The sequence below is a fragment of the Streptomyces sp. NPDC127197 genome, from assembly GCF_042672405.1.
GTDB lineage: Bacteria > Actinomycetota > Actinomycetes > Streptomycetales > Streptomycetaceae > Streptomyces > Streptomyces flavusporus.
Map to the genome: position 1 here is coordinate 236,451 of NZ_JBHXVG010000007.1, position 55,810 is coordinate 292,260.

Annotated in this window: 54 protein-coding genes and 2 pseudogenes (2 of these 56 only partly in view); 24 read left to right on the top strand and 32 right to left on the bottom strand. The window is 69.9% G+C overall.

Translation table 11 applies throughout. From position 1 onward, the window contains the following. Positions 1-391, bottom strand: the 5' portion of a protein-coding gene (locus ACFVJQ_RS14200) for a hypothetical protein (protein ID WP_224738547.1). Its footprint begins 191 nt before the window's first position; the window shows 391 of its 582 coding nt (coding positions 1-391); the start codon lies at positions 389-391; its stop codon lies beyond the left edge, outside the window. A gap of 164 nt (positions 392-555) precedes the next feature. Between ACFVJQ_RS14200 and ACFVJQ_RS14205 the strand changes: the two genes are divergently transcribed. Continuing rightward, positions 556-1,089, top strand: coding sequence for a hypothetical protein (locus tag ACFVJQ_RS14205; protein WP_385514858.1), 534 nt, complete (start codon positions 556-558; stop codon positions 1,087-1,089). A gap of 114 nt (positions 1,090-1,203) precedes the next feature. Here the strand turns inward: ACFVJQ_RS14205 and ACFVJQ_RS14210 are convergent, their stop codons facing one another. The 4 genes from ACFVJQ_RS14210 to ACFVJQ_RS14225 form a co-directional block, all read right to left on the bottom strand. After that, positions 1,204-1,668 carry an SRPBCC family protein gene (locus tag ACFVJQ_RS14210; protein WP_385267929.1) on the bottom strand — a complete coding sequence of 155 codons (465 nt, stop codon included), beginning with the start codon at positions 1,666-1,668 and terminating at the stop codon, positions 1,204-1,206. Positions 1,669-1,844: 176 nt separating this feature from the next. Further along, entirely contained in the window at positions 1,845-2,306 is a 462-nt protein-coding gene (locus ACFVJQ_RS14215; protein ID WP_385783836.1) for a DUF742 domain-containing protein, read from the bottom strand. A 273-nt stretch (positions 2,307-2,579) separates the two neighbouring features. Then, a complete protein-coding gene (locus tag ACFVJQ_RS14220) occupies positions 2,580-2,936 on the bottom strand; it encodes a hypothetical protein (RefSeq protein WP_385783670.1) in 357 nt (118 codons plus the stop codon). A 361-nt stretch (positions 2,937-3,297) separates the two neighbouring features. Continuing rightward, positions 3,298-3,651, bottom strand: coding sequence for a VOC family protein (locus ACFVJQ_RS14225; RefSeq protein WP_385514856.1), 354 nt, complete (start codon positions 3,649-3,651; stop codon positions 3,298-3,300). Positions 3,652-3,757: 106 nt separating this feature from the next. On the opposite strand from ACFVJQ_RS14225, the pseudogene ACFVJQ_RS14230 reads away from it, so the two are divergent. Next, positions 3,758-3,832: pseudogene (locus tag ACFVJQ_RS14230) on the top strand (ATP-binding cassette domain-containing protein); the annotation flags it as partial. 211 nt (positions 3,833-4,043) lie between these two features. Next, positions 4,044-5,840 (top strand): hydrogenase maturation protein, encoded by a 1,797-nt coding sequence (locus tag ACFVJQ_RS14235; RefSeq protein WP_385783673.1) that lies wholly within the window; start codon positions 4,044-4,046, stop codon positions 5,838-5,840. 167 nt (positions 5,841-6,007) lie between these two features. Here the strand turns inward: ACFVJQ_RS14235 and ACFVJQ_RS14240 are convergent, their stop codons facing one another. The 8 genes from ACFVJQ_RS14240 to ACFVJQ_RS14275 form a co-directional block, all read right to left on the bottom strand. After that, positions 6,008-6,172, bottom strand: coding sequence for a hypothetical protein (locus ACFVJQ_RS14240; RefSeq protein WP_224737588.1), 165 nt, complete (start codon positions 6,170-6,172; stop codon positions 6,008-6,010). Positions 6,173-6,221: 49 nt separating this feature from the next. Continuing rightward, positions 6,222-6,428, bottom strand: a complete 207-nt coding sequence (locus ACFVJQ_RS14245) for a hypothetical protein (protein WP_224737589.1) — start codon at positions 6,426-6,428, stop codon at positions 6,222-6,224. Between the two features lie 65 nt (positions 6,429-6,493). Further along, positions 6,494-7,090: a DUF5947 family protein gene (locus ACFVJQ_RS14250; protein ID WP_385514853.1), complete on the bottom strand. Its 597-nt coding sequence runs from the start codon at positions 7,088-7,090 to the stop codon at positions 6,494-6,496. After that, entirely contained in the window at positions 7,087-7,695 is a 609-nt protein-coding gene (locus tag ACFVJQ_RS14255; protein ID WP_385514852.1) for a NifU family protein, read from the bottom strand. Before ACFVJQ_RS14255 ends, ACFVJQ_RS14250 begins: the two co-directional genes overlap by 4 nt. After that, on the bottom strand, positions 7,688-9,487 hold the full coding sequence (locus tag ACFVJQ_RS14260; protein ID WP_385514851.1) for a nickel-dependent hydrogenase large subunit: 1,800 nt from the start codon (positions 9,485-9,487) through the stop codon (positions 7,688-7,690). The genes ACFVJQ_RS14255 and ACFVJQ_RS14260 overlap by 8 nt, the downstream gene beginning before the upstream one ends. 88 nt (positions 9,488-9,575) lie before the next feature. Beyond that, positions 9,576-10,664 (bottom strand): hydrogenase expression protein HypE, encoded by a 1,089-nt coding sequence (locus ACFVJQ_RS14265; protein WP_385514850.1) that lies wholly within the window; start codon positions 10,662-10,664, stop codon positions 9,576-9,578. Further along, on the bottom strand, positions 10,661-10,924 hold the full coding sequence (locus tag ACFVJQ_RS14270) for a hypothetical protein (RefSeq protein ID WP_385514849.1): 264 nt from the start codon (positions 10,922-10,924) through the stop codon (positions 10,661-10,663). Before ACFVJQ_RS14270 ends, ACFVJQ_RS14265 begins: the two co-directional genes overlap by 4 nt. Position 10,925: 1 nt before the next feature. Beyond that, complete coding sequence (locus ACFVJQ_RS14275) at positions 10,926-12,590, bottom strand: hypothetical protein (protein WP_385783680.1); 1,665 nt, start codon at positions 12,588-12,590, stop codon at positions 10,926-10,928. 155 nt (positions 12,591-12,745) lie between these two features. On the opposite strand from ACFVJQ_RS14275, the pseudogene ACFVJQ_RS14280 reads away from it, so the two are divergent. Continuing rightward, positions 12,746-12,901: pseudogene (locus ACFVJQ_RS14280) on the top strand (MFS transporter); the annotation flags it as partial. Positions 12,902-12,977: 76 nt separating this feature from the next. Here ACFVJQ_RS14280 and ACFVJQ_RS14285 read toward each other — a convergent pair. The 11 genes from ACFVJQ_RS14285 to ACFVJQ_RS14335 form a co-directional block, all read right to left on the bottom strand. Next, positions 12,978-14,498 carry a PLP-dependent aminotransferase family protein gene (locus ACFVJQ_RS14285; protein WP_385783839.1) on the bottom strand — a complete coding sequence of 507 codons (1,521 nt, stop codon included), beginning with the start codon at positions 14,496-14,498 and terminating at the stop codon, positions 12,978-12,980. A 64-nt stretch (positions 14,499-14,562) separates the two neighbouring features. Further along, positions 14,563-15,291, bottom strand: a complete 729-nt coding sequence (locus ACFVJQ_RS14290) for a B3/4 domain-containing protein (protein WP_385514847.1) — start codon at positions 15,289-15,291, stop codon at positions 14,563-14,565. Then, entirely contained in the window at positions 15,288-15,893 is a 606-nt protein-coding gene (locus tag ACFVJQ_RS14295) for a LysE family translocator (protein WP_385514846.1), read from the bottom strand. Before ACFVJQ_RS14295 ends, ACFVJQ_RS14290 begins: the two co-directional genes overlap by 4 nt. A gap of 157 nt (positions 15,894-16,050) precedes the next feature. Next, complete coding sequence (locus ACFVJQ_RS14300; RefSeq protein ID WP_385514845.1) at positions 16,051-16,794, bottom strand: class I SAM-dependent methyltransferase; 744 nt, start codon at positions 16,792-16,794, stop codon at positions 16,051-16,053. Between the two features lie 158 nt (positions 16,795-16,952). Then, positions 16,953-18,761 (bottom strand): hypothetical protein, encoded by a 1,809-nt coding sequence (locus tag ACFVJQ_RS14305; RefSeq protein WP_385783684.1) that lies wholly within the window; start codon positions 18,759-18,761, stop codon positions 16,953-16,955. 45 nt (positions 18,762-18,806) lie between these two features. Further along, positions 18,807-20,945 carry a beta-galactosidase gene (locus tag ACFVJQ_RS14310; protein WP_385783687.1) on the bottom strand — a complete coding sequence of 713 codons (2,139 nt, stop codon included), beginning with the start codon at positions 20,943-20,945 and terminating at the stop codon, positions 18,807-18,809. Positions 20,946-20,974: 29 nt separating this feature from the next. Beyond that, on the bottom strand, positions 20,975-21,904 hold the full coding sequence (locus tag ACFVJQ_RS14315) for a carbohydrate ABC transporter permease (RefSeq protein WP_385514842.1): 930 nt from the start codon (positions 21,902-21,904) through the stop codon (positions 20,975-20,977). Further along, on the bottom strand, positions 21,901-22,809 hold the full coding sequence (locus tag ACFVJQ_RS14320; protein WP_385514841.1) for a carbohydrate ABC transporter permease: 909 nt from the start codon (positions 22,807-22,809) through the stop codon (positions 21,901-21,903). The genes ACFVJQ_RS14315 and ACFVJQ_RS14320 overlap by 4 nt, the downstream gene beginning before the upstream one ends. 2 nt (positions 22,810-22,811) lie before the next feature. Then, a complete protein-coding gene (locus tag ACFVJQ_RS14325) occupies positions 22,812-24,203 on the bottom strand; it encodes an ABC transporter substrate-binding protein (protein WP_385514840.1) in 1,392 nt (463 codons plus the stop codon). A gap of 133 nt (positions 24,204-24,336) precedes the next feature. Continuing rightward, a complete protein-coding gene (locus ACFVJQ_RS14330; RefSeq protein ID WP_385514909.1) occupies positions 24,337-25,392 on the bottom strand; it encodes a LacI family DNA-binding transcriptional regulator in 1,056 nt (351 codons plus the stop codon). A 188-nt stretch (positions 25,393-25,580) separates the two neighbouring features. Further along, positions 25,581-26,111 (bottom strand): rhomboid family intramembrane serine protease, encoded by a 531-nt coding sequence (locus ACFVJQ_RS14335; RefSeq protein ID WP_385514908.1) that lies wholly within the window; start codon positions 26,109-26,111, stop codon positions 25,581-25,583. 300 nt (positions 26,112-26,411) lie between these two features. Between ACFVJQ_RS14335 and ACFVJQ_RS14340 the strand changes: the two genes are divergently transcribed. Then, positions 26,412-26,879 carry a hypothetical protein gene (locus tag ACFVJQ_RS14340; protein ID WP_385514839.1) on the top strand — a complete coding sequence of 156 codons (468 nt, stop codon included), beginning with the start codon at positions 26,412-26,414 and terminating at the stop codon, positions 26,877-26,879. Positions 26,880-26,919: 40 nt separating this feature from the next. Here the strand turns inward: ACFVJQ_RS14340 and ACFVJQ_RS14345 are convergent, their stop codons facing one another. Beyond that, the gene (locus tag ACFVJQ_RS14345; protein ID WP_385514838.1) at positions 26,920-28,908 is read right to left on the bottom strand and encodes an N-acetylmuramoyl-L-alanine amidase; all 1,989 of its coding nucleotides are present in this window, start codon (positions 28,906-28,908) and stop codon (positions 26,920-26,922) included. Between the two features lie 227 nt (positions 28,909-29,135). Next, positions 29,136-30,725, bottom strand: a complete 1,590-nt coding sequence (locus tag ACFVJQ_RS14350) for a M1 family metallopeptidase (RefSeq protein WP_385783692.1) — start codon at positions 30,723-30,725, stop codon at positions 29,136-29,138. A gap of 340 nt (positions 30,726-31,065) precedes the next feature. Between ACFVJQ_RS14350 and ACFVJQ_RS14355 the strand changes: the two genes are divergently transcribed. From ACFVJQ_RS14355 to ACFVJQ_RS14375, 5 genes are all read left to right on the top strand, one after another. After that, positions 31,066-31,404 (top strand): antibiotic biosynthesis monooxygenase, encoded by a 339-nt coding sequence (locus tag ACFVJQ_RS14355; protein ID WP_129803178.1) that lies wholly within the window; start codon positions 31,066-31,068, stop codon positions 31,402-31,404. Next, positions 31,401-32,288, top strand: coding sequence for an NAD(P)-dependent oxidoreductase (locus ACFVJQ_RS14360; protein ID WP_385783696.1), 888 nt, complete (start codon positions 31,401-31,403; stop codon positions 32,286-32,288). Before ACFVJQ_RS14355 ends, ACFVJQ_RS14360 begins: the two co-directional genes overlap by 4 nt. Continuing rightward, positions 32,285-33,256, top strand: a complete 972-nt coding sequence (locus ACFVJQ_RS14365) for an amidohydrolase family protein (RefSeq protein WP_385514835.1) — start codon at positions 32,285-32,287, stop codon at positions 33,254-33,256. The genes ACFVJQ_RS14360 and ACFVJQ_RS14365 overlap by 4 nt, the downstream gene beginning before the upstream one ends. Beyond that, positions 33,253-34,494, top strand: a complete 1,242-nt coding sequence (locus ACFVJQ_RS14370; RefSeq protein ID WP_385514834.1) for a cytochrome P450 — start codon at positions 33,253-33,255, stop codon at positions 34,492-34,494. Before ACFVJQ_RS14365 ends, ACFVJQ_RS14370 begins: the two co-directional genes overlap by 4 nt. A gap of 492 nt (positions 34,495-34,986) precedes the next feature. Next, positions 34,987-35,676: a CAP domain-containing protein gene (locus ACFVJQ_RS14375; protein ID WP_385783699.1), complete on the top strand. Its 690-nt coding sequence runs from the start codon at positions 34,987-34,989 to the stop codon at positions 35,674-35,676. 44 nt (positions 35,677-35,720) lie between these two features. Here ACFVJQ_RS14375 and ACFVJQ_RS14380 read toward each other — a convergent pair whose 3' ends face one another. Beyond that, a complete protein-coding gene (locus ACFVJQ_RS14380; protein ID WP_385783701.1) occupies positions 35,721-36,959 on the bottom strand; it encodes a PP2C family protein-serine/threonine phosphatase in 1,239 nt (412 codons plus the stop codon). 166 nt (positions 36,960-37,125) lie between these two features. Here ACFVJQ_RS14380 and ACFVJQ_RS14385 point away from each other — a divergent pair, with 166 nt between their 5' ends. The 8 genes from ACFVJQ_RS14385 (at position 37,126) to ACFVJQ_RS14420 (ending at position 44,501) form a co-directional block, all read left to right on the top strand. Further along, positions 37,126-37,863 (top strand): YciI family protein, encoded by a 738-nt coding sequence (locus tag ACFVJQ_RS14385; RefSeq protein ID WP_385516155.1) that lies wholly within the window; start codon positions 37,126-37,128, stop codon positions 37,861-37,863. Then, positions 37,860-38,201, top strand: coding sequence for a YciI family protein (locus ACFVJQ_RS14390; protein ID WP_385516154.1), 342 nt, complete (start codon positions 37,860-37,862; stop codon positions 38,199-38,201). Before ACFVJQ_RS14385 ends, ACFVJQ_RS14390 begins: the two co-directional genes overlap by 4 nt. Then, complete coding sequence (locus tag ACFVJQ_RS14395; protein ID WP_385783705.1) at positions 38,198-39,454, top strand: RNA polymerase sigma factor; 1,257 nt, start codon at positions 38,198-38,200, stop codon at positions 39,452-39,454. Before ACFVJQ_RS14390 ends, ACFVJQ_RS14395 begins: the two co-directional genes overlap by 4 nt. 50 nt (positions 39,455-39,504) lie before the next feature. Beyond that, a complete protein-coding gene (locus ACFVJQ_RS14400; protein ID WP_385516152.1) occupies positions 39,505-39,660 on the top strand; it encodes a hypothetical protein in 156 nt (51 codons plus the stop codon). Next, positions 39,657-41,105, top strand: coding sequence for an MFS transporter (locus tag ACFVJQ_RS14405; protein WP_385783708.1), 1,449 nt, complete (start codon positions 39,657-39,659; stop codon positions 41,103-41,105). Before ACFVJQ_RS14400 ends, ACFVJQ_RS14405 begins: the two co-directional genes overlap by 4 nt. A 1,126-nt stretch (positions 41,106-42,231) precedes the next feature. Then, complete coding sequence (locus ACFVJQ_RS14410) at positions 42,232-42,615, top strand: hypothetical protein (protein ID WP_385783711.1); 384 nt, start codon at positions 42,232-42,234, stop codon at positions 42,613-42,615. A gap of 201 nt (positions 42,616-42,816) precedes the next feature. Next, entirely contained in the window at positions 42,817-43,842 is a 1,026-nt protein-coding gene (locus ACFVJQ_RS14415) for an alcohol dehydrogenase (RefSeq protein ID WP_385783713.1), read from the top strand. A 44-nt stretch (positions 43,843-43,886) separates the two neighbouring features. After that, positions 43,887-44,501, top strand: coding sequence for a GPP34 family phosphoprotein (locus tag ACFVJQ_RS14420; protein ID WP_385783715.1), 615 nt, complete (start codon positions 43,887-43,889; stop codon positions 44,499-44,501). Positions 44,502-44,543: 42 nt separating this feature from the next. Here ACFVJQ_RS14420 and ACFVJQ_RS14425 read toward each other — a convergent pair whose 3' ends face one another. Next, positions 44,544-44,735: a hypothetical protein gene (locus ACFVJQ_RS14425; RefSeq protein ID WP_224732976.1), complete on the bottom strand. Its 192-nt coding sequence runs from the start codon at positions 44,733-44,735 to the stop codon at positions 44,544-44,546. A gap of 192 nt (positions 44,736-44,927) precedes the next feature. On the opposite strand from ACFVJQ_RS14425, the gene ACFVJQ_RS14430 reads away from it, so the two are divergent. Further along, on the top strand, positions 44,928-46,061 hold the full coding sequence (locus tag ACFVJQ_RS14430) for a glutathione-independent formaldehyde dehydrogenase (protein WP_385516157.1): 1,134 nt from the start codon (positions 44,928-44,930) through the stop codon (positions 46,059-46,061). Positions 46,062-46,163: 102 nt separating this feature from the next. On the opposite strand, the gene ACFVJQ_RS14435 is transcribed toward ACFVJQ_RS14430, so the two are convergent. After that, entirely contained in the window at positions 46,164-47,642 is a 1,479-nt protein-coding gene (locus tag ACFVJQ_RS14435) for a glutamate-cysteine ligase family protein (protein ID WP_385783718.1), read from the bottom strand. Positions 47,643-47,811: 169 nt separating this feature from the next. Here ACFVJQ_RS14435 and ACFVJQ_RS14440 point away from each other — a divergent pair, with 169 nt between their 5' ends. Then, a complete protein-coding gene (locus ACFVJQ_RS14440; protein ID WP_385516146.1) occupies positions 47,812-48,735 on the top strand; it encodes a polysaccharide pyruvyl transferase family protein in 924 nt (307 codons plus the stop codon). A 35-nt stretch (positions 48,736-48,770) separates the two neighbouring features. Here the strand turns inward: ACFVJQ_RS14440 and ACFVJQ_RS14445 are convergent, their stop codons facing one another. From ACFVJQ_RS14445 to ACFVJQ_RS14455, 3 genes are all read right to left on the bottom strand, one after another. After that, positions 48,771-49,934 (bottom strand): NAD-dependent formate dehydrogenase, encoded by a 1,164-nt coding sequence (locus ACFVJQ_RS14445; protein ID WP_385516145.1) that lies wholly within the window; start codon positions 49,932-49,934, stop codon positions 48,771-48,773. Between the two features lie 169 nt (positions 49,935-50,103). Continuing rightward, the gene (locus tag ACFVJQ_RS14450; protein WP_385783722.1) at positions 50,104-50,439 is read right to left on the bottom strand and encodes a hypothetical protein; all 336 of its coding nucleotides are present in this window, start codon (positions 50,437-50,439) and stop codon (positions 50,104-50,106) included. Between the two features lie 283 nt (positions 50,440-50,722). Beyond that, positions 50,723-51,769 carry a hypothetical protein gene (locus tag ACFVJQ_RS14455; protein WP_385783725.1) on the bottom strand — a complete coding sequence of 349 codons (1,047 nt, stop codon included), beginning with the start codon at positions 51,767-51,769 and terminating at the stop codon, positions 50,723-50,725. 136 nt (positions 51,770-51,905) lie between these two features. Between ACFVJQ_RS14455 and ACFVJQ_RS14460 the strand changes: the two genes are divergently transcribed. The 4 genes from ACFVJQ_RS14460 to ACFVJQ_RS14475 all read left to right on the top strand — a co-directional run. After that, a complete protein-coding gene (locus tag ACFVJQ_RS14460; protein ID WP_385516142.1) occupies positions 51,906-52,385 on the top strand; it encodes a MarR family winged helix-turn-helix transcriptional regulator in 480 nt (159 codons plus the stop codon). A 145-nt stretch (positions 52,386-52,530) separates the two neighbouring features. Beyond that, complete coding sequence (locus tag ACFVJQ_RS14465; RefSeq protein WP_385783728.1) at positions 52,531-52,974, top strand: helix-turn-helix transcriptional regulator; 444 nt, start codon at positions 52,531-52,533, stop codon at positions 52,972-52,974. A gap of 10 nt (positions 52,975-52,984) precedes the next feature. After that, positions 52,985-53,392: a VOC family protein gene (locus tag ACFVJQ_RS14470; protein WP_385783731.1), complete on the top strand. Its 408-nt coding sequence runs from the start codon at positions 52,985-52,987 to the stop codon at positions 53,390-53,392. Between the two features lie 197 nt (positions 53,393-53,589). After that, positions 53,590-55,810, top strand: partial view of an ATP-binding cassette domain-containing protein gene (locus tag ACFVJQ_RS14475; protein ID WP_385783734.1) — the 5' portion only. 167 nt of this gene lie beyond the right edge of the window; only the first 2,221 of its 2,388 coding nucleotides appear in the window; it begins with the start codon at positions 53,590-53,592; the stop codon falls past the right edge of the window.

Below are 55,810 nucleotides of genomic sequence, written 5' to 3' on the forward strand. Positions count from 1 at the left end.
GGCCGGGATACGTCGGCGCGCCAGTTTCGGGATCATAGCTGGGCGCGGCCACCCGCACCTCGAGCACGGCTCCGCCTCCGACGGGTATGGGGCGACCTGATCCGTCCTGGTGAAGGCGGTCGACGTACCTGACCGTGTAGCCGAGACCGCTGCTGCCCGCACCCGGGACATCGACGACCATACGGTCGTAGCAGGCCTGGCGGCCCGTCCTGACGTTCGTGACCGGCGCCGTCGTGGTCGAGGCACGAGCCTTGTCCACGCTGCCCCATCCGGTGGGGCACGCCGTGGCCGGTGCGGTGACGGCCGGGGCGGCTGCGATCGGAGCCGCCGCCACCACCGACGTGGCGCCCAGGAGCGCAAGTGTCACCCATGCTGTCGTTGTTCGCGCCATTGTGTCCCCCAAGGTGCGCATACGACTGTTATCAGATACGACACCCGAGATGGCTGAATGGTTGCGTCTTCTTGGGCGCGCCCTCGATCGCAGGAATGCGCGAACGATCGTGTCGTCGAGTCATACGATCACGCGCTGTCAAGTCCCGGAGGGATGGAGTGAGCGTGACCGACCTGTCCAGCGCGTCCAAGACCGTCCGCGTTCTCGAACTGTTGGCACATCTGGACCCCCGTCTGTGGGAGATCGTCAATCCGCGCCAGCCCGTGTTCAGCGGCGCCGTGGGTGTCCGCTCGGCGGAAGCCGGCGGGCTGAGCCTCAACCCGCAGCCGCTGCCGCCCCGCGAGGCCATGCTGTTCGCCATCCGTGACATGTCCTTGGCGGCGGCGGAAGCCACCATCGCCGCCAGCATGGCCGGCGGCGACCCTTCCGAAATTCTCAAGGAGGTCGGGGACGACCTGTGCCCCGATCCGCCCAGGATTCCCTGGCCGAAGAAGTGGCCGGTGCCGGTCCAGATGCAAGGACCGTTTCCCATCGACGCGACACGCGTCAAGCCCGTGGTCCAGGCCACGGCTGCCCTGGTCTTCCAGACCTACGCCGACCGCACCACGGACGAGGTACTGAGCACCTCTTTTGCCCGGCTGGCCGACCGTCTGCTGGAGACTGCCGTGAAGGCAGCACCCCCGACCCCGACACCGTGACCTGACACAGCCATGATGTGAGCTGGCGCAGGCAGACATAAGCCCCCTCACGCTGGTCCAACGGCCGGCAGTCAAGGGCCGTACGCCCAGCCGGATCGGCGTCGGCGGTCCGGGTCAGGAGGGTCCGGGCTTGATGCGTCCGCGCCAGGCTCCCGATTCACTTCCGCGGTGCTCGATGTAGTCCTTGAAGCGCCGCATGTCTCCCTTGATGCGGCGATCGATCACACCTGTCATGTCCGCGGCCTTCTCGGCGGCTCCGCTGGGTTCGACATCCATCACCAGTTCCACGCGAGTGTGCGTGTCATCGAGGCGCTGGAAGCGGACGCTGCCCTTCTGCTTGGTGTCGCCGCTTGTGGTACGCCAGGTGATCCGATCGTCGGGTACCTGGTCGACGATTTCGGTGTCGAACTCTCGCCGTACGCCACCGATCTTGGTGATCCAGTGGTTGTGGCGGTCATCGAGCTGCCTGACCTCCTCCACTCCCTCCATGAAGTTGGGGAACTCCTCGAACTGGGTCCACTGGTTGTAGGCGGTGCCGAGGGGGACCTCGACCTCGACAGATTCCTTGACGGCGCTCATCTCGTGCCTCCTTGGCAACCGATGGCGGCAGGCTGCCGACGCCCGCCGCGCAGATCTCGGCACACCACAGCGAGTACCCGAGGATCACGGCTTCACCGCAGTACGGCCGGCTGAATGAGCTCCCCGGTGCCGGACGGTCCGTCGGCCGCCCGCTGTCCAGCGAGGACGACGCTTCCCTAGAGGGCGCGAAGCCCGCTGAGCACCCGCTCGAGCAGCGTGACGTCGGGCCCGCCGTCGCCGGACTGCGTACTGCCGGGCTGGTGGACAGCCACGAGTCCGGCCTCGGCCAGGTCCGCGACAAGAACGTGGGCGACCCCGAGAGGAACGGGCAGCAGCGCGGAGATCTCCGCCACGGACCGCACCTCCCGGCACAGCTGGCAGATCCTGCGATGCTCGGGCAGTTGGTCGTTGAGCTGCGCGGGTTCCGCCGTGGTGTGCACCAGGGTCTCGATGGCCAGGTCATAGCGAGTCCGGGTCCGGCCGCGGGTCATGGCGTACGGGCGCACCAAGGGGCTGCGTCCGTGGCCCGCCGGGCTTCCCCGGCTGGACGGGGCGGGGTGGGGCGCGTGGCCGCCGGCCCAGTCGTCGTGGTGTGGCGACGGCATCAGACGGGCCTCGTCGAGGTGGTGCACGAGGATGCCGGGGAAGCGTTGTGCGTCCCCGGCGCAGTCTCGCCACTACGGCGTCTTGTCATCCCGCTCCGGGGTGTGCGGCGGGTGGGGCTCACTGAAGCTCACTTTCGGGTGCGGATCGGAAGGAGGGACGACGAGGCGGCGCGGGCGGGCCGACCGGGAGCCTGACCGGGACGGAAGATCTCCATCCGGACCGGGGCTCGTTCGACGCTCGCATGCCGGCGCCACCCGGCAGCAGCAGCCTGCCGATCCCTCGCCCTCCAAGGAGACCGGACGACTTCAGGCACGGTTCAGTCGCGCAGCGATCCCGTGGCCGATCAGCACATACATAGCGGCCGGCAGACCGTAATTGAGGATGGTACGCAGACCTTCTGTGTCCATTGTGAAAATATCCTGTGACCACCACGCCAGCCAATCTGCCGTTCCGTGCACAAACTCGACGAAGACATTGGATTGGTTGGCGTCGAGCAGATAGAGCAGGACCCACAGGAGCAGGAATCCGGCGGCGATATCGACGATGGTGCAGACGGCCAGGGCCACTCGCCGCGAGGTGGCCTCGCCCTGGTCGGAGCGCGTTGAGCCGCTCTGCTGCTGGTCGTAGGTCTGGTATCCGGGAACCGGGTCAGTACTGCGCACAGGAAGTCCCATCCGACGTATTGCTGGGGGAAAACGCCCGTACCGACACGATGCCCCACTTGCGGAGACATGCGATCGGTCGTCGGGCGGACGGGCCGTTTGCCCGCCCCCTATGTCTGCGCCATGCCGGTGCCGCCGTGTTACTCGCCCGCCGGGATATCCCAATTATGGGTACCTATTCCGGCACTTCCCTAAATTCTTGTGCCCGTTGTCAATTTTGCGGACGGCTGTTGCCGGTGGTCGACCATTGCCGGGAAGCCGATTCTCGGCCCGGCCAAGGAGGCGGCCACCTGCCAGGTGGTACTGCTGAAGATCAGCGCCGAGCACCCGCACCCCTGTACGAGCCTTGTGCGGCGGGCCGTCAGACGGTCGTCCCGACATCCTGGGCGAAGGTGATGACGTTGCCGGCGGGGTCGGAGATGGCTGCGACGCGGAACCCGCCGGGGGTGTCCTGGACGGGGCCCATGTCCACACCTCGCTCCGCGACAGCAGCAGCTTGGCCGTCGGCGTCGTCGACTCCCACCGTCAGCATGGCGGAGCCGGCGCGGTCGGGGTCGCGGAGCAATTGCATTGCCCCACCCTGGATGACCTGCCACTCCGCCAGGCCGTCCATGGGGTTGCGGTCGGCGGGGCGTCCCCAGAGGCGTTCGTACCAGCTGCGCGCAGCTTCAAAATCCACGACGGGCATAACCGCGTAGACGTTCGTGATTGCCATGGTGAGCACCCTTTGTCTGTTGTCCAACCATACGGACTATCTGTCATGTAATCGCAGACTTCATGCCGTGAGTTCACCTGATTCTTGCGAAATCGCATCCGGGAGTGGGCAGCAGCAGCGGGTGGCGATCGCCCGCGCGCTGGTCACCGAGCCGGACGCGGTCTTCGCCGACGAGCCGACTTCGGGGACCATGCGGTGACAGGAGCGTCCAGAGTCCTGCTGTGGCGCACCTTGACCTGGTCAATGCAACCGGGGCAGAAGAAACGGCGACAGACGGGTGGCTCCCGGCGGGCAGCAGACGGCGACCGGACGGAGGAACAGGCCGGGCGGAGGCGGAGAAACGCCGCGAGGATCCTTCCGGGCATCGGCCGAACTGGCGACACTGCCGCATCATGGACATTCTCCTCGTCGCGAGCGCGTTCAACAGCCTGTCCCAGCGCGTGTACGCCGAACTGTCCGACCTGGGGCACCGGGTGGACGCCGTACTCGCCTCCCACGGCGCGGCCGCGATCCGCACCGCGGTGGACGAGGTACGCCCGGAGCTGATCATTGCGCCGATGCTCAGGACGGCACTGCCCGAGGACGTCTGGCGCGAGCACAGCTGCCTCATCGTGCACCCGGGGCCGCCCGGGGACCGTGGTCCGTCATCCTTGGACTGGGCCATCGCCGAGGACGCGCCGCGGTGGGGGGTAACGGTTCTGCAGGCCGAGGCGGCGATGGACGCGGGCCCGGTCTGGGCGGCGGTGCCGTTCGAGGTGCCGCCGGTGGGCAAGAGCGACCTGTACCGCAACGAGGTCTCCGATGCCGCCGTCACTGCGCTCCTGCTGGCCGTGCGGCGGTACGGCGACAGCTCGTTCAAACCGCAGCCGCAGAGCGGCCCCTCGGTCCACGTGGTCTGGCGCGACCCCTTCCGCCAGGAGCTGCGGCGGATCGACTGGGAGGGCGACAGCACCGAGACGGTGCTGCGCAAGCTGCGCGGGGCCGACTCGCAGCCGGGGGTGCTCGACGAACTCCTCGGCCGGGAGGTGTTCCTGCACGGCGGGTACATCGAGGACGAACTGCGCGGACGCCCCGGAGAACTGCTCGCCACGCGCGCGGGTGCGGTGTGCCGGGCCACTCGGGACGGCGCGGTCTGGATCCCCGAGCTCAGACCGCGCAAGGCCTCCGGTGATCCGGCACCCTTCCGGCGCCCGGCGGCCTCCGTGCTCGCCTCGATCGCGGTTCCGTCCCACCCACAGGGCGGCATGCACGGCGTCCGGTCGCCGGAGGACGGCCTCCTCCGGCATACCGGTGACCGGCCGCCGTGGCTTCCGGAGGTGGCGGCCCCGATCGAGCCCGCCCCCGGACGGCAGACCTGGACCGACATCCGCTACCGGCAGCGCGGCGACATCGGGTTCCTGGCCTTCTCGTTCCCCGGCGGGGCCATGAGCACCGGCCAGTGCCGCAGGCTGCTCGCCGCGTACCGGTACGCGCTCGCCCGCCCCACCTCGGTGCTGGTGCTCGGTGGTACCCGCGACGTCTTCTCCAACGGCATCCACCTGAACGTCATCGAGGCATCCGCCGACCCGGCCGCGGAGTCCTGGACCAACCTCATCGCCATGAACAACCTGGTCGAGGCGGTGCTGCACACCACCGACCGGCTGGTGGTCGCGGCGCTCGGCGGCAACGCGGCCGCGGGTGGTGCCATGCTCGCCCTCGCCGCCGACGAGGTGTGGTGCCGCACCGGCGCAGTCCTCAATCCGCACTACCGGCGGATGGGCCTGTACGGGTCGGAGTTCTGGACGTACACGCTGCCGCGCCGGGTGGGCCCCGAGACGGCCGAGCAGCTGACGACCCAGGCCCTGCCGGTGAGCGCCGCGACGGCCGCCGACATCGGACTGGTGGACCGTCTGGTGCCGGTCCCCGCGCAGGACTTCACCGCCGAGGTGGACCGGCTGGCGACGGCGCTCGCCGCCACCCCGGACCTCGGACGGCGGATCGCGGCCAAGGAGGCGGCACGTCGACGCGACGAGGCGGCACAGCCGCTCGCGGCGTACCAGCAGGAGGAACTGGCCCGTATGCGCGGCATCATCTTCGATCCCGCCGCCCCTTACCACGCGTTGCGCTCCGCCTTCGTCCGCAAGACGCCGAGCGGCTTGGCCCGGCCGCTGGCTCTGGTCGGCGAACCGGTCGACGGAGGCAGCCGGTGAGCTCTCCCCGCCCGGCTCCTGATGGCGGGCGTCGGCAACATGTCGGCGGCCCGCGGGTTGCCGGCCGCCGGGCGGGTCGTCACCGTCAAGGGCGTCGGCGGAGCTCGCCGACGGGCCGGGCCGCGGCGAGGGCGGTGCCGGCCTGTTCCACGGTCGTGATCGACAGCTCATGCACGCTTGGCTCGGAGGGGGTTGCCGGGGCCGGGGCGGAAGCCGGCCATGCGCCACAGCCGGACCTCCCGCACGATTCCCGGGAACTCCGCGATCAGCAGCGCCAGGGCCGCTCCGCCCAGCACCGCCGCCTCCGCCATCAGAATCCGTTTGGCGTTCATCGCCGCTCCTGCTCGCTCGTGTTCCTCGTGCCGTGCCCGTCCGCCGGGATCAGCCCGGGGAGATGCTCGGCATGCTCTCCATGACCCTGTTGTGCCGCTTCCAGTGGATCCCGGTGGAGCGGCGCGCGTCGGCGGTACCGTCCGGGTGATGCCCGGTCTGGTGGTGACGTGGACCCCTGTTGCCCTGGTGGAGGCCCCTGACGTGAGTGGGCGTGGTGGGCTTCGCCTGGGGCCTGCCGACCTTGATCGTGCCCATGCCGTGCTCCTTTCCCTTGGTGCTCTGCCGCGGGGCCGCGGTGGCGGCTCCGGTCGCCGCGCAGGTCACGGCCGTTCGGCCAGCCCGGCGAAGAACTCCTCGACGGCGGGCCAGACGCGGCCGCCACCGGACAGCCCCCGCCACTCCCGGCGGACGAGAGCGACCAGCCGGAAGCACTCGTCGACCGGCACGATCCAGTGGTGTCGCAGGTCTCGGGCGGTGTTCACCAACAGTGCCTCGACCCCGGGTACCACGCCCGCGAGATCCGGACACCGCGCCACCGCCTCCTGCCATGCCGAGGCATCCACCTCCCACCGGGTAGCCCCCGCCGGGCTCGGGTAGTGCGCGACGACCGTGCCGTCCTCGCGGGGCACGAAGAACGCCAGCCCGACGGGCACTCCGAGTGGCCCGGTCTCGATCGGCGGCAGCTTCCGCCGCCGCTGCGGGATCAGCCGGTACTGGCCGTCACCCGCCCCGTTCTCCGCGAACAGCACCGAGCACGCCGGGCAGGTGCACACCGCCTCCTCGCGGCCGGTGTCGTACAGATGCCGGTGGTCGTCCGCGAGCGGCGCGGCGCACAGCTCGCACCGCTCCTCGGTGCCACCCGTCCGCCGGTCGGCGGAGGAGCGGATGAGCGCGGCCAGGGCGCCGCCGGCGCTCATGTCGCCGCCTGTGGCCGGGCGGTCCGGCGCAGCAGCGCGTCGACGGGGACGAACGCGGGTGGCCGGGACTCCGTCTCCGGCACTGTTTCGACCGCCGTCAGCTCCGGCGCTGCGGCGAGCACGGCCTCCCGGACGGCTCCCTCGACCCCGAAGGAGGCCGAGCCGCATCCGGAGCCGCATCCGGCGGTGCGCAGCCGCACGCGGGCGGTCTGTCCCTCGACAGCGTCCAGTGTCACGTCACCGCCGCGCTCCTGCACGACGGGCCGCAGCCGCTCGACGGCGCGGGCGGCGCGGCGCTCGGGTGGCTCGGGGTGCAGGTCGTGCAGCACCAGCAGGTGGTCGAGGAGTTCGTCCTCGGCCAGGCGCCCGGCCAGGGCGGCGTCCGCGTGGTCCAGGACCCGGGCCAGCGCCTCGCCGTAGACCTCGGTGAGCACACGGATGGCCTCGACGGCCGCCTGCGCCATGGGCCCGGGCGCGATCTGCACCTTCTCCAGCAGCTCGTCGATGCGGGCGATCCGCGCCGCCACCTCGCCGTCGTCCAGCCGGGGGGCCGGACCGGCGCCGTCACGCGGTTCCGCGACCGCCGCGCGGCCGGGCTCAGCCATGGGACGCCCCATAGGTGGGGGAGTGCATCGTGGTGAGCGTCTTCCCCTTGCCCAGGTACATGTGAACACCGCAGGGCAGGCAGGGATCGAAGCTGCGCACGGTGCGCATGATGTCGACGCCCTTGAAGTCCTCCGGCCCGTTTTCCTCGAAGACGGGCTGACCCTGGACGGCGTCCTCGTAGGGGCCGGGGGTGCCGTAGCTGTCGCGCGGGCTGGCGTTCCAGGGGGTCGGCGGATACGGGTGGTAGTTGGCGATCTTCCTGTCCTTGATCACCAGATGGTGCGAGAGGACCCCGCGCACCGCCTCGTGGAAGCCGACGCCGATGGCCTCGTCGGGCACCTCGAAGTCCTGGAACACCTTCGTCTCGCCGGCTCGCATCATCTGCATCGCCTCCTCCAGGAACTGGAGGGCCATGGCCGCGGCGTAGGCGACGAAGTAGGGCCGGGCGCGGTCCCGTTCGATGGTGTTGCTCCACTTCGGGATGTGCCACTCCAGTGTCGTCTCCGGCAGCTTCTCGCTCTTCGGCAGCGAGATCCGCACGCTGTGCCCGGTGGCCTTCACATACGGGGTGTCGACCAGGCCGCTCAGGGCCGTGGACCACAGCCGGGCGAGCGGGCCGCCGCCGGTGTCGAGGGGGAGGTGGGAGTCGCTGTCCCGGTGGTACCAGCGCGGGCTCATCACCCAGCTGTACTTGGCGTCGAAGTCGCGCTTCTGGGGCACCGGCACGGTGGTCTGGTTCCACGGGTGGCGCATGTCGACCGGGTTGCCGAGCGGGTCGTGGGTGACGAAGGGCTCCTGGCCCTCCCAGTCCTCGTAGTAGGAGCTGCCCAGCAGGATGCGCAAGCCGAGGTTGATGTCGACGAGGTTGTTGGTGACCAGTTCGCCGTCGAGGATGATGCCGGGGGTGACGTACATGGCCTTGCCCCAGTCGTTCATGTTCTCGTAGCGGTAGTCGACGACGGCCGGATCCTGCCAGGCGCCCCAGCAGCCGAGCATGATGCGGCGGCGGCCCACCTCCTCGTAGCCGGGCAGCGCCTCGTAGAAGAAGTCGAAGACGTCGTCGTTCAGCGCCACGGCCTCCTTGACGAAGTCGATGACTCTCATCAGGCGCGACAGGTAGTCGGTGAAGGTGTTCGGCTGCGGCATCGTGCCGACGCCGGCGGGATACATCGTCGACGGATGGACGTGGCGCCCCTCCATCAGACAGAACATCTCGCGGGTGATGCGGCTGACTTTCAGGGCCTCCCTGTACACCTCACCCTCGAAGGGGTTGAAGGCGCGCATGATGTCGGCGATGGTCCGGTAGCCGTGGATGTCCCCGCGGGGTGCTGCGGTCCGCTCGGCGCGGGCCAGCACGCTCGGGTTGGTGGCCTTGACCATCGCTTCGCAGAAGTCGACGAAGACGAGGTTGTCCTGGAAGATCGTGTGGTCGAACATGTACTCGGCGGCCTCGCCGAGGTTCATGATGTGTTCCGCCAGCGGCGGCGTCTTCACGCCGTAGGCCATCTGCTGGGCGTAGTTGGAGCACGTGGTGTGATTGTCGCCGCAGATGCCGCAGATGCGAGAGGTGATGAAGCCCGCGTCGCGCGGATCCTTGCCCTTCATGAACACCGAGTAGCCGCGGAAGAGGGACGAGGTGCTGTGGCACTCCACCACTTCCTGGTTGGCGAAGTCGATCTTCGTGTAGATGCCGAGGTTGCCGATGATCCGGGTGATCGGGTCCCAGGACATGTCCACGATCTGCGGAGGTTTGCGCTCGGCGGCCCGGCTCCGGTCCTCGGTTGTGGTCATGTGCGTTCCTGTTCTCGCTGCTCGATGCGTTGGACGGGGACGAGTGCTGCGGGGGATGCGGCCCGGCATGGGGGTGCCGGGCCACAGGTCACGGGCGCCAGTAGGGGTCGTAGCCGGAGGTGAGCACCGGCTTGTTGTGGTGCCACTTCGGCTCGCGGTTGACGACGGCGTTGGTGATGCCGCGCATCCGTCGGATGAAAGCCCCGTAGGGCTTGACCATGAGGGAGGAGAAGCTGCCGCCGGGCGGCTCGTCCATGAACGGCATGAACGCGTCGGGGAAGCCGGGCATGGTGCAGCCGATGCAGATGCCGCCGACATTCGGGCATCCGCCGATCCCCGCCATCCAGCCGCGCTTGGGCACGTTGCAGTTGACGACGGGTCCCCAGCAGCCCACTTTCACCTGACATTTGGGGGAGTTGTAGTCCCGGGCGAAGTCGGCCTGCTCGTAGTACGCCGCGCGGTCGCAGCCCTCGTGCACGGTTTTCCCGAACAGCCACTGCGGGCGCAGCATCTGGTCCAGCGGGGGCGGCGGGGCCGCCCCGGCCGCGTGGTAGAGGACCCAGACCAGGGTCTCCATGAAGTTCTCCGGCTGGATCGGGCAGCCGGGGACGTTGACGATCGGCAGGCCGCCCTGCGTCAGAAAGTCCCAGCCGAGGTAGTCGGCCAGGCCCATGCTGCCGGTGGGGTTGCCCGCCATCGCGTGGATGCCGCCGTACGTGGCGCAGGTACCGGCGGCGACCACCGCCCACGCCTTCGGGGCCAGCCGGTCGATCCACCAGTTGAGGGTCAGCGGTTCACCGGTCTCCAGGTCGTTGCCGAACGACGTCCAGTACCCGTCGCCCTCGATGATGTTCTGGTTCGGGATCGAGCCCTCGATGACCAGGATGAACGGCGAGAGCTCGCCGCGGACCGCCGCGCGGTACGGTGCGAGGAAGTCCTCGCCGCCGAGGCTCGGCGAGAGCACCTTGTTGTGCAGGTTCACCTTCGGCAGGCCCGGGATGAGTCCCAGGACCAGGTCCTCGATCGCGGGCTGGCCGGCCGCGGTGAACGACACCGAGTCGCCGTCGCAGCTCATCCCCTCGGAAATCCAGAGGATGGTGATCTCTTCGAAGCCTTCGCGCGCCTCGGCGCGGCTCGGCTCGGTGGCAACGTCGTGCGTGCCGCTGTCCATGGTCATGTCGTGGGCCTCCGGTGCAGTCGGTCCCCGAGTCGGTTGTGCGCCGCGGTCACCGGCCCGGCGAGCGCGGGCGGACGGTCCTGGGCGTAAGGGTGCAGCCGGGCCGGTGCGGTCCGTCCGCCGAGGCGGTCGTCGGTCAACTCATCACCGTCGGGCAGCAGTTCCGCGGCGACCGGGTGGGTCATCCGCTCTGCCGGCGTCGCGCGCTCGGACAGCCCGGGAAACAGCCGGTCGACCATCCGTTGGTCCAGTGCCGGCATCTCAGGCCCGTTCATCGGACCGTCCGGTCCCCGGCCCGTCGGCCGGCCGGCCGCGCCGTTCTTGCGGCGGCCGGGATGGCTCGAGCGGCTCCGCCCGCCCCACGGCGTTGGGGGCCACCAGGGGCTCCAGGGGCTCGAGTTCGTCGGGCCGGAAGTAGTGGAAGCGGCCGTACCAGCCGTTCAGTTCGGCCGCGGGATCGTCGTCCAGCGTCACGGCGAGGTGCACGCTGTCGCCCACGTCGTGGAAGACGGCCGTGACCCGTGCGTTCCGCCCGGCCAGGAACATGTCCTGGGCGTCGGCACCCCGGCCCCGCGGGCGGAGCCGTACCCGGCTGCCGCCGCCCACTGGTACGCCGTCGATCGGCACCGTGTCGGTCGTAGGGGACAGACCGTCGTCGGCGCCCTCCTGCCACCAGGCGGGCCGGTCGGCCGTGGGGGCGGACGCGGGCCCGGGTGAAGTCGTGGGTGCGGTGGCCGACGAGAGCGGGGCGGGGTCCGGCGGGGTGGCAGGGGTCAGTGATCGGATGGTGCCGTGCAGCCGGGCGAAGACCTCCGGCGGCATGGTCTCCACCCGGTCCAGGATCTGGGCGGCACGCGGGTCGGTGGCCCGCGCCTCGCGCTTCTCCTGGTCGGTCAGCAACAGCGTGCGCAGCGTCAGGATCTCGTCGATCTCCGCGGCGTCGTGCAGGTCGCCCGGGCTCTCCGGTGCCACCTGCGGGTTGTCGGGCAGGATGATCGGCGAGGAGATGAGGGTGGGGCCGCAGGCTCCGTCCCGGGCGCCTGTGGAGGTGTGTTCACCCGGGGCGTCCTCGGACGGTGGTCCGCCGAGGACGGGGAACGTAAACGCGTTGTGGCACGCTCGGGCGGGTCCGAGCAGATCCGCCGGCGGGTCGATCAGCGAGATGAACTCCACGCCGTCGCCACCGACCAGCGTGTGCGTCGCGATGAGCGCGCCATGCAGCGCCTCGTCGCGAACGGCCCGCGGGTCCGGTGCCGGCCCCGTGTTCTCGGTACGGATCCGAAGACGGCAGACGTCGTCCCCGAGCCGCTCGGCGACGACGGCGGTGCTCGCGCGCACGGTGGCGCGCCGCCGTACCACGCGCCCGGCGCCCCCAGGGAGCTCTTCCCTCTCCTCTCCGGCGGGCGCGCCGACCGGAAAGGCGGACTCCTGCCTGAGCAGGTCCTCCAGGCGTACGACGAGGTCCGTCTCGCGCGGTACCGCCTTGTCGAAGGTCAGGTGCACCGTGCTGTCGTCCATGCGCAGCGACTCGACCGGACGGTGCCTCCCGTCCCGGCCGGCCTCCTCCACCTGCTTGTGCTGCACCTGCAGGTACCGCACCCGCACGCGCACCACCGCCTCCGGCTGCCGGACCCGCAGCAGGCACTCGGTCTGCTGGTACCACGAGTCGGCAGACCCCGAGATCCCGGGAGTGACGGGGCCCTCCCGCTCCACCCAGTCACGGGGGAAAAGCACGCCGAACTGCCAGCGCACCCGGTTCTTGGACGACGAACGGCGGTAGGGGTAGAGCAGGTAGCCCTCGTACAGAACGGCCTCGGCGACCGCGCTCAACTGATCGAAGTCACACCCTGGGCACTGCGGGGGCACGGCCGTACTCGCTGCTGCGACAGCGCACGCGACGTCATTGTCGACTTCGGCCTGCGGCATTCCGCCTCCTGCGATCCGTATATCTGCCTAACTCCTCCCACACCATGACATTCCTCATGCATGCACACCCGGCCAGCGCGGCGGAATTGGGCTCTTCAGGGGGATGGAGGGCACCCAGGCGCGGGCAGCGACCGGGAACGCTCAGGGAGAGGTGGTGGGGCCGTATCCCGCCCGGCGGTCTGATCGCCGGGGCAGCGGTAGCAGCCGTCGGACTGGTGCCGGTACTGCCGGCCGGCGGGGTCGCGCACTTCCTCACCACGAACCTGACCGGGCTGCGCCCGGAATGGCGCGAGATGGACCGCACGCGGGGGCGCGACTCCCGACACCGCAGACCGAGAACGGAAGACACTCGGTCAACCAGCAGGAACCGTTCCTGGAGACTGACGTTCAGGCCAGCTCACGCAGCGCCTCGCCGATCGCCGCCACTCCTTCCGCGATGCTGCCCGTCGGGCTCGCGGCGTAGCCGAGGACGAGGCCGGGGCGGCCGGGCTGTTGCCGGTGCCATGACAGCGGCTGGCATTTCACGCCCCGGGCCAGTGCTGCGGCGGCGAGTTCGGTGTCGGGGACCTCGGGCGCGTAGGTGAGGGTCAGATGCAGGCCGGCCGCCGCGCCGTGCACATGTGCGCCCGGCAGGTGTGCGGTGATGGCGTCGATCATCGCGTCGCGGCGGCGGCGGTGCCGGCCACGCAGCAGCCGCAGGTGCCTGTCGAGGGCGCCGGACTCCATCAGGTGGGCGAGAACGAGCTGCGGCAGCACGGCGTTGCCCAGGTCGGCGAAGCGTTTCGCGTCGGTGAGAGCGTCGCGGTAGCGGGGCGGCGGCACCATCCAGCCGATCCGCAGGGCGGGCGCGAGCAGCTTGGACACGCTGCCCATGTAGCAGACCTGGTCGGCCAGCAGCGCGCGCAGCGCGGGCACCGGCGGCCGGTCGTAGCGGTGTTCGGCGTCGTAGTCGTCCTCCAGGATCAGTCCGCCGTCCTGCGCCCAGTGCAGCAGCTCGCGGCGCCGCTCGCCGCTGGTGACCACGCCGGTGGGGAACTGGTGGGCGGGGGTGAGCAGGACGGCGCGCGCTGCGCTCGCGTGCAGCGCGTCGACGCGGACGCCGTCGTCGTCCACCGGTACCGGTGGGGTGGCCAGGCCTCCGTTCTGCAGGTGTTGGCGGGTGCCGAGCGAGCCCGGGTCCTCCACCGCCACGCCGTCGATGCCGTCTGCGCCCAGCACGGGGTGGAGCAGGGTGAGCGCCTGTGCGGTGCCGGCGACGATCAGCACCTCGTCCGGCTCCACCCGGATGCCGCGGCTGTGTGCCAGCCAGTCGGCGACGGCGCGGCGCAGCCGCGGGGCGCCGCGCGGGTCGCCGTAGCCGAGGTGGTCGACGGACAACTCGGCCAGTACGGCCCGTTCGGCACGCACCCAGGCCGCGCGGGGGAACGCGGCAAGGTCGGGCTGGCCGGGGGTGAAGTCGACACGGGCGTGGGCGGCGCGCAGCGCGTCGAAGACGTCAGCGCCGGGCGCGCGGGCGAACAGCGCGCCCGGCGGGGCGCTCCGCTCGCCGCCGCCGTCGCGGAGCGGGCCGGGTGCGCCGGGCGGCCTCGTCCGTGCGGGTGTTGCTGGTGGCGCGAGGGGAGCGGCCACCACGACCGTGCCGCCGCGGCGGCGCCCCTCGACATGGCCGTCCTCCGTCAGTTGCCGGTACGCCTCGGTGATCGCACCGCGCGACAGGCGCAGTTCGGCGGCGAGGACCCGGGTGGGCGGCAGCCTGCTGCCCACCGCCAGCCGGCCGTCCGCTATCGCCTGCCGCAGCCGCCCCGCCAGCCAGTCCGCCTTGCCGCCTGCGGGCACCTCTCGCGCGTCCAGCTGCAGGAAGTCGGAGCCGTACACGGCAGACCTGTCGTCCGCCGGCACCTCTGCCATCCCGCTGCCCTCTCCGGTCCCGTTCCTGCTGCTCACTTGGCCCATCGTGCCATCGGCCGCGGTGTCACCCGAGCGTCGGCCGGACCCGGTCACCGAACGTGAACTCCGGTGTGGACGGGGTCAGGACGGCGGTGACGGGGTCGACGGGCCAGTGTGCGGCGAGTTCCTCGGCGAGCGCCTTCAGCAGCTCCGGTACGGCCTGCGCGCCGCCCTCGTGCATCGCCTCGGCCACCACGAGGATCCGGTTGGTGTGCTCACCGACCGCCGAGTGGCCGCTCTGCCGGTTGGTCCAGCGGCGGGCGTGGGCCCGTCCGGCGGAGTCGGCGAAGGTCACCTCGCCGGGCGCGGGATGCTCGGCCCCGCCGCCGAAGGCCGTGTAGTGCTCGTCACCGACGGCGTAGCGGACCTCGAGCAGCGGGCCCGCGATGCGGTCGGCGTCCAGGACCGCCACCGGGACGGCATACGCCACCGAGAGGGCGTTGCACAGGTCGACCACCGGGTGGATACGCGGCAGTGTTCCCTCCTTGCGCAGCCGCCGCAGCAGCGCCTCCGCGGCGCACCGGTACTGCGTCGGCCTGAGCCCCATCCTGGCGAACGCCCGCCGCCAGGCGAGCACTTCGGGGAAGGTGCCCTCGGTGGCGTCGGCCAGCCGGTCCGCGGCGCGGGCCGTCCACGCGGCCACCCGCTCGCCGACGTCCGTGGCGGCCCCGACGCCGGTGGCGCACAGCGCGCCGGCGGTGAGTTCGGGATAGTCGCGCCAGATGGCATCCGCGTGCCGGAAACGCATGCTCATGCCACCGCCAGCCGCACGCTCAGGCCCACGAAACAGGCGGCGAACACCCCGCGGATTCCCCTTCTCAGCTTCGGCCGGGCCAGAACCTGACTGCGCACGGCGGCGGCGCACATCCCGTACGCGGCGAAGACGACGAAGGTGACCAGCATGAACACTGTGCTGAGCCGGAGCATCACTCCCAGGGAGCCTGGCTCGCCCGCGGGGACGAACTGCGGCAGAAACGCCACGAAGAACATCGTCAGCTTCGGGTTGAGCAGGTTGACCAGCACCCCGGAGGCGATCACGCGGCCCGCCGAACGCGGCTCGGCCCCCGCCTCGACGACCAGCGCATCGTCATCGCGCAGCGTCGCCCACGCCATGTACAGCAGGTAGCCGACACCGAGGTACTTCACCACCTCGAAGGCGACCGCACTGGCGTGCAGCAGTGCAGCGAGACCGGTGATCGTCGCCACCAGATGCGGCACGACGCCCAGAGTGCAGCCGAGCGCGGCGACCACACTCGCCCGCCGGCCGTGGGACAGCCCGGCAGCGAGGGTGTACACCACGCCGGTGCCGGGGGTGACCACCACCACGAGGGTGGTCAGCAGGAACGCGATATTCAACGGGACATCTCCACAGGGGTTCAAGGCCAGGGCCTCTCACCGTGCCCCACCCTTGGCCCGGCCGACAGAGCCAAAGTGCACCGGTGTGAGTGGTCCAAAAGCGGGGCGGGCCGGCGGACCGAATCCCGGCGCAGGAGGTGTCCGTCCCTGTGGAGGGCTACCGGTTGGGTGGGATGCGGTAGACCGAGACGTGCGAACGCGCGTCGGCGGTGAACTCGGTGCCGGTCCAGTCCGCGTGCCTGGACTCGAGCTCGAATCCGGCCAGCTGAGCCATGAGATCGAGTTCGGCCGGCCAGATGTAGCGGTGCGGGCTGCGCTCGAGCCGGGCCTGCCGGGTGTCGTCGAAGTGGAAGTGGTGCGAGACGACGCGCTGGTGCAGGACGTCGTAGGTGTCCAGACCGATGTAGCCGGGCTCGGAATGAAAGACGGTGGCGGTCTGACCGGGCGGGAGCTTGCGCAGCTCGGGTACCCAGAGCTCGATCACGAACCGGCCGCCGGGCGTGAGATGGCGGGCGGCGTTGCGGAAGCACTCGACCTGCTCGGATTGGGTGAGCAGGTTGGAGATGGTGTTGTAGACGAGGTAGACGAGCGTGAACGACCCGGGGGCCACGGCGGTCGCCATGTCACCGACGACCACGGGAATCGTCGACTCGTCCGCTTTGATGCGCAGTTGACGGATCATCGGCAGCGACAACTCGATCCCGGTGACGGGCACCCCCCGTTCGGCGAGCGGGACCGCCACGCGGCCGGTCCCGATGGCGAACTCGAGCGCTGCTCCGCCGCCCGCGAGTTCAGCGAGGCGGTCCACCGTCGGCACCAGGACCTCGGGCGCGAACATGCCGGTGCCGGGCGTGTCATAGCGTCGGGCCGCCTCGGCGTCCCAGATCTCCTCTTGTGCCATGCCGCCAACGTTGGCCTTTCGGTCTCGGCGATGTCCAGTGATTTCCGGGCGTGCGCACCCCTTGCCCCGAGCACGGGGAGGACACGGCATGACTCTCGGACCCAGCGGCCGGCTCGTACGCATGTACTTCGAGTCCCTGGCCTGAGCGGCGTTCAGCGTCATGGCTGCCGGACGAGCTGCCACTCCTGCGAGCCGTCCTCGACCGCGTTCTGCAGGGTCAGCGCAGCGCCATGGGCCGCACCGGTCAAGTACACGGCGGTGTTCTTGGCAGCCTGGAACTTGACGTATCCGTCGTCGGTCTCGATGAGGTTCCAGCTGCCGGTGGCGCTGTTGTCGACCCACTGGCCGATCCTCTGTCCGACGGTCGCGTTCCCTGTCCAGATGGCTGCCGCGCGGCCTCCGGACTTGTTCAGCAACGTCGTGCCGCCCTGCGGCTCGGTCACCATGTGCCAGTACTGGGTGTCCTTGTTCGCCGCTGAGCCGGCGTCCTCGAGGCGGACGTCAGGAACGTCTCCGTTGCCGATGTTCGCGTCGTTGGTCTTGTTCCCGGTGCCGATCACCTGGCCGGTCCTGCGGTTCACCAGCTGGTAGTAGGCGCCCTCCGACCGGCCGAGATCGACCTCGGCGTAGGCGATCGTCGACGTGTCCTGGTTGTTGATTATCGCGATGCGGCCGGTGCCCGCGACGTACTGCAGGTTGCGGCTGTAACCCGCCCGCGAGGTCGTCTGGTACTCCTTCCACACGCCGTCGCTGCGTCCGCTCTCGTTGACCCAGACGTTGCCGCTGCCGGCGGCGTTGTACACCAGGCGCCCGTCGGGGAGCCGGATGATGACCGGGCTGCCGTTCACCGCGAGCGGACGCGAACCGGCGTCGACCGGCAACGAGGTGACGGGGTTGCCCACCGAGCCGCGGTAGAACTGCAACGGGTCGTCGGCCATGGCATACCGGGTGTTGGTCCCGCCGCCCCAGTACTCGTACGGGAGCAGCCACTTGCCGTCCGTCGTCGGGACGACGTTCGTCATGCCCGGCCGTCCGCCCCCGATCTCCGTCTTGCCGTCGCCCATGTCCTGGGTCAGGCCTGCGACGTCGACGACGGGCTTGCTCCACTGCGTGCTGCGGCCGTTCCAGGTCTTGTGGACGAGGATCTGGCCGTGCGAGTCCGCGGCGGTGTCGTTGTCCGGATCCAGCTTCGGCACACCGGTGACCGGGTCAAAGCCGAGGTAGTCGTTCTCGTCGGAGTAGTAGCAGACGAGCTTGCCGTTGTGGACCATCAGGTACGGCTCCCAGAGGGGATCCACCTGCTTGTATGTGTTCGCGGTGGCGACGTTCCGGCCGATCGCGCCCGCGCTGCCGCCCTGCCAGCCGCCGGTGGCGATGACGTTGACGACGTTCCACGTCACGCCGTCGTCGGTGCTGGAGTACAGGGCGATCGCCATGTCACTGCGGTCTCCGTCGTTGGACGGCGTCCAGTTCGGGTCGGCTGCCTTGTGCTCGTTGTAGTAGTGGTCGTCGCCCGACACGACGCTTGCGAGGAGCAGCGTTCCCTTCTTCAGGTTGCCGACGTCCTGCGGAAGCACGTAGAGATACGGGTTCGTCCAGTTGCTGGTGTACTTCGCGTACCGAGGATGCCTGGACAGGTACGCCGGTGCCCTGACCTCCGACAGCGGCTGCCACGTCGTTCCGTGGTCGTCGCTCTTGTAGACAGGGAGCGCCTGTCTGTCGGCGCTTCCCGTCTCCGGTACGACGGTGGACTTCTCGAACGACGCGACCAGACGTCCGCTCGGCAGCTGTGCCGACTTCGGATAGACCGCGCAGTTGCCCCGCCCTTTCAGGCACGGTTCATCGCCGAGCTGGTACATGATCCCGCCCGTCGGGTTGTACGCCTGCGCGCTGCTCATGGGCAGGGCCAGCATCGCTGATCCGGCGACGAACGTTCCCAGTGCTGTCCCAAGTCTTCTTCTCTGCATAGCCTCTCCTCGGGGATGGCCATGGTGATGCTCACGAAGGTCGGATCAGGAGACGAGTACGCGTACGTCCCAGGCGCCGAGGTCCAGCGCCGTGCCCGCGGGGACGGACGTGCCGTTCAGGACGTCGGTCAACGCCATGGGGGCGGAGACACGAGCGGGCTCCCAGCTCCAGTTGTGGACGACGTGGACGCGGCGCCCGTCGGGGGAGGTACCTGTCGTCGCGGTGACCGATTCCGGGAGGTCGCGCCAGCCGTGGCGTGCGGAGGGTGTCAGCCAGGCCGCCAGCGCGCGGACGAGGGCCCGGCCGGGGACCGTGCCGACGCAGGTGACGCGGCCCTCGCCGTGGCGGCGGGTGGTGATCGTGGGCCAGCGGCCGAAGTGCGGGTGGTCGTACGCGGCGAGCACCTCGGCGTCGGTGACGGTCAGGCCGTCGGCCCAGCGGGTCGCCGTCGCTTCCTGCGGCAGCCGCAGCGGGCTGCCGGGCACGGGGTTCACCGGGATGTCGCGCGCGAGGTTGCTGAACTCGTCGTACGTGACGCCCGCGGCTTCGGTGAGGCGTCCGGGTGCCGGTTCGAGGCGGGCCCTGGCCTCGTGGTCGGCGTATCCGGTGCGCGGACCTAGGACCAGGTGGCCGCCGGCGTCGGCATAGGCCGCGAGCCAGTCGAGGGTCGCGTCGGCGGCGATGTACAACCCCGGTACGACCAGCACGGGGTGGCGGCGTGCGGCCTCCTCCGGCGCCAGGCCCTCCTGCTCGCCGCGCGGGTCGTGCAGCTGCCGGGCGTGCACGATCCGCACCTGGCGGCCGGCCTCGAACGCGCCGCGGTAGAAGGGGTCGAAGATGCGGTGGTAGGCGGCGGGATCGGGGTCGCCGTCGGCGGTGGCGAGCGGTGGGTGCTTCTGCATGAGCCACTTGCTCGGCGTCGAGTACACCATCGTGATGTCGGCGTCCGGCTCCAGCCCGGCGACGAGCGGCCCGGCCGCCTCGAACTCGGCGCCCAGTCGGGCGAGTTCGGCGTACGCGCGGCCCGGCTGGCCGCTGTGGGGAAGAACACCGCCCCAGTAGGTCTCGGCGCCGAAGCGCAGGGTCTGCCACTGCCAGTACTCGATCATCCGTGCGCCGCGCGCCACATGCGCCCACGCGGCCTGCCGCCACTGGCCGTCGTAGGCGGGGCGGTTGTCCCAGGCGAAGCCGATGGAACTCGCGTTGGTCTCGGTGACCAGGAACGGCTCCTGACGGGAGGAGAACATCCAGTCCGCGGTCCGGTACATCGACCAGACGCCGGTGGTCTTCCAGATCTGCTCGTGGTCATCGGGCGTGGGGTCGGGGAGCAAGAGACCGTCCTGCATGTCGTAGTACGGGTTGCCGGAGGCGATGTCGAGCCGGGCGGACAGCTCGTCGTCCTCAACTCCTTGGCGTGTGTAGGAGATGCAGGTGGTGACGAACTGCTCGGGGCGGACGTACTCGCGGACGATGTCGGCCTGCCAGCCGATGAACTCGGTGACCTGCCGGGCCTGGAACTCCCGCCAGGCGACGTCGTATTGAGGCTGGACGTTGCCGTCCGGCGTCCACAGGTCCGCCCACGTCGACAGGCGGTGCGACCAGTACACCAGGCCCCACTCGCGGTTGAGGGTCTCGACGTCCGCGTACGTGGCGCGCAGATGGTCGACGAAGCGCTGGAAGACGCCCTGGTTGTGGAAGAGGTGCAGGCCCGGTTCGTTGTCGACCTGCCAGCCGATGACCGCCGGGTGGTCGGCGTACCGGGCGACGATCCTGCGGATGATCCGCTCGGCGTGGAAGCGGAAGGCGGGATGGGTGAAGTCGACCTCCTGGCGGGCACCCCAGCCGAGGCGCTGTCCGGTGGCGTACTCTCCGGTGATCTCCGGGTACTGGCGGGCCAGCCACGGCGGCACGGCGTATGTCGGCGTGCCGATGATGACGGAGATGCCGCGCTCGTGGGCGCCGTCGAGGACCGGCTGGAGCCAGTCGAGGGCGAAGCGCTCGTTCTCCGGCTCCCAGGTCGACCAGACCGATTCGCCCACGCGGATCACGGTGAAGTTGGCCTCGGCCATCAGGTCGAGGTCGGTCTTGAGCCGTTCGTCGGGCCGCAGTTCGGGGTCGTACGCGGGCGTGTACTCGTGGTAGTACGCGGCGCCGAACAGGACGCGGGCGGGCAGATCCGCCATGAAGTGAACCTCCAAGAAAGTAGAGGGAGTTACTGCTTGACGCCGCCGGTGGCCAGACCGCTCTGCCAGTAGCGCTGGAGCATGAGGAAGGCGATGACGAGCGGCACGATGGAGATCAGGGAGCCGGTCACGACGAGCGGGAGCATGTCGCTGCTGGCGCCGGCCCCGCCGTTCTGCGCCTGGGCGGCCCAGGAGGAGAGGCCGACCGTGATGGGGTACAGGTTCGGATCGTTGAGCATGATCAGCGGCAGGAAGTAGTTGTTCCAGGTCGCCACGAGCGTGAAGAGCAGGACGGTCACCAGGCCGGGGGCCAGCAGTCTGAGGGCGATCCGGAAGAAGATCCGTGCCTCCCCCGCCCCGTCGATACGGGCGGCCTCGAGGAGGCTGTCCGGGACGGCGTCGGCTGCGTAGACGCGCATCAGGTAGAGGCCGAAGGGGTTGACGAGAGAGGGCAGGATGATCGCCCACGGGGTGTTGACCAGGCCGACCTCGGCGAACAGCAGGTAGGTCGGGATCGCCAGCGCGGTGGCCGGGACCATGATGGCGCCGAGTACGAGGTTGAAGGCGGCCCGGTCGCCGCGGAAGCGGAACTTGGCGAACCCGTACCCGGCGGCCGCCGCGAGCAGGGCGGCGCCGAATGCGCTGACGACGGCGTACACGGCGGTGTTGAGCAGCCAGTTGACGAAGACGCCGTCGTCCTGGGTGAACGTCGTCCGGATGTTGCTCAGCAGCTGTGGAGCATGGGAGAACCACAGGCCGAAGCTGTTGATCAGGTCCTGGGTGTTCTTGGTCGAGGCGACCAGCAGCCAGAACAGCGGGAGGAGGAAGTAGGCCAGGGCCGCCAGCATGGCGATCGTCAGCGGGGTGCTGCGGCGGGGGGACGCGGACCGGCGCCGCTTCGGTGTGGTGGGGGCCGGGCCGGCCGGTGCGGTCGTGGCCTTCGGCAGCGTGGTGGTCACTTTGCCCTCCTGCGGTTCGCGGTGAGCAGCACGGCGTAGGAGGCGATGACGATGACCAGGCCCAGGAGGAAGGACACCGTGGCCGCGTAGTTGACCTGCTGGCCGGTGAAGGCGAGGGAGTAGGCGTAGAGGTTGGCGGTGTAGGAGCTGCTGATGACGTCGGGGGCGATCTTCATCAGCAGGTTCGGTTCGTTGAACAGCTGGAAGCTGCCGATCACCGAGAACAGCAGGGTCAGCAGCAGGGCGGGCCGCAGCGCCGGGAGCTTGATCGACCAGGCGATGCGCCAGGCGCCGGCGCCGTCCATGGCGGCTGCCTCGTACAGGTCCTGGGGGACGGTCCGCAGGGCCGCGTACAGGATGATCATGTTGTAGCCGACGAACTCCCAGGTCACGATGTTCGCCAGGCTGCCGAGCATCCAGCCGTCGCTGAGGAAGTGCGGGGCCGGCAGGTCCAGATTCCGGCTCAGCTGGGCGAACGGGCCGAAGTCGGGGCCGTAGAGGTAGCCCCACATGAGCGTGGCGACCACGCTCGGCACCGCGTACGGCACGAAGATGCCCAGCCGGATCACGCGCGCAAGCCGCAGCAGGCCGCTGTCGAGCGCGAGGGCGAAGAGCAGGGCCAGCAGCAGCATCAGCGGCACCTGGATCACGAAGAACAGTGCCACGCGTCCGACGCCGTGGAGGAGTTGCGGGTCCTTGAGCGCGGTGACGTAGTTGTCCAGGCCGACGAACACCGTGCCGCCGATGAGCTGTTCCTGGAAGAGGCTGAGGTAGGCGGCGTAGCCGAGAGGGGTGAGGAACAGCAGGAGGAAGAGGATCAGGAACGGGGCTACGAACAGCGGACCTGCCGTGCTGCGGCCCACGCGTGAGCGGGCCTTGTGGGAGGCCGCGGGGGTGGCCGGCATCCTCAGGCCCCCTTGACCGTGAAGCCCTGCTTCTTGGCGTACGTCGTGAGCCGGGACTGCCAGGTGCCGAGCGCGGCGACGGTGTCGGACTTGGCGGCGAGGGACTTGCCGACGGTCTCGGTCCAGTCGGTCGCCGCCTGGTCGAGGAACGGCGGCCACTGGAACGAGGGCGAGACCGTGTCGCTGATGTCGGCGAAGATCTGGTTGACCTTCTGGCCGCCGTAGAAGGCGGGCGCGCTGCCGGTGTAACTCGCGTCTGCGAGCAGGGCCTTGGTCGCCGGGAAGAAGAACTGCTTGGTGGCGAACATCTTGGCGCTCACCGGGTCGCTGTTGAGGAACTGGGCGAACTGCGCCGCCGCGATGGGGTTCTTGGCGGATGCGGTGACCGCGGTCGTGGAGCCGCCCCAGTTGCCGGAGACCGGCTTGGCGGCGTCCCACTGCGGCAGCGGCGCCGCCCGCCAGTTGCCCGCGGTGGACTTGGCCGAGCCGGACAGGAAGGCCGGGCCCCAGGCCGCGGTGAGCCAGGTGGCGTACTTGCCCTTGTTGAACCCGGCGTACCACCCGTCGGTGAAGTCCGGGTCGGTGCTGATGACGCCCTCCTTCGCGAGCCCGCCCCAGTACTCGCCGAGCTTCTTGGAGACGGCGTCGTCGACGCTGATGGCGAGAGTGCTCTTGCCCGAGGTCGTATAGGGCTTGGCGCCCGCCTGCCAGAGCAGGCCGTGCCAGGCGGCGGGCTCGTTCGCCGCGAGGTTGGTCAGGTAGACGCTGGGGTCGGCCTTGTGGAGCTTGCGCGCCGCCGCCGCGAACTCGTCCCAGGTTCTGGGCACCTGGATGCCGTGCTGGTCGAAGATGTCCTTGCGGTACAGCATGCCCATGGGGCCGGTGTCCTGCGGTATCGCCCAGATTTGGCCGTCGGGGCCGCTGACCTGTCCCCACGTCCAGTCCACGAACTCGTCCTTCAGCGCCGTGGCGCCGTACGGGGCCAGGTTCAGCAGGCTGTTCGTGATCGTGAAGGTCGGGACCGCCTGGTACTCGATCTGCACCAGGTCCGGTGCACCGGTCCCGGCCTTCAGCGCGGTACGCAGCTTGGTGTAGTGGGCGACGCCCTGGCCGGCGTTGACGACCTTGACCTTGATCGCGGGGTACTTCTTCTCGAAGAGCGCGACCTCCTGCTCGATGTCCGGGACCCAGGTCCAGAACGTCAGCTCGGTCGGCGTCTTCATCGCCTTGTCGATGTCGGCCTGGCTGACCGGCTTGGCGGAGGCTGAGGAGCCGCCGGATGCGCTGCCGCCACCGCCGCATGCGGACAGCGCGGCTGACAGCGACACCGCTCCGGTGGCGGTGAGGAACAGACGACGGCTCATGGAGGACGAGTGGGCGAAGGATCCGGGCATGGTGAACTCCCGCCGAGGGGCGTAGATGCGTTGGGGTGTTGGGGGTAGGAGACGGCGGCACGCAGGGCGAGGGCGTGCTGTACCGGGGGATGGGGTGGGGAGTGCGCTACGGAAAGGAGGCGGGTGCGGAGGACTACGTCAGGTCGTGCTCAGGTCGTACGTCGCCCATGTCCGGGGTCGACCGGGGCGGCGGAGGCGCGGTCGAGGCGCGGACGACGAGGTCGACCGGTGGGTCGCTCGCCGGGAGAGGGTCCGCGTTCGGGTTCTCGATGGCGTGCACAAGACGCTTGAGTCCTTCCTGCGCCACGGCGTCGAACGGCTGCCGCACCGTGGTCAGGGGAGGAGTCACATAGCCGGCGACGGGGATGTCGTCGAAACCGACCACGCTGACGTCGTCCGGAACGCGCCGTCCGGCTTCCGTCAGGGCGCGGATCAGGCCGATGGCCATGTCGTCGTTCGCGGCGAACACCGCGGTCACGTCGTCGTCGGAGGCCAGCACACGGCCCGCCGCGTACCCGGACGCCGCCGACCAGTCGCCCTCCACGACCGGCGGTGCGTCCCTGCCGCGTGCGGCCAGTGCGGCCCGCCACCCCTCCAGCCGGTCCCGGGCGGCGTACCAGCGCCCGGGGCCAGCGAGGTGATGGACCGTCGAGTGGCCCAGATCCAGGAGGTGTTCCGTGGCGACCCGGGCCAGCAGCTCGGCCACGACGCCAGCCGTCACCACCTGGGGGGCGGCGAACAGCGGTGGTGCGCCGAGTACGAGAACCGGCACGTCGACGCGGAGGGAGCCCGCGCCTTCGACGGTGCTGTCGGAGCCTTCGTCGATCGGCTCCGAGATGACGATGCCGTCCACACCCTGATCGAGGAGTGAGTCCACGGCACCGGCGACGCCCGCCGGGTCGCCCTCCATCGTGTTGACCACACGGAGCGCGTACCCCATGTCCCGCACGGCCCGCTCGATACCCATGAGCAGTGAGGCGGGACCGTACAGTGCCGTCCCGAGGGTGACCACACCGATGGAACGGGTCCGTCCGGACGCCAGCGCCCGAGCCGCGTTGTTCCGCCGGTAACCGAGTTCGTCGGCGGCTTGGAGAACCCTGCGGCGCACCTCGGCGGAGACGTACGGCTCGTCGTTGAAGACCCTCGACACGGTCTTCTGCGAGACCCCCGCACGCCGCGCCACGTCCACGCTCCGCGGCACCGGGGAACTTCCGCCTCGTCCCGCACCTTGTGTCATGGCATCTCCCGATGGCCGCGCCGCATCCCCGACGATGCCGACTGTATGACGCCGGCCGTATGACTGCGCTGTCATGTCTACGCAGTCATAGGAGGCGCGTCAAGAGTTTGCGCACCACGTGGGTAACCCGCGTCCGTATGTCAGGCGCCGCGCGGCCGCCGGAACGCGACGGCCGCAGCCACCCCACCCAGCAGCCCGAAGAGATGCCCCTGCCAGCTGACCCCGGCAGCCGTCGGCAGGACGCCCCACAGGAGCGAGCCGTAGACCGCACCGACGAGGAGGCCCACGACGATGTCGCCGACGCGGCGATCGACGAAGCCGCGGATCAGCAGATAGCCGAAGAGACCGAAGACGACGCCGGACGCACCGGCGGTCGTGGAGTGCGGGGGAGCCGTGAGCCACACGCCCACGCCGGCGGCGAGGACGATCACAGTGACGACGGCGAGGAACCGGCGTATGCCGGACAGTGCGGCAAGGAAGCCGAGAACCAGCAGCGGCACGCTGTTCGCAGCGAGATGGTCGAAGCCGAAGTGCATAAAGGCGGCGGGCACGATGTCCCGCAGCTCGCCGACCTCGCGCGGGCTGATGCCGAACGTGTCCAGGGCGTTGCCGCTCGCCGCGTCGACGACCTCGAGCACCCACAGCAGGGCGACCCAGCCGGCCATCAGCATGCCGGCGTCCCTGGCACGCGCCAGGCGCGCCCCGGGCGCGGGGCGCGCCGCGCCGTGCTGCCCGTACTGTGATCCAGGGCCGTAGTGCGATCCGTACACCATGGCACCCCCTTGCTTCCCTTGTGTACTGCTCAACGCCGACAGGCCACAGCCCGGTTCCCGCCCTGTGGGCAGGCTCGGCCGTAAGGCGGCCCTGCTCGCACCAGCGCGGCATTGCTCCGTCCGAGTGGTGCATACCTGGGGAGGGTCGTAGCGTCGGTACGTGCACGACGTGTGGATCCGGACGGGCCGGGAGCGGATATGCGGGAACTCGCGATGACCAAGGTGGCCGCGGTCTGTGCTGTCGCGACGCTCGCGGCGGCCATGGGCACGGCCGCCGCTGCCCCCGCGGCCGCGCCGTCCACGGCGCGGTCCGTGGCACAGCGGTCTGCGTCCCCCGTGCTCGTCGACTGTTTCTGGAAGTCCCAGGTACGCCCCGCCGACTTCATCCTCGCCTGCGGTGACGGCAACAGCCGCCTCACCGCTCTGCGGTGGTCGCACTGGCACGCCGGCTCGGCGGTGGCCGTGGGCATCAACGCGGTGAACGACTGCCGGCCGTACTGCGCGGCGGGCCGGTTCCACTCGTACCCCGTCGTGGTCCGGCTCGACGATCCGCAACCGTGGGAGAAGCAACCGGAAGTGCAGCGCTACTCGCGTATGACGCTCACCTACCCCGGCGACAGGCCGGAGAGGGTGCCGCGCACGGTGACGTATGCGCTCTGGGACTGACACGTCGCCGGGGACTGCCGGATCCCGGGGAGGGGCATCGTCACCGGGCGGGACGGCGTGCTGCAGGGCCTGACGGTGGTCCTGCCGTGGCCGGTTCGCTCACCACCTCCACGTCGCTTGCCCGCACGTAGGCGAGACGGTGGCCGAACTGGATCTGGTAGTACTCCTCCTCGCCCGTCACGACCTGGTTCGGTGAGTCGTCGGAGGACGACTTGTCGACGTGGGAACCGACGAGGCGGCCCTGGGTCACGTACCGCTGGCCCGCGAGGAAGCTGTACGGCAGCGGCGATTCGGTCGGCGCCGACACCCCGTCCGGGTACGCGTCCTCCTCCGGGAGAGCACGCCCGTACACCGTGACCTCGCTCAGGCCGTCCTTCGGCGTCACCATCCGGCCGGTCGCACCGACGGCCGTCGGATGGAGTCTGGGGTTCTTGAACCATGCTTTCCGGCCCTGGTACCAGATCGCCGTCCACTCGCCGCTGCGCCCCGCGACCGCGAAGGACTGACCGGCCGAGACCCGCGACCCCAGGTCGTTGACGTCCTCCGTGGACTCCTCCCCGTCCGGGCGCCGGCCCGGGTCCTGGATCAGCGAGGCGTCCTCCTTCGGCTCGGTGTGCAGGCGGACGGCGCTGGAGCCGTGCGGCTTGCACGGCACACCGTCGCCGGTGCATCCGGTGAACGGCGGCTTGTGGGTGGCGTAGTCGGGCAGCACGGTCACCATGGCGCTGTCCCGCCCGGCCGTGGCCCGCAGGGGCGCGCCCAGGAGGTCGAAGTAGTGCCGCCAGTCCCAGAACGGGCCGGGGTCGTCGTGCATATGAGGGATGGTCGAGGCGGTCGGGGACGGCACGTTGTCATGGCCGAAGATGTGCTGCCGGTCGAGCGGGATGTCGTACTTCTTCGCCAGGTAGCGCACGAGGCGGGCCGAGGCCCGGTACATCTGTTCCGTGTACCAGGTGTCGGGCTGCGTGAGGAATCCCTCGTGCTCGATGCCGATCGAGCGGGCGTTGACGAACTGGCTGCCGGAGTGCCGGGCCGCGTCCTTGGTCCTGATGTGCTGGGTGATGTGGCCGTCGCTGGAGCGGACCGAGTAGTGCCATGACGGCTCCGTCGGTTCCTGGATGGTCTTGAGCATCGACGGCAGACGTGCCTCGGTGTCGTGGATGACGATGTAGTCGATCTTCTGGTCCCTGGGCCGGTCGGCCGGGTCGTAATTGCCGTACGCGTCGTCACCGATCTCGACGTACGGCGCTTTGAGCCAGGAGCAGGACACCTCCGCCGGGCACTCGACGTCCTTCGGCCGCTGTGGGCCCTGCGGGCGGGGGATGACGCCCGGGTTGGCGGGGAGGGTGACGTGCTGCCCTGCGTCGGTGGTGCGGTGCGCGCCCCGGCGGATCACCGCAAAGACGTCTTTCGCGTACGTCTGCGCCGCTGCGGTGTCGCCCGTGCCCGGGAAGCGCGCAACCGCCTCCCACCAGTCGGCCGGGTCGGCGCTGAGCGGCTTGCCGAGCTGTCGTTGCGTCGCCGCCAGGAGTGCCGCACCGCCGCGCACGTTGGCCTCGGTGTCCGTTCGCAGCCGCTCCTCCGGGGCCCCGATCAGGCGGGCGGCGAGTTGCAGGTTGGCCGGCTGTGCGGAGGCGCTGCCCCGGGCGTTCGCCTCGCGTGAGGCCTGCGGCCCCGCGAACGGCGAGGCACTCCCGCGGTGCGGTGCAGCCTGGGCCTGGCGGGCGTCCACCAGGTGCATCGGGCCATAGCCGCCGACGACGCTCGGGGAGCCCGGATGGGAGTCCCATCGCGACTGCAGGTAGGACACGCCCATGAGCACACTGCGCGGCACACGGTATTCGTGCGCGGCGGCGGTGAAGACGTCCTGCAGACGCGGGTCGTCCGCCGCGCCGCCGTCGTCGTCCGCCGGCCCGCTCAGCAGCGGCACCAGCAGCGACATCAGGAGCGCCGCCGACGCGGTCAGCCAGAGGATCCGGCGGCGCCCCCGGAGGGCGCCGGGGACACGGGGGGCGGCACGTTCACTCATTGCAGGGGCCTCCGACCATGCTCGACGCAACCAGGACAACGGAGTTGCCCTTCGCACCACCCCTCGTACGTTTCCGTGCCCGACACGCCACGTCGCGCCAACTGTCACCGTCCTGGACCAGCCGTCCGGCAGAGGCCACCCGGTCGGCGGCAGTACGTCCGTCACGGCAGGGAGCGGGCGAAGTGCCCGTGCTGAACGGTGGAGTCCGGTACCGGCGGCGTGCCGGCTCAGTCCTGGACCGGGTCCACCTGCCAGTCGGGATGCCCCGGCATGGGCGGGGTCTGTGCCCCGTACAACCACGGGGTCAGGAACGGGGTGAGGTCCTCGCCGGCCACCTCGGACGCGAGCGCGACGAAGTCCCGCGTGCCGGCGGCCCGGCCCCGGTACGTCGTCACCCAGGACCGCTCGATCCGGTCGAAGGTCTCCTCGCCGACCTTCTCCCTCAGGGCGTAGAGCACCAGCGCCGAGCCGTCGTACCGCATCTGCTTGAACAGGGTCGGCTCGGTGGGTTCGGCGGGCGCCCCGTCGTCGTGGCGCCACTGGTCGTGCTGCTCGTACGCCGCCCGCATCGCGTCCTCGATGCTGAGGCCACCGTGTGCGTCGGAGTAGAGGCGTTCGTAGAAGCGGGCGTGCCCCTCGCTCAGCCAGAGGTCGGACCACTGCCGGATGGCGACGCTGTTGCCGGTCCAGTGGTGGGTCAGCTCGTGCACGAGGTCGCGCTCGGCGTCGACCTGGTCACCCAGCAGATCGGCCCTCGGTACGACGGACAGGGACTGCGTCTCCAGCGCCACCGGCAGGTCGGTGTCCCCGACCAGCACGCCGTAGCGGCGGAACGGGTACGGGCCGAGCCGCCGTTCCAGCCAGGCCAGGTGCTCGGAGGTGAGCGAGCGGTAGGCCTCGGTGTCGGTGACCAGGCCACCGGGGACCGCGTCCCGGACGGGCAGCCCGCGCGGGCCGGTGCTGTCGACGAACGTGAACCTGCCGATCGCCACCTGGATCAGCTGGGCCGCGACCGGGTGCTCGGAGTCGTACGTCCACCGGAGTCGTCCGTCGGGGCGCCGGACGCGCTCGACGAGTCGGCCGTTGGCCACTGCGCTGAGGCCGGGCGGGGTGGTGATGCGGAAGGTGACCGGCGCACGCAGGCTGGGGTGGTCGTTCGCCGGGAAGATCATCTTGGCGCCGTTGGGCTGCGGACAGAGCACGGTGCCGTCGGGCGTGGGCACCCAGCCGTACGCCTGGATCGCGTCACTGCGGTGCCGTTGCTGCGTCGGATCGGCGGTGTAGGCGACCTGCACGGTGAAGGCGCTGCCGTCGGGGATCGGCTTCGCGGGAGTGACGACGAGTTCGTCGCCGTCGCGTACGGCGGTCGCCCGTGCGCCATTGACGGTGACCGTGTGCAGCGTGTTGCCCGCGAAGTCGAGGTTGAAGCGGGACAGGGCCTGCGTGGCGGTGGCGCTGATGGTGGTGCGGGCGTCGAAGGGCGTTCGCGGTGCCCGCCAGTCGAAGGCGATGGTGTAACGGCGCACCGTGTAGCCGCCGTTGCCGTCGAGCGGCAGGAGCGGGTCGCCGATGCCCGGGGCGCCGGGGGAGGGGGCCGGGCCGGACGACGCGCCGGACGGGCCGGGGGCGGGCGAGCCGGGGTGGGCGGGGGACCGGTGGCCGCCGTAGGGGAGGGTGCTGATGAGCACGGCGGCACCAGTGATCACGACGGCGCCGGTGAGGGCGACGGCGAGGGCCGTGCGGCGGGTACGGAGGCCACGACGGGGACGCTCCGTCCCAGCCGGTTCGCGCGGGGGGCACGGGAACGACGCCTTCACCGGAGCACCCCGTGGGTGCCTCGGCTGCCGACAGTCGTGATCTCCATGGCCGCACTATGTCAGCAAGCATCGCTAAATCCGATTATGTCCTGACTTATTCCGCTGAACGCCGCCTGAATTCGCCCCGATTCACAAGGGTCGCGAAGAGCCCCGTTCGTGTGACGCCGTCCGCGTCCGACAGTCGGGAAACGGAACGCCACCTTACTCACCCCAACAGACCAACAACGCAGCGTAAAGGCCTTGTCCCGACTGGCCCGTCCCCCATTCGGAGTTGCGGCCGCACGGGGGTCATGAGTCGGTAGGAGTCGTGTCCTGCCGGATCTCACCATCAGGAGGAGACATGGGCACCAAGCAGAAGGGCCATTCGGCCGACAAGCTGTCCGTCGTTTTCACCGTCCGAGTGATCGAGGGTGGCGAGCAAGGGTTCCTGGATCTGTACGACAAGATCCGCAAGACCGTCGCCCGCACCCCCGGCCACATCGTCGAGCGGCTGGGAGAACCCGTGGACGACTCCCGTCAGTGGGTGATCACCAGTGAGTGGGAGACGCCCGAGGCGTTCTTCGCCTGGCAGCAGAGCGAGGAGCACCGCGAACTGGTCGCTCCGCTGCGCCAGTGGGTCGACTCGACGCAGTCGCTCCGGTTCCGGGTCGTCAAGGAGACCGTGGGGGCGGCGTCATGACGCGTACGACCAACGGCCCCATAGCCGTACTCGGACTCGGCGCCATGGGCACCGGCCTGGCCACCCGCCTCCTCGACCAGGGAGTGCAGGTTCGGGTCTGGAACCGCACCGCGGAACGGGTCGAACCGCTCGTCAAGGCGGGCGCCTTCGCGGCGGCCCGCCCCGCTGACGCCGCCGCAGGCACGAGCGCCGTCATCTGCTCCGTCGCCGACGGCGAAGCCCTCGGCACCGTGCTGCGCGGACCGGACGGAGTGTTGGCGGGCGGGCCCTACCCCGGTGTCCTGATCTGCGCCAGCACCGTCGCTCCCGACGAGGTCGTCCAGATTGCCGGGGACGTCCCCTCCGTTCTGGACGTCGGCATGCTCGGCAACCGTGACCACGCCCGCGACGGCGAGCTGCGGCTGTTCGTCGGCGGCGAGGAGCGGGTGTTCAACGCCGGCCGCCCGCTGCTGGAGATGCTGGGCAAGGAGGTCGTCCATCTGGGCGCACTCGGTTCCGGCATGCGGATGAAACTGCTCCTCAACCTGCTGATGGGCATAGAGGTGCAGGCCCTGGCCGAGGCCACCGAACTGGCGACCGCCTCCGGACTCGACCGGCAGCTGGTCCTCAAGACGATCGCGGGCAGCGGCTTCGCCTCGCCGGTCATGGCGTTCAAGTCCAAGCGCCTGGCCTCCGGCCGCTTCGACAAGCCGGACTTCCGGCTGCGGCTGATGGCCAAAGACCTCATGCTCGCTTCCAAGCAGGCCGCGGCGGTCGGCCTGAGTCTGCCGCTGGCGACCGCCGCAGCCGAAACCCACGTCCGCGCCGCCGGGCAAGGACTGGGTGACGAGGACTGTGCCGCGGTCGTCCGCGCACTCACACCGAAACCGGGAAGCGATACATGATCATCGACATCCACGGGCATCTGTCCCCACCGGAGGCGGCCGAACGCTTCCCCATGCCCCCCAGCCTCACCGACGTCGACGGCATGCTCGCCGCTCGCGCCGAGGCCGGGATCGACCTGACCATCATCGGCAGCCCCGTCGGCGCCGGCGCGATGGCGCGGGTCCCGGGCGTGGACAACTACGCGCAACCACGCGACCGGCTGCGCGGCTTCCACGCCTGGATGTCCGGCCTGATCGCCAAGTTCCCGGACCAGTTGCGCGGGTACGTGTACGCCAACCCGTTCGGCGACGACGATCACCTGGAAGGGGTGCGGGAGACCCTGGCGGACCCCGCCTTCGTCGGGCTGATCACCACGTCCAGCGTCCACGGAGAGCTGCTCGGCTCCCCGCGTGCCGACTCCTTCTTCGCGCTGGCCGCGGAGGCGGGGGTGCCGGTCATGGTGCACGCCCCGGCCGAACCGGTCGGCACGGAACGGGTCGACGAGTTCGGTTTCGTCGAGCAGATCGGCCGGTTCAGCGACGTCACCATCGGCATGGCCATGATCGCGTTCGCGGGATGGCTGGACAAGTACCCCGATCTGCGGCTGATCGGCGCAACCGGCGGCGGCGCGATGGCGCTGCTGCCGGAGCGACTGCAGACGGCGGCGCGCCCCCGGCACTGGGCCGGGGGGGCGCCGCCCTCCGGCCAGGCCGCGGCGCCGGCCACCGCCCCGCCGGGTGCCGACCCGGCCGCGGCGCTGAAGCGCATGTACGTCGACACCAGCCCGTTCAGCCCGGCGCACCTGAGCCTCAACGCGGAGGTGCTGGGGCCCGAACGGATGCTGTTCGGCACCGACTCACCGCCGATGGCGGCGCCGCTGGAGGACTTCATCCGCATGATCGAGAAGCTGCCGGTCGACAAGGCGTCCCAGCAGCGCATCCTCGGCGGCAACGCCGAGGCCGTCTTCGACCTGAGGAGTCGTCCGTGATCACCACGCAAGACGCCGTCACCGCGGCCGAGCGGTGCACCCCGGAGTACCGGCGCAACCCGCACGCGGTGTACGCCCTGCTCCGGGAAGCGGCGCCGGTCTGCCCCATGAAACCGCCGCACGGCAACGAGACGTACCTGATCACACGGTACGAGGACGCGCGGGCCGCCCTGTCGGACCCGCGGTTGAGCAAGGACATGTACGGCGCCATGGACGCCTACCGGAGCATCTTCGGTGACTCGTCCGTGGCGCTGGACGACAACATGCTCAACTCCGACCCGCCCAAGCACACCCGGCTGCGCAAGCTGGTCAACTCCGCGTTCACCCCACGACGTGTGGAGGCGCTGCGGCCGCAGATCCAGGACATCGTCGAGAGCCTGCTCGACGAGTGCCCGACCCGGGAGCCCTTCGACCTGCTGCCCGCCTTCGCGTTCCCGCTGCCGATCATCGTGATCTGCGAACTGCTCGGCGTGCCGGCGCAGGAGCGGTCGCGGATGCAGCACCTGTCCACCACCGTGGCGCAGACCGGTTTCAGCGAGGAGTCCAAGCGGGCCCAGCAGAAGGCCGAGGAGGATCTGCACGCGTACTTCACGGACCTCATCGAGGCCAAGCGCAGCCACCCGGGTGACGATCTGCTGAGCGCGCTCACCGCAGTCCGGGACAACGACGGCGGGCTCACCCAGAACGAGCTGGTCTCCACGGCGTTCCTGCTGATGTTCGCGGGCCACAAGACGACCGCGTACCTCATCGGCAATGCCGTCCACCACCTGCTGTCCCATCCCGCACAGCTCCGCGCCGTGCAGGAGAACCCGGAACTGGTCGGCCCGGCGGTCGAGGAACTGGTGCGCTACGACGGCTCCGTGGAGACCTCGACGTTCCGCTACGCGACCGAGGACGTGGAGTACGGCGGGATGCGGATCCCGAAGGGCGCCCTGGTCCAGGTCGCGCTCAGTGCGGCCAACCGCGACCCGCAGAAGTTCGACGCCCCGGACGAGCTCGATGTGCTGCGGCCGGGGAACGCGCAGAACGCCCATCTGGGGTTCGGGCACGGCAGCCACTACTGCCTGGGAGCACCGCTGGCCCGGCTGGAGATGCAGCTGGCTCTCACCGGCCTGTTCGGCCGGTTCCCGAGGATGACTCTGGCCGACCCCGCGGGCGAGGCGAAGTGGATGGAGGTTCCCTTCCCGGCCTTCCGCGGCCTTGCGGAGCTGCCGGTCGTGCTTGATCCCGCCGGGTGACCGACAGACCGATCCGCTCACAACAACGCCGAACGGGCCCCTCGGGGGAGGGGCCCGTTCGGCGTTCTCGGAAATGGTTGCAGCGGCTCACAGTGACATCCATCACGCGGACTTCGCGCGTCAACGTGGTTCGGTAGTACAAGGCGGCCGGGCGATATAGAGGGACTTGCCGCCTGGAAGCAGACATACGGCGCACATGGGCCGATGGCGTGAATGCGACTCGCTTCCTCCACGCTGTCGGCCCCTCATGTACGGCTTCCTGACAGAGCGCCAGACCTTGTCGTGTTCCAGTGAGCCGGTTCAGCACACCCCTGCGCTCGTTTCAAGGGCCTTCGGCGACTACGACGCCGGGTAGTAGCGGCGCTCGTTGCCCCTCCTTCACTCGGGTTTTAACAATGACGGCCCCAGAAGGCGTCACCGCAGGTCAGGCACAGCGTCCAAGCACAGCTGACCCCACCGGAGGCACCGCCGCGACGACCGAGCGAGGTCCACATGAGGAAGCACCGCAGGAAGACGCGCCACCGGCACATAGCCATCGCTGCCGTCGCACTGAGCGCGCTGGCCATACCGTCCGCCGCCATGGCCTGTCTGAACGATGAGGACACCGAGGGCGCCGAGTCCTACGGTCAGTGGGAGAACTGGAAGAACGCGTCCTCGGAGGAGCGGTGGCAGGGCCGCGAGTGGACCTCGCGGCCCTCGGCGCCGGCTTCGCAGGCACCCACCGCGCCGACCTCGACGGGAGCCTCAGAGCCAAAGACGTCCGCCTCCGCGTCTCCGAGCACCACCGACGCGGCGGCCCCGGCATCCGGCGCCGTGGCTCGCGTCGTGGCCCTGGTCAACAGCGAGCGCAGCAAGGCCGGTTGCTCGCCGGTGACCGTGAACGCGAAGCTCACGAAGGCCGCCCAGGACCACAGCGCGGACATGGCGAGCCACAAGAACATGTCGCACACGGGCTCCGACGGTTCCGACCCGGGCGAACGGATCACGCGCGCCGGCTACAACTGGAGGACCTACGGCGAGAACGTCGCCTACGGCTACTCCAGCCCCGAGCAGGTCATGGCGGGCTGGATGTCCAGCCCCGGCCACAAGCGCAACATCCTGAACTGCGGTTTCAAGGAGATCGGTGTCGGCCTCGCCCAGCCCGGCAACTACTGGACGCAGAACTTCGGCACGGCCCGCTGACCGCTCGACCGGCAGCAAACCCGTCGCGCCGGCGGCGTCACGGGTCACTCCCGGCGCGCAGGAGGGGACGGGGTGGTCCCGGGAGCCGGTGCTTCGTCTGTGCCGCGGTCTGTGTCGTGATGGAAGCCGTTGGTGTGGATCCTGTGCCTGAGGTAGTGGACCGGCCTGAGTCCGGGTGCGCGTTGGATCACCACCATGGCCGCGTCGTCGCCCAGCAGCCCGCCGACGTGGGCGACGAGGTCCTCGTGGATGTGGTGCAGCAGGGCTTCGGGACCGCTGCCGGTCCACCGGGCGACGCGTTCGGCCAGCGGATAGAAGGACCCGTTGGCGTCTCTGGCCTCGATCACGCCGTCGGTGTAGAGCAGCAGTGTGTCGTCGTCCTCCAAGGTGAACGGGTCGGGCGTGAGGCCGGTCCTGGGTAGCTCGCACATGCCCAGCGGGGGCTCGGGGTGGCGGGCGTACAGGGTGGTCACCTGGTCCCCGCGCAGCAGCAGGGGTGGAGGGTGCCCGCAGTTGATCATCTGGGCCGGGGAGCCCTCGTCGGGGATGTCGAGTATCAGCGCGGTGACGAAGCGCTCCTGCAACTCGTCGACGGCCTCGGAGAGAGGGGCGTGCTCGGACAGATGCCGGCGGATGCTGCCTTCCAGGGTGCCTGGGAGGTCGACCAGATTGCTGCATCGGTGGGCGGCCTCCCGGAAGGCGCCCATCAGAAGTGAGGCCTCGCTGATGGAGGGCAGGCCTTTGCCCCGGACGTCACCGATGATCAGTCGGGTGCCGTCCGCGGTGCGCGTCGCCGCGTAGAGGTCGCCGCCGATCTGCGCCTCGTCCTCGGCGGCCAGGTACAGCGAGGCCATCCGCAGCGGGCCCATTCTGTGCGGAAGCGGCCGTAGAACCACCCGTTGTGCAGCTTCGGAGACAGACCGCACCCGGGCCAGCTGACGCACGCGCCGCTCGCGCTGCCGACAGAAAATCACCAGCAGGAGCGAGATGACCGCCAGGGCGGCGATCTGCACCTGGTGATTGGGGGTGAACCCGCCACGCAGCACGGCGATGACGGTCTGGGCGGTCACGGTCAGTGCGCCGATGAACGCGGTGAGTCGGGAGCCGGCGAACGACGGGGTGATGGCGGGTGCCACGACCAGAAGGGGCCCGAGATGGATGTGACGCGGGGCCATGACGTCCACGACCGTGATCACGACGATCAGCGCAAGGGGAATGGACACCAGCGCGTGGCCCGGTTGCCATGGCTGCCGCAGATCGGCAAGGCGCCGCTGCAGACCCATACCTACAGTCTGCGCTCTTGTCGAGGCGAAGCAGGCCGCAGTATGCCCCGGGTCGCAACCTGAGGCGCCGGGGCTTTGAAACCCGACCATCTCGAGCCCATGTCGATTCCGTCGGCCCCCGTTCGTCGGTGGGGTGTAGGAAGCTCGTGAGGTACTGGGAGGCACCATGAAGTACATGCTGCTCGTCTGCGGCGACGACACTGCAGACGCCTCGGGCATGGCACCCGTTGAACCCTGGGTCGAGGAACTGGGCACCGAACGCGGCGTAAGGCTGCACGGCCACCCACTCGCCGCGCCCGCCGATGCCGTCACCGTGAGGGTGCGCGGCGGGGAGGTGCTGCGCTCCGACGGCCCGTTCGCGGAGACGAAGGAGTACGTCGCCGGCTTCGACGTCCTGGAGTGCGACAGCCTGGAGGAGGCGATCGATGCGGCCGCCAGGCACCCCGTCGCCACCATCGGGGCCATGGAGGTGCGCCCCTTCCGGGAGGACGAGGATGCCGAGGGACGGATCCGTCGGCTGGACGCCGAGCTGACCGGGGCGGCCCGCGAACGGGACGTCGAGCGTGCGCTGGCCTGCTACGCCCCGGACGCCGAGATCTTCCTCCCCGCGAACGGGACCGAGCCGGTCGGACCGGACACTCTCCGCAAAGCACTGCACACGCTCTACGCGGACCTGACCGGTTCCGTCGACCGCGAGGTCCTCTCCTACCGGCTGCGTGTGGATGAGAGCGTCGCCTTCGCCCACAGCCTGGTACGGATCAGGGGAACGCGATCCGACGGCACCCTGCTGGACCGGACCCTGCGCGTGACCACCGGGTACCGCGCCCCGGCCGACCGCTGGCTCATCGCCCACGAGCACGTGTCGGCCCCCCTCGACACCCCGGTCACCGAGGAGCGGCCATGAAGTACGTGATGTTCATCTGCACCCCCGTAGGCGACGAGGAACTCAGCCCCGAGGAAATCGCCGAGGATCCTCGCTTCACCGAGTACATCGACGAGGTCCGCAGCCGTGACGTCGTCCGGGGCGGGGCACGCCTGCGCCCGGCCTCCGACGCCACGACTGTCCGCGTGCAGGGCGATGAAGTCCTGCTGAGCGACGGGCCGTTCGTGGAGTCGAAGGAGTACGTGGCCGGCTTCGACATCGTCGAGGTGGCCGACCTCGACGAGGCCATCGCGCTCGCCTCCCGGCACCCCGCCGCACTCGGTGGCGGCTCGGTCGAGGTGCGGCCGGTCTGGGAGTGAGCGCCACGGGAACCGTCGAGGAGGCCGTCGCTGCCGCCTTCCGCGAGGAGTGGGGCCAGGTCGTCGCCACCCTGATTCGGGTGACCGGCGACTGGGACCTCGCCGAGGAGTGCGCGCAGGACGCCTTCGCCCAGGCCCTCGACCGGTGGCGGCGCGACGGAGTGCCGCGCCGCCCCGGCGCCTGGCTCACCACGACCGCCCGCAACCGCGCCCTGGACGTACTGCGCCGGGAACAGGTGGGCGCGGCGAAACTCCGGGAGGCGGCCGTGCTGGCACGCGACGAGGGGCCGTACGACCCCGACCATGAGGACGACAGCGGCGTTGAGGACGACCGGCTGCGGCTGATCTTCACCTGCTGTCATCCGGCGCTGCCCATCGAGGCCCGGGTCGCACTGACCCTGCGCACCCTCGCCGGGCTGACCACACCCGAGATCGCCCGCGCCTTCCTCGTCGCCGAGCCGACGATGGCGCAGCGGCTGGTGCGGGCCAAGCGGAAGATCCGCAACGCCGGGATCCCGTACCGGGTGCCGCCCGCGCATCTGCTGCCCGAGCGCACGACCGGCGTCCTCGGTGTGGTCTACCTGCTGTTCAACGAGGGGTACGCCGCCACCTCCGGCGCCGATCTGCTGCGCACGAACCTCTGCGCGGAGGCCATCCGGCTCGCCCGTCTGCTGGCCCGGCTCATGCCCGACGAGCCGGAGGTGCTCGGCCTGCTCGCGCTCCTGTTGCTGCACGACGCCCGCCAGGAGACCCGAGTGGATGCGGCGGGCGAGCTGGTGACGCTGGAGGACCAGGATCGTACGGCGTGGGACCGAGCGGAGATCGACGAGGGCACCGCCCTGCTGGAAACCGCGCTGCGGCGCGGCCGCCCCGGGCCGTACCAGATCCAGGCCGCCATCGCCGCCTGCCACACCAACGCCGTCACGGCCGAGGAGACCGACTGGGCCGACATCGCCGCGCTGTACAGGGAGTTGGAACGGTACGTGCCCTCCCCCGTGGTCCGGCTCAACCGTGCGGTGGCCGTGGCCATGGCGGAGGGTATGGAGGCCGGCCTCGTCCTGCTGGCGGAGCTGGAGCAGGAGCGCGAACTCGCCGGCTACCACCTGTTGCCCGCCACCCGTGCGGATCTGCTGCGCCGCAGCGGCCATACGGCGGAGGCGGCCCAGGCGTACGGGCGGGCCTTGGAGCTGGTGGAGAACGAAGCTGAGCGCCGCTTCCTGGAAAAGCGGCTCGCTGAGTGTCGATCTGCGTAGGGCGCGTTCGTCGGAGGGTTGAAAGCGTCCCCCCGACACCGGAGGTTCCCATGACCGCCCCATGGCGCAAGCGCCGCAACCGGAAGATCCTGGCCCGGCTGCTCCGGGCGCGCCGCGCACCTGTCGTCCCGCGTGACGGTGCCGCACAGGCACCGGGCTCCCCGGACGTCTGGCTCGCGGGCCTCCGCCTGGGGGCTGACCGATGACCGCCCCACCCCCCACCCCCGACCCCCGGCGCTGGAGCGCCCTCGCCCTGCTGTGCCTCGCCGGGTTCATGGTCATCCTCGACTCGCAGATCGTCGTCCTCGCGCTGCCGTCCGTCGCCGACGGCCTAGGCTTCTCCGCGAGCGGCACCCAGTGGGTCATGAGCGCCTATCTCGTCAGCTTCGGCGGACTGCTGCTCCTCGGTGGCCGCACCGCCGATCTGCTGGGCCGTCGCCGCGTCTTCATGACCGGTACTGTGCTGTTCGGCCTGTCCTCGCTGCTGTGCGGGTTCGCCTGGACGGCCGGTGTACTCGTGGCCGCGAGGGCCGTGCAGGGTGTCTCGGCCGCCGTCATGGCGCCCACCGCGCTGTCGATCCTCCTGAACACCTTCGAGGAGGGGCACGAGCGCAACAAGGCCCTCGCCATCTGGTCCGGCAGCGGCGGCTTCGGCGCCACCGCCGCACTGCTGATCGGCGGTCCCCTCACCGACGTACTCGGCTGGCAGTGGGTGTTCTTCCTGAACGCGCCCGTCGCCCTGCTCCTGTTGGCCCTGAGCCCGGTGCTGCTGCGCGAGAGCCGCGCCGAGGCACGTGCCCGTTCCTACGACCCGATCGGCGCGCTCACTGCCACAGCCGCACTCGTCATCTGCGTGTACGCCGTCGTCGAGGCGCCCCGCGCCGGCTGGCTGTCGGCGCAGACGCTCGGCCTGCCGGCCCTTGCCGCCGCGCTGGCGCTGCTGTTCCTCCGCGTCGAGGCCCGGTCCACAGCCCCCCTCGTACCTCCGCGGCTGCTGCGTTCACCCTCGGTGAGCGGCGGCAACCTGGTGGTGTTCCTGCTCGGCAGCTGCGCCTTCGGGATGTCATACACCCTGTCCCAGTACGGCCAGGGCGTCCTCGGCCTCTCGCCGCTGCGCTTCGGCCTCTACAACGTCGTGATGCCGGCGGGTGCCGTCGTCGGCTCGTACGCAGGGCAGGCCCTGGTCACCCGGATCGGGGCACGACCTGTCGCAGTCGGCGGGCTCGCCCTGGTCGGCATGGGCAGCCTCCTGCTCGCCGGGGTGCCGGTGGCCGGCGGCTTCGCCCGTGACCTGCTCCCCGGGCTGCTTCTTTTCGGGCCCGGCCTCGGCGCCTGCGCGGTCGCCGGCTCGATCGCCGCACTGACGGGTGTGGCCGAGCGGGAGTCGGGGGTGGCGTCGGGCATCAACACCGCGGCCTTCCAGATCGGCGGCGCCTTCGGAGTCGCCGTCGTCACCTCCGTCGCCGTGTCCCACGCCGACAAAGCGGAGCGACTCGCGGCCCTGACGCAGGGTTACCGGGCCGCGTTCACGGCGTGCGCCGTCCTTGCGGCGGCCGGGGTGGCCTGCGCGCTGGCGCTGGTGCGCCGGTCCGGACCGACGGTGCGGACCGAGCGGAGTTGGGACGTCACGGTGCGTCAAGTGCGTTCGTGATCACCCTCATCCCGCCGCGCGCCGCGCCGCGGCGGGTGGTGCTGAACTGGCGGGGCGTCGACCGGACCCACCGCCCGGCAACTCCCGGGCCCCGACCGCTCACCCGTACCCATGCGGCACAACTCCTTGGAACTGGCCCACACTTGCGGGATGGGGAGGGCGGAGTGCCCTGCAAGGCGATCCCGAAGTCCTCCTGACCGCCGAACGCAACCTCGCCCGGCCCCTGTTCGGGGAGGCGCCCGCACATGTCTGGGCTTCCCGTCCAATCCGACTGCGGGCAGGGCGCCTTGGCGGCGTCAATGGTTGCCGATCTCAAGGGCGCGGCCTCCCGCATGTGCCGAGGACGCCCAACTCGGCCGTCTCATGCAGGAACTGCGAGACGTCCTGATCGTCCCCGGCACGAACCTGCGCATGGTCACCACATGGCAGCGGCCGCAAGCAGCGAAACGGGGGAGCTCGGCCTTTTCCGCGCCGTCGAGGTACACGATCAGCTCGGTGCGGTGGGCGTACCCGTCGCTGGTGGCGTCGTGCAGTGTGTGCAGCGCGGGACTGCGGACGGCGGGAAGCGCAGAGTGGGCGCGAGGGGTGCCGTCGCAATGTTCGTGAGGTACCGCCCACGTCCGCCTCGCCCGACTCACCGTCAGGCAACTAATGGCATGACGGCTTTCTGTTCGGCACGGGGAGAAACCGAGTGGTCGACAGCGCGTGTTCAGCGGGGCGGAGGACGGCGCCTGCGGTCCGTCGACGCTCGCGTCTCGGTGCCGGGCCAGGCCGCCGAGCTGCCAATTCTGCCGGTATCAATGGATTTGTCCGTCTCGAGATGCCGCATCACGGGTGCGGGTCTAGTGTCTAGAGGTGAGAGCCGCAGGGGTACGCCCCGGCCGGCGAGGTACCTGCACAGCGAGGACCGCGACCGTAGCGCCGCCCCGCGCAACATTGCGCGGCTGACAAGCGGCGTCGGCGGCCGAGAGGTGCTTCTCATAGTCATGCGGCGACGCCTATGACCGCGCCCCGCACGCTCCGTTTGCTGCGGCCGCGGCCGTCCATCTCGTGCGTGAGAGTCGCGCGAGACGATGGAAGGAAAGGTATAGCCATGCGATCAACTCGCACGAGGCGTCTCATTGCGATGTCCGCCAGCACCATCCTCGTGGCTGGTGGCGCAGCGATCGGCGCATCGGGCGCGGCCTCGGCGGCCGTCCCGACCACCAACGACCACAACTACAGCTCCTACGACGACGATCATCACGGGTGGGACGACGACGACCACGACGATGACGACGACTGGGACGACGACGACAACGGCCATGGCGACAACGGCCACGACGATGACGACGATGACGACAACGGCCACGGCGATCATGACGATGACGACAATGGCCACGGCGACAACGGCGATCATGACAATGGCCACAACGGCAATGGCCACAACGGCAATGGCCACAACGGCAATGGCCACAACGGCAATGGCCACAACGGCAACGGCCACGGCAACGGTGGAGGCCACGACTGACAGGCGCTGTCGGAACCACCGCTGACAGTCGCACAGGTATCCCCTATCCCCGCGATGCGCGACTCTTCTCCGGGAGCCGCGCATTGCGCGCGCCCGCCTGCCCCGGCCTTGTCGATCCGTCCCCTTCGGCGCGCGCGATCGGGCCGGAACTGGTCTGCTGGAATCGCAGGGTTGTAGCCCCCGATCCGGGGAGAGATCCATATGAGTACATACCGAGTCGCGCAGGTCGCGGCCCCTGGCGGGCCATTCGAGATCGTTGAGCGTGAGGTACCGCAGCTGGGTCCGGGCCAGGTACGGCTGGCCGTGGACGCCTGCGGGATCTGTCACAGCGACGCCGGCATGGTCGACGGCGCGTTTCCGGGCGTTCGGTTTCCTCTGGTTCCCGGGCATGAGATCGCCGGGCGCATCGAAGAGCTCGGTGAGGGCGCGGAAAGCCGCGGCTGGCGCGCTGGTGAGCGGGTGGCGGTGGGCTGGTTCGGCGGCAGCTGCGGCCACTGCACGCCCTGCCGGCAGGGCGACTTCATCGTGTGCGTGAATCTGAAGGTCCCCGGATGGGCATACGACGGCGGCTTCGCCGAGGCGGTGATCGCACCGGTGGATGCCCTCGCCCGGATCCCCGACGCGCTGGCGCCCACGGATGCCGGGCCCTTCGCCTGCGCCGGTGTGACCATGTACAACGGACTGCGGCGCAGCTCCGGACAGCCGGGTGACCTGGTTGCTGTACTCGGCCTCGGCGGTCTCGGTCACCTGGGGGTGCAGTACGCCGTCGCGATGGGCTTCGAGACCGTGGCCATCGCCCGCGGAGCTGCCAAATCCGACTTCGCCAAGCAACTCGGCGCGCACCACTACATCGACAGCACGGCGGACACCCCCGTCGCGGACGCGTTGCAGTCCCTCGGTGGCGCCAAGGTCGTGCTGGCCACCGCCGGCAGCTCCGACGCGATCACTGCGACCGTCGACGGGTTGTCCCACCGCGGCGAGCTGGTGGTCATCGGCGCGACCTTCGACCCGATGGGCATCAGCCCGGTCCAGCTGATCATGCAAGGTAGGATCGTGCGCGGCCACCCCTCCGGCACCGCGCAGGATGTGCAGGACACCATGGCATTCAGCGCCCTGCACGGGATCCGCCCGATGACCGAGATCATGCCGCTGGACCAGGCCGATGAGGCCTATCAGAAGATGCTCTCCGGCGCCGCACGGTTCCGTATGGTGCTCACTCCCCGCTGAAGACACCCCGCCCACGCTCCAGCATCTCGAGGCGAAGCCGATCCATGACCACATCACGGGACCTGATGATCATCGCCATCGACGTGGCGCCCAGCCACCCTGGGGAACAAGGCGACCTCTCGCTCGCTCTCGCAGGAGCCGAGGTGCTCGACCTCCTCGATGCCCAGGCCATCACCCTGGACGGCGATCACATCGTGCCCGGCCATCGACCGACCGCACGCGACTCCCTGCTGGATCAGGCCGCATCGTCACTGGTCCGCGAAGCGCCGTACGAGACGGTCGGCGACTGGCTGTGGCGCAGAGGTCGCGGTCTGTCCGCGGCGTATCTGGCGGCCCTTGAAGCGGAAGGACAGCTCCGTCGGCAACACCACCGCAGGAACCCCTTCCGGACCAGCAGTGTCGTGCCGGCCGATTCACCGGACCACCGTGCGGCGGCACAACGCTGGGCCTCGGACGAGCCCACCCTGGCCGCCCTGGCGGCGGCCATCGGGATCCATCGCCGGGCCGGGGATGACTCTGCCGACTCCCCGAGTGCGGACGACGACGCCGTGGAGACCGTGCTGGCCGCCGTCCACGACGCGCTGCTGCAACTGGAGGCCATACGGCAACGACGTGCCATCGAGCAGGCCGCGTTCGACAACATCTGGCGCGGCGAATGACGGCCCTCGGTTGTCCCTGCCGGGACCGGGACGGCGGATCTGTCAGGGCTCGGCGATGTCCTCGCGGAGGCCGTCGGAGAACTCCCACCAGGCAAGAGGGAGCCAGTCGCCGTTCACGAACCCGTCGACGGTCGCGCCACGGCCGCGGACGGTGACCGTGGTGCCGGGCGGGTACGAGGTGCCGGACAGGCCGAGCACAGGGACGAGCAAGGTTCCGAGCCGCTGTGCCGTCACGTGTCCCGACCTCCCTTCACGGGTCTCGGTGCGAAGCGCGATACGCAAAAAAGCGATACGCGATGAGTGTGCTTCCGAGATTACCGGCTTGCCCCAGCCCGCGGGCAAGAGAACCATGAGGAGTAGGTCACACAAACGGGGGCGCTCCCGCGGGCAATCCGCGTGCACATCACCGGTCAGGAGATGGAAGAGATGAAAGCCGTCGTCTACAAAGGACCTTTCAGCGTCGCGATCGAGGATGTCGACAAGCCGACCATCCAGCAACCGAACGACGTGATCGTAAAGATCACATCCACGGCGATCTGCGGCTCGGACCTGCACATGTACGAGGGACGTACGGCGGCAGAGCCCGGAATCGTGTTCGGCCACGAGAACATGGGAATCATCGAGGAATGCGGCCAGGGTGTCACCTCCCTCACGGAAGGTGACCGTGTGGTCATGCCGTTCAATGTCGCCTGCGGGTTCTGCAAGAACTGCGTCGACGGGTACACGGGATTCTGTGAGACTGTCAATCCCGGTTTCTCGGGCGGGGCTTACGGCTATGTCGCCATGGGTCCGTGGAAGGGCGGTCAGGCGGAATATCTCCGTGTTCCGTTCGCCGACTTCAACTGCCTGAAGCTGCCGCCGGGAAACGAGCACGAGACCGACTTCATTCTGCTCGCCGACATCTTCCCCACCGGCTACCACGGTTGTGAACTCGCCCAGGTGCGCCCGGGCGAGAGCGTCGCGGTGTACGGCGGCGGGCCGGTCGGGCTCATGGCCGCGTACTCGGCGCTGCTCCGCGGCGCGGCGAAGGTCTTCGTCGTCGACCGGATTCCCGAGCGGCTCGACAAGGCTCGGGAGATCGGCGCCGTCCCGATCAACTTCGCGGAGGGCGACCCGGTGCAGCAGATCAAGGACCAGACGGACGGGGCCGGCACCGACAAGGGCGTCGACGCCGTCGGCTACCAGGCGATGTCCCGGGACGTCGACCACGAGGAGCCCGCGACGGTCCTGAACTCGCTCGTCCAGACGGTTCGCCCCACAGGCGCCCTCGGTGTGCCGGGCCTGTACGTGCCGGCCGACCCCGGAGGCCCGGACGAGCAGTCCAAGAAGGGCATGCTCCTCGTGTCCATCGGCAAGCTCTTCGAGAAGGGCCTGCGGATGGGTACGGGCCAGTGCAACGTGAAGCGCTACAACCGGTACCTGCGCGACATGATCATCGAGGGTCGGGCGAAGCCGAGCTTCGTCGTCTCCCACGAGGTGTCGCTGGACCAGGCACCGGAGGCCTACGACAAGTTCGACAAGCGCGTCGAGGGCTACACCAAGGTCGTCCTGCATCCGTAGGGCACCCGGCCATCCCGCCCCCGTCGTGCATCGGAGCCGATCACCATGCGTTCCGGGCACGGCGGGGGCGTGCTGTTCCCTGGGAGGCGTGCATGACCTGCGTCAGTCGACCGGCCACGTGTGGGCCGGGGCGTTGAGGTGCATGTAGTCGATGTACTGCTGCGTCATCAGCCGCAGGGCCTCGTGGCGGCCGGTGTGGGTGGAGGCATCGATGTGGTGGAACATCTCCTTCTGCCACACCGCTCCGTTACGGCCGGTGACGCACCGCTGGTCGATGATGCCGAGCAGCGGCTCTCGCCAGGCCGCGTCCATGCCGGAGCGCTCCAGCCCCTGGTGCGCCAGCGGCAGCAGACGCCGCAGGACGAGTTCGGGCACCGGCACCTCGCCCATGCCGGGCCAGTACAGCCGTGCCTCGATCCCGTGCCGTGCCGCCGTGTGCAGGTTCTCCTCGGCGGCCGAGAAGGACATCCGTGACCAGACCGGCCGCTCCTCCTCGACCAGGGCGCGGGTGAGCCCGTAGTAGAAGGCGCCGTTGGCGAGGGTGTCGGCGACGGTCGGGCCGGCGGGCAGCACTCGGTTCTCCACCCTCACGTGGGGTTTGTCGTGGGCGACGGCGTAGACCGGACGGTTCCAGCGGTAGATGGTGCCGTTGTGCAGGGTGAGCTCGGCCAGTTCGGGGATGTCGCCGCGGTCCAGCGTCTCCGCGGGGTCCTGCTCGTCGCACAGGGGGAGCAGCGCCGGGAAGTAGCGCAGGTTCTCCTCGAAGAGGTCGAAGACGCTGTTGATCCATCGCTCTCCGAACCACACCCTGGGCCGCACCCCCTGCACCTTGATCTCCTGCGGACGGGTGTCGGTGGCCTGCTCGAACAGCGGGATGCGGGTTTCGTGCCACAGTTCCTTGCCGAACAGGAACGGTGAGTTGGCGGCCAGCGCGACCTGGACCCCGGCGATCGCCTGTGCGGCGTTCCAGTAGTCGGCGAACTCCTCCGGGGACACTTGGAGGTGGAACTGGGTGCTGGTGCACGCCGCCTCCGGAGTGATTGTGTCCGCGTAGGTGCGCAGCCGGTCGGCGCCGTCCACGTCGAGGTGCAGGTCCTCGCCCCGAGCCATGAAGATCTGGTCGTTGAGCAGTCGGTAGCGGGGGTTCTCCGACAGCGCCGCCTCGCCGACGTCCTCTTGCCGCAGCGTGGGAAGGATGCCGACCATGATCAGATGTGCGCCGACCGACCTGGCGCGTTGCTCCGCGTGGTTCAGCGCGCCGCGGATCTCGGACTCCCAGTCGTCGGGGCCGCCCGCCGTCAGCCGGCGGGGCGGAATGTTGATCTCGAGGTTGAAGCGGCCCAGCTCGGTCGACCAGGCGGGATCCGCGATCGCCTCGAGCACATCGACGTTGCGCATCGTCGGCTCGGCCTCGTCGTCGACCAGGTTCAGCTCGATCTCCAGTCCCACCTGGGGCCGCCCGGACTCGAACCGTGAGTCGCGCAGCATCTGCGCAAACGCGTCGAGGCACTCCTGCATCTTGATCCGGTACCGGCGGCGGTCCTCGCGAGTGAAGACCAACGCCGGGACGTCCCGTCCCATCGGCCCTCCCGGGTTGCCGTCCTCGGACACCCCTCAACCTCCAGCGTCGCACCACCGGGCGACCCTGACCAGGCGGGATGTGGATCACTGCAGCGACGGACTGCTCGTGCTGGGCGCCACCCGGGCCGACGCCCCGACCGGTGATTGTCCACCGCCGGAGAGGGCACCCGTGCGCACTGTGGGGATACGGCGGCGCGTTCTGATCGTCGGGTGGAGCAGCTTCCGGGACGGGGAGGCGACCGCCGGGGACGTGCTGGCCCTGCGCCGGGTGGAGGACGTACTTGCGCGGGCGGGGCTTGCGTACGACGTGGTCTGGAGCCCGGTCTTCCGGCCGGAGGCGCTGCACCTGGAGCAGGTGCGGCCCGGGGAGTACTCCCACCTGGTGTTTGTCTGCGGACCGCTGCACGGGCCGCAGATCGAGGCGCTGCACCGGCGGTTCGCCCACTGTGTGCGGGTCGCGGTCGGGACATCCGTCATCGATCCCGCCAGTGCGGCCGTCACCGGGTTCCACCGGGTGCTGGCGCGCGACGCCCCGGGAGCGGAGCCGGTGGTGGATCTGTCGGCCGGGGCGCCCGCCGACCCGGCCCGGCCGGTCGTCGGGGTGATTCTCACGCACGGGCAGCACGAGTACGGGCCGCAGCGGCGGCACGCGCAGGTCGCTGCCGTGGTGACCCGCTGGCTGACCGGCAAGGACTGTGCGCGCCTGGAGCTGGAGACCCGTCTCGACACACACGACTGGCGGCTGTGCGCGACACCGGCCCAGCTGTCGTCCGTCCTCGCCCGGCTGGACGTGGTCGTCACGGACCGGCTGCACGGACTGGTTCTGTCACTGCGGGCGGGTAAGCCCGCACTCGTGGTCGACCCGGTCGCGGGCGGGGCGAAGGTGACCGCGCAGGCGCGGGCCTGCGGCTGGCCCGCACTGCTCGCGGCCGAACGGCTCGACGCAGCGGGGCTGGACCGCTGGTGGGAGTGGTGTCTGACCGCGGGACGCGTGTCCGCCCGGCGGATCCAGCAGCAGCTCCGGCAGGGCGACGTCGTACGGGACGGCACGGACGAGCTGCTTCAGGCCCTGGGGCCCTGCTCCGTCGGGTAGTCGGCCCCGCGGCGCCGACCTGGCCGACCTGTTCGTCATCCGGTGACCGTGTAGGAACGCGCTCCCGTTCCGGCGAGACCGCCGCCGTCGACGATCAGGTACTCCGGGCGAATGGGGCGTCCGTCGAGCCAGTTCTCCAGGATCTCCCGGGTGCCGGCGGCATAGCGGGCCTGCGCGGAGAGGGTCGTACCGGACACGTGCGGTGTCATCGCCTCGTACGGCATCGTGCGCCAGGGATGGTCGGGTGGTGGCGGCTGCGGATACCAGACGTCACCGGCGTACCCGGCCAGCTGACCACTGTTCAGGGCCCGCACCACGGCGTCGCGGTTGACGATCAGCGCACGTGCCGTGTTGACGATGTACGAACCCCGTTTCATGGCCCCGATCAGTTCGTCGTCGAAGAGGTTCTGCGTCTGCGGGTGCAGGGGGGTGTGGATCGACAGCACGTCGACCGCGGGGGCCAGCGACCGGGCGTCGGGATGCCAGGTCAGCTCCAGCTCCTGCTCGACCTCCTGGGGCAGCCGGTGCACATCGCAGTAGTGCAGCGTGACGTCGAACGGCTTGAGGCGGCGCAGCACCGCCAGGCCGATACGGCCGGAGCCGAGGACGCCGACGTCCATTCCTTCGAGGTCGTAGGCGCGCGAGACGCTGTCGGCGATGTTCCAGCCCTTCTTGGTGGTCACCCACTCGTGGGCGGGCAGGTAGTTGTGCACCAGGGTGAGGATCTGCATGACGGCGTGCTCGGACACGCTGATGCTGTTGCTGTAGGTCACCTCCGCCACGGTCATGCGGTGGGCGATCGCACTCGGCAGGTCGACGTGGTCCGACCCGATCCCCGCGGTGATCGCCAGCTTGAGCTGGGGAGCGGCGGCGATTCGCTCAGGGGTCAGATAGGCGGGCCAGAAGGGCTGCGAGATCACCACGTCGGCGTCGGGCAACTCGCGGTCCAGCGTGGAGTCCGTGCCCTCCTTGTCGGACGTGACGACGAACGTGTGGCCCCGCTCCTCCAGAAAGCGGCGCAGTCCCAGTTCGCCCGAGACACAGCCGAGAAGCTGTCCCGGGGTGAAATCGATGGCTTGCGGGGTGGGCGCGGTCTGACCCCCCGGGTAACCGGTGATGACGGGAATCTCGTCGCGGGCGTAGTCGGGTGGATAACCGCCCACCGGATCCGGATAGAGCACCGCAAGAATCTTTGCCATGGCCGTCCTCCATCGGTGGGGCCATTGCTGCGGTAAACCGGTCGGGCATGTGAACCGGTCGACACCGACGATCTTGAATTTTAGTCGAGTGGAAGTAGGCGCTGCAAACCCCGTGGGCAGTGGCCTGCTGAGCTGATTCGGAGCGGCAACGCCGTTGACATGCCGTGAATCAGCTCTTGGTGAGGTAGTCGATGTGCCCGTCCTCCCACTGCGCCACGAGGGTGGGACCTTGTCCGGCGGCCCCCACTTCCGCGGCCTCCGCCACGAATACCTCTGCCCTGTACACCCTCTCCTCCTGCGCGGGCCCGACTTTGATGTCATTGGTGTTGAGGCAGTCGAGCACGAGTTTCAGCTTCTTCTTCCCGGTGAGGCTCCCGTCGCAGATGTCGCCGTCCCGCCCGGCCGGGCTGCCGAGGCTGACGAGTTCTCCCTTCTCGTCCACGGTGAGCGTGTAGAAGGAATTCTCGCTGGCGATCGTGTGATTGAACCAAGTCCCCTTCAGCACGACCTCAGGGCTCCTGGACGGCTGAGAACCCGACGCGCTCGGCGTCCCGGTCCGAGACGGCGACGCCGTGCTGCTCTCGTCGGCCGGGACCCCGTCCAGCCTGTCTCCTCCCTCCGTGCAGCCCACCGCCATGACCGCGGTGGCCAGCACAAGGGCAGCCACGCCGCCACGCCGCTCACGGGTTCGGTTGTCCATGGGACCTCTCGATCGCTTTCACCCGGGATGGGGTCTGTCTACCGGACTCCAACGATCGGCCCGATCCGCCGGACACGTCCTGAACGGATCAAGCGGCGGCTGCGGCGCGCCGTCGCATCAGACGAGGGCGCAGGCCGAGCAGGAGCGCGGCGACGACGGCCCACAGGGCGAGCGTGATCGCAGGGCCTGTTGCGTGCGCGCCGTCGAAGTAGCTCAGGTCGGTGATGGCGCGGACGGCGGCGCCCGGTGGCAGCAGGGCGGAGACGGCTCGGGCCGCGGCGGGCAGGAGGTCGGCGCCGATGATGGCACCGCTGGTGGCGTTGCCGAGGGTGAGGAGCAGCAGGGTGGCGACGGGGACTCCGACGGGGCCGAGATACGTGCCGAGGAGTTTGGTCGTGAAGGCGGCGGCTGCTGCCAGGAGCGTGAGGGTGAGGATCAGCGGAATGACCGGGGCCGGGACTGCTCCCAGCGCAGGTCCGGCGACGATCGCGGCGACCGTGCCGATGGCCACAGAGGCGCCGGCCAGCAGCCGGAACCGGTGGCGCAGGTTCAGGTGCCCGGCCAGTCCGAGGGCGTTCGAGCCGAGGACGAAGCCGGCCAGGGTCACGCCGAAGGCCACGTAGAAGCCGGCCAGTCCGCGGGCGTCGAAGTGGGTCAGGGGAACGACGTCCTCGGTGGTGAGGTGCTTGCCCGCGCCGTGGGCGTAGTCGCCGACGAGGGTCTGCACCGCCGATGTGGTGGACGCGCCGTCGGCTCCCGCGATCTCCAGGCGCAGCCCGTCCGGGCCGTCGGTACTGAGGGTGGCGACGACGTCGTGGCGCTCCAGTGCGTCGCGGGCGGCCCCGGTGTCGGCAGCCGGGTGGATGTCGACGCTGTCGCCGAGGGCCTGGTGTATCTCGCCCGGCAGGTCCGGTGCGGTGACGGCGATGGGGACCTGATGGGGCTGGGGGTCGCGCTGCAGGCCGACGTAGCAGCCGATGAAGGCCGCCACGACGACGAGGGCGATCAGTGTCGGTTGGAGCCAGGACCTCACCGGCGGCTGGCGGCGAGCGGCGTTGTGGGGCCTGGGCGAGGGCTCAGTCGCTGCCGAGCGTTTGTGGCCGCGCTCGGGAGCGGACGCTGCGGGGGTTTCCATGACGAGGCTTTCTGACGGAGGGCGTGGGCGTGGGGTGCACGGGAGGTGCGACGAGGGGTGCGCGCGTCGCGGCTGGGTTACGAGCATATGCTCCTATTTGCTGGAGGGCAAGAAGATACGAGCATAAGCTCGTATCATGGTGGGGAAGGCTCTGGAGGAGATCATGACCGCTACGCCGACGAACCTCGCCGACACGTGCAACAACCTGGCCCTGCGCAAGGCGGCCCGGTACCTCGGCGCGACCTACGACAAGGCGCTGGCCCCCGTCGGTCTTCGGGCCACGCAGTTCAGCATCCTGCAGAGGCTCAGCGCGCACGGGGACGTGACGATCAGCAGCCTTGCCGAAATGATCGCCATGGATCGCACGACGCTGGCGACGAACCTCAAGCCGCTCGCCCGCGAGGCGCTGGTGACCGTGGAGCCGTCGGCAGCCGACCGCCGCGCACGGATCGTCGCCATCACGCCGGACGGTCTTTCCCGGCTGAAGGCCGCGCTGCCGCTGTGGAAAGCCGTCCAGGACCAGTTCGAGGAGAAGTTCGGCGCCGACGAGGCAGCCCGGCTGCGTGCATCCCTGGAAGCCGTTCTCGACACCGGCTTTCAGCCCTGGGCCGAGTGAGACACGGCTGCAGTGGGCGCCGTCCGGCAGCAGCAGGAGCAGCAACGCGCCGGTTGGAGTGGGGTGTTGGTCTGGTCGGAGGGGTGCGGGACAAGGTGGGTCGTCGGCGGTGTGGGGCGGTCCGGCCCGGCGTAGGATCTGGCCCGTGACCAGCACACCCGCCTCGACGCAGCACCTGCGCGACCTCGTGCGGCTGTGTCGCGTTCGTGACCGGATCGACCGGGAGTATGCGCAGCCGCTGGACGTCGAGGCGCTCGCCCGCGGCGTGCACATGTCGGCCGGCCATCTCAGCCGCGAGTTCCGGCGCGCCTATGGCGAGTCGCCGTACAGCTACCTCATGACGCGACGCATCGAGCGCGCGATGGCGCTGCTGCGCCGTGGCGATCTCAGTGTCACCGAGGTCTGTTTCACGGTCGGCTGCTCGTCGCTGGGCACCTTCAGCACGCGCTTCACCGAGCTGGTCGGCGTACCGCCCAGCGTCTACCGGCGCGAGGCGGCGCGCGCGACGGCGGGGATGCCGTCGTGCGTGGCGAAACAGGTGACCAGACCGATCAGGAATCGAGAAGCACCGGTCCCGAGCCGTGGCTAGCGTGGCTGCCATGGACATCACCATTCACGCGAGCTTCCTTCCGCAGAACGACCCCGATGCCGCCCTGGCGTTCTATCGCGACACCCTCGGCTTCGAGGTCCGCAACGACGTCAGCTACGAAGGGATGCGCTGGATCACGGTCGGCCCTGCCGAACAGCCCGGCACATCGATCGTCCTGTATCCGCCGGCCGCCGATCCCGGCGTCACCGACGACGAGCGTCGCACCATCGCCGAGATGATGGCCAAGGGCACCTACGCCAGCCTCCTCCTGGCCACCAAGGACCTCGACGGCACCTTCGAGCGGTTGCAGGCCAGTGCCGAGGTCGTCCAGGAGCCGACCGATCAGCCGTACGGTGTCCGCGACTGCGCCTTCCGGGATCCCGCGGGCAACCTGATCCGCATCCAGGAGAAGCGCTGAGCCGTCCGGCGATCGCAGCCCGGAACCGGCCCCGATGGCAGCGTCGCCGGGCTGCTTGACGTCACCGCGTATCGCTCGCCCGCGGCACAACCTTCGGCAAGGAGGTCTGGGGGACGGATGCGTCGGCGTAGGGTGCGCGGTGTTCCGCTGTTCCTCGTGTAGGCGACCCCGCGTGAGAGATGGAGACGAAGACAAGCATGGCCAAGACGACGGACGCGCAGTCGCCTGCGCTGCACGCTGCCGACAGCCACGATCTGATCCGCGTGCACGGTGCGCGCGAGAACAACCTCAAGGACGTCAGCATCGAGATCCCGAAGCGCCGGCTGACGGTGTTCACCGGCGTGTCCGGCTCGGGCAAGAGCTCGCTGGTGTTCGACACGATCGCCGCGGAGTCGCAGCGGCTGATCAACGAAACCTACAGCGCTTTCGTGCAGGGCTTCATGCCGACGCTGGCGCGGCCCGAGGTCGACGTGCTGGACGGGCTGACGACCGCGATCATCGTCGACCAACAGCGGATGGGTGCCGACCCCCGCTCCACGGTCGGCACCGCCACCGACGCCAACGCGATGCTGCGCATCCTCTTCAGCCGGCTCGGCGAGCCGCACATCGGCCCGCCCAGCGCGTACTCCTTCAACACCGCCTCGGTCCGGGCGAGCGGGGCGATCACGGTCGAGCGCGGCGCCAAGACCAAGGCCGAGAAGGCGACCTTCGAGCGCATCGGCGGCATGTGCACGCGCTGCGAGGGCCGGGGCACCGTCTCCGACATCGACCTCACCCAGCTCTACGACGACTCCAAGTCGCTGTCCGAGGGCGCGTTCACCATCCCCGGCTGGAAGTCGGACAGCCAGTGGACCGTGCAGCTCTACGCCCAGTCCGGCTTCGTCGACCCGGACAAGCCGATCCGCGAGTACACCAAGAAGGAGAGGCAGGCCTTCCTCTACGGGGAGCCGGTCAAGGTCAAGGTGAACGGCATCAACCTCACCTACGAGGGCCTGATCCCGAAGATCCAGAAGTCGTTCCTGTCCAAGGACAAGGAATCGATGCAGCCGCACATCCGGGCGTTCGTGGAGCGGGCGGTCACCTTCACCACCTGCCCCGAGTGCGACGGCACCCGGCTCAGCGCAGGGGCCCGGTCGTCGAAGATCAAGGGGATCTCCATCGCCGACGCCTGCTCGATGGAGATCCGCGACCTCGCCGAGTGGGTCCGCGGCCTCGAGGAGCCGTCGGTGGCGCCGCTGCTCACCGCGCTGCAGCAGACCCTCGACTCGTTCGTGGAGATCGGCCTCGGCTATCTCGCGCTCGACCGGCCGTCGGGCACGCTGTCGGGCGGTGAGGCGCAGCGCGTCAAGATGATCCGCCACCTCGGTTCCTCACTCACCGACGTCACCTACGTTTTTGACGAGCCCACCATCGGCCTGCACCCCCATGACATCCAGCGGATGAACAACCTGCTGCTGCGGCTGCGGGACAAGGGCAACACGGTGCTCGTCGTGGAGCACAAGCCGGAGGCGATCGCGATCGCCGACCACGTCGTCGACCTCGGCCCCGGTGCCGGTACGGCGGGCGGCACCGTCTGCTTCGAGGGCACCCTCGAGGGGCTGCGGGCCTCCGACACCGTCACCGGCCGCCATCTCGACGACCGGGCCGCCCTCAAGGAGTCGGTGCGCAAGCCCACCGGCGCGCTGGAGATCCGCGGCGCGACGGCGAACAACCTGCGGGGCGTCGACGTCGACATCCCGCTCGGGGTGCTGACCGTCGTCACCGGCGTCGCCGGCTCCGGCAAGAGCTCGCTCGTGCACGGTTCGATTCCCGCCGCCGAGGGTGTGGTGGCGGTCGACCAGGCCCCGATCCGCGGCTCCCGGCGCAGCAACCCGGCGACGTACACCGGACTGCTCGACCCGATCCGCAAGGCGTTCGCGAAGGCCAACGGCGTGAAGCCGGCGCTGTTCAGCGCCAACTCCGAGGGTGCCTGCCCGACCTGCAACGGCGCCGGCGTCGTCTACGTCGACCTGGGCATGATGGCCGGCGTCGACACGCCCTGCGAGGACTGTGAGGGCAAGCGGTTCCAGGCCTCGGTGCTGGAGTACCACCTCGGCGGCCGCGACATCAGCGAGGTGCTCGCGATGTCGGTGACCGAGGCCGAGGAGTTCTTCGGCTCCGGCGAGGCGCACACGCCGGCCGCGCACAAGATCCTCGACCGGCTCGCCGACGTCGGACTCGGCTACCTCACCCTCGGCCAGCCCCTCACCACGCTGTCCGGCGGCGAGCGGCAGCGGCTGAAGCTGGCCACGCACATGGGGGACAAGGGCGGCATCTACGTCCTCGACGAGCCGACCACCGGCCTCCATCTCGCCGACGTCGAGCAGCTGCTCGGCCTGCTCGACCGGCTCGTCGACTCCGGCAAGTCGGTCATCGTCA

Bases quoted from the DNA above. Each gene is read 5' to 3' on its own strand.
- ACFVJQ_RS14375 (WP_385783699.1), top strand. From the start codon at position 34,987: ATGAGGAAGCACCGCAGGAAGACGCGCCACCGGCACATAGCCATCGCT.
- ACFVJQ_RS14320 (WP_385514841.1), bottom strand. From the start codon at position 22,809: ATGCCGGCCACCCCCGCGGCCTCCCACAAGGCCCGCTCACGCGTGGGC.
- ACFVJQ_RS14260 (WP_385514851.1), bottom strand. From the start codon at position 9,487: ATGACCACAACCGAGGACCGGAGCCGGGCCGCCGAGCGCAAACCTCCG.
- ACFVJQ_RS14385 (WP_385516155.1), top strand. From the start codon at position 37,126: ATGAAGTACATGCTGCTCGTCTGCGGCGACGACACTGCAGACGCCTCG.
- ACFVJQ_RS14445 (WP_385516145.1), bottom strand. From the start codon at position 49,934: ATGGCAAAGATTCTTGCGGTGCTCTATCCGGATCCGGTGGGCGGTTAT.
- ACFVJQ_RS14360 (WP_385783696.1), top strand. From the start codon at position 31,401: ATGACGCGTACGACCAACGGCCCCATAGCCGTACTCGGACTCGGCGCC.
- ACFVJQ_RS14240 (WP_224737588.1), bottom strand. From the start codon at position 6,172: ATGAACGCCAAACGGATTCTGATGGCGGAGGCGGCGGTGCTGGGCGGA.
- ACFVJQ_RS14300 (WP_385514845.1), bottom strand. From the start codon at position 16,794: ATGGCACAAGAGGAGATCTGGGACGCCGAGGCGGCCCGACGCTATGAC.
- ACFVJQ_RS14265 (WP_385514850.1), bottom strand. From the start codon at position 10,664: ATGACCATGGACAGCGGCACGCACGACGTTGCCACCGAGCCGAGCCGC.
- ACFVJQ_RS14310 (WP_385783687.1), bottom strand. From the start codon at position 20,945: ATGGCGGATCTGCCCGCCCGCGTCCTGTTCGGCGCCGCGTACTACCAC.
- ACFVJQ_RS14435 (WP_385783718.1), bottom strand. From the start codon at position 47,642: ATGGGACGGGACGTCCCGGCGTTGGTCTTCACTCGCGAGGACCGCCGC.
- ACFVJQ_RS14365 (WP_385514835.1), top strand. From the start codon at position 32,285: ATGATCATCGACATCCACGGGCATCTGTCCCCACCGGAGGCGGCCGAA.
- ACFVJQ_RS14420 (WP_385783715.1), top strand. From the start codon at position 43,887: ATGACCACATCACGGGACCTGATGATCATCGCCATCGACGTGGCGCCC.
- ACFVJQ_RS14335 (WP_385514908.1), bottom strand. From the start codon at position 26,111: ATGCTGATGGCCGGCTGGGTCGCCCTGCTGTGGGTGCTCGAGGTCGTC.
- ACFVJQ_RS14340 (WP_385514839.1), top strand. From the start codon at position 26,412: ATGCGGGAACTCGCGATGACCAAGGTGGCCGCGGTCTGTGCTGTCGCG.
- ACFVJQ_RS14235 (WP_385783673.1), top strand. From the start codon at position 4,044: ATGGACATTCTCCTCGTCGCGAGCGCGTTCAACAGCCTGTCCCAGCGC.
- ACFVJQ_RS14285 (WP_385783839.1), bottom strand. From the start codon at position 14,498: ATGGCAGAGGTGCCGGCGGACGACAGGTCTGCCGTGTACGGCTCCGAC.
- ACFVJQ_RS14275 (WP_385783680.1), bottom strand. From the start codon at position 12,590: ATGCCGCAGGCCGAAGTCGACAATGACGTCGCGTGCGCTGTCGCAGCA.
- ACFVJQ_RS14415 (WP_385783713.1), top strand. From the start codon at position 42,817: ATGAGTACATACCGAGTCGCGCAGGTCGCGGCCCCTGGCGGGCCATTC.
- ACFVJQ_RS14390 (WP_385516154.1), top strand. From the start codon at position 37,860: ATGAAGTACGTGATGTTCATCTGCACCCCCGTAGGCGACGAGGAACTC.
- ACFVJQ_RS14460 (WP_385516142.1), top strand. From the start codon at position 51,906: ATGGTGGGGAAGGCTCTGGAGGAGATCATGACCGCTACGCCGACGAAC.
- ACFVJQ_RS14410 (WP_385783711.1), top strand. From the start codon at position 42,232: ATGTCCGCCAGCACCATCCTCGTGGCTGGTGGCGCAGCGATCGGCGCA.
- ACFVJQ_RS14255 (WP_385514852.1), bottom strand. From the start codon at position 7,695: ATGGCTGAGCCCGGCCGCGCGGCGGTCGCGGAACCGCGTGACGGCGCC.
- ACFVJQ_RS14405 (WP_385783708.1), top strand. From the start codon at position 39,657: ATGACCGCCCCACCCCCCACCCCCGACCCCCGGCGCTGGAGCGCCCTC.
- ACFVJQ_RS14470 (WP_385783731.1), top strand. From the start codon at position 52,985: ATGGACATCACCATTCACGCGAGCTTCCTTCCGCAGAACGACCCCGAT.
- ACFVJQ_RS14245 (WP_224737589.1), bottom strand. From the start codon at position 6,428: ATGGGCACGATCAAGGTCGGCAGGCCCCAGGCGAAGCCCACCACGCCC.
- ACFVJQ_RS14430 (WP_385516157.1), top strand. From the start codon at position 44,928: ATGAAAGCCGTCGTCTACAAAGGACCTTTCAGCGTCGCGATCGAGGAT.
- ACFVJQ_RS14250 (WP_385514853.1), bottom strand. From the start codon at position 7,090: ATGAGCGCCGGCGGCGCCCTGGCCGCGCTCATCCGCTCCTCCGCCGAC.
- ACFVJQ_RS14455 (WP_385783725.1), bottom strand. From the start codon at position 51,769: ATGGAAACCCCCGCAGCGTCCGCTCCCGAGCGCGGCCACAAACGCTCG.
- ACFVJQ_RS14345 (WP_385514838.1), bottom strand. From the start codon at position 28,908: ATGAGTGAACGTGCCGCCCCCCGTGTCCCCGGCGCCCTCCGGGGGCGC.
- ACFVJQ_RS14210 (WP_385267929.1), bottom strand. From the start codon at position 1,668: ATGAGCGCCGTCAAGGAATCTGTCGAGGTCGAGGTCCCCCTCGGCACC.
- ACFVJQ_RS14290 (WP_385514847.1), bottom strand. From the start codon at position 15,291: ATGAGCATGCGTTTCCGGCACGCGGATGCCATCTGGCGCGACTATCCC.
- ACFVJQ_RS14380 (WP_385783701.1), bottom strand. From the start codon at position 36,959: ATGGGTCTGCAGCGGCGCCTTGCCGATCTGCGGCAGCCATGGCAACCG.
- ACFVJQ_RS14400 (WP_385516152.1), top strand. From the start codon at position 39,505: ATGACCGCCCCATGGCGCAAGCGCCGCAACCGGAAGATCCTGGCCCGG.
- ACFVJQ_RS14325 (WP_385514840.1), bottom strand. From the start codon at position 24,203: ATGCCCGGATCCTTCGCCCACTCGTCCTCCATGAGCCGTCGTCTGTTC.
- ACFVJQ_RS14270 (WP_385514849.1), bottom strand. From the start codon at position 10,924: ATGCCGGCACTGGACCAACGGATGGTCGACCGGCTGTTTCCCGGGCTG.
- ACFVJQ_RS14305 (WP_385783684.1), bottom strand. From the start codon at position 18,761: ATGCAGAGAAGAAGACTTGGGACAGCACTGGGAACGTTCGTCGCCGGA.
- ACFVJQ_RS14225 (WP_385514856.1), bottom strand. From the start codon at position 3,651: ATGGCAATCACGAACGTCTACGCGGTTATGCCCGTCGTGGATTTTGAA.
- ACFVJQ_RS14355 (WP_129803178.1), top strand. From the start codon at position 31,066: ATGGGCACCAAGCAGAAGGGCCATTCGGCCGACAAGCTGTCCGTCGTT.